The 57,671-nt window shown below is 53.2% G+C and carries 42 protein-coding genes and 1 pseudogene (2 of these 43 running past the window's edge); 3 read left to right on the top strand and 40 right to left on the bottom strand.

Translation table 11 applies throughout. The annotated features are described in order from the left end of the window. Positions 1-1,338: the 3' portion of a xylulokinase gene (locus NSS64_RS05635; protein ID WP_445667831.1), read on the top strand. Its footprint begins 237 nt before the window's first position; the window shows 1,338 of its 1,575 coding nt (coding positions 238-1,575); its start codon lies off the left edge, out of view; it ends in the stop codon at positions 1,336-1,338. Between the two features lie 493 nt (positions 1,339-1,831). On the opposite strand, the gene NSS64_RS05630 is transcribed toward NSS64_RS05635, so the two are convergent. From NSS64_RS05630 to NSS64_RS05565, 14 genes are all read right to left on the bottom strand, one after another. Then, on the bottom strand, positions 1,832-2,638 hold the full coding sequence (locus NSS64_RS05630; protein ID WP_341139479.1) for a Nif3-like dinuclear metal center hexameric protein: 807 nt from the start codon (positions 2,636-2,638) through the stop codon (positions 1,832-1,834). Positions 2,639-2,676: 38 nt separating this feature from the next. Continuing rightward, on the bottom strand, positions 2,677-3,570 hold the full coding sequence (locus NSS64_RS05625; protein ID WP_340993852.1) for a carbohydrate ABC transporter permease: 894 nt from the start codon (positions 3,568-3,570) through the stop codon (positions 2,677-2,679). Between the two features lie 12 nt (positions 3,571-3,582). Next, positions 3,583-4,512 carry an ABC transporter permease gene (locus NSS64_RS05620; RefSeq protein ID WP_340939043.1) on the bottom strand — a complete coding sequence of 310 codons (930 nt, stop codon included), beginning with the start codon at positions 4,510-4,512 and terminating at the stop codon, positions 3,583-3,585. Between the two features lie 70 nt (positions 4,513-4,582). Further along, positions 4,583-6,124, bottom strand: a complete 1,542-nt coding sequence (locus NSS64_RS05615) for an ABC transporter substrate-binding protein (protein ID WP_341139478.1) — start codon at positions 6,122-6,124, stop codon at positions 4,583-4,585. Between the two features lie 228 nt (positions 6,125-6,352). Further along, positions 6,353-7,948 (bottom strand): helix-turn-helix domain-containing protein, encoded by a 1,596-nt coding sequence (locus NSS64_RS05610; protein ID WP_341139477.1) that lies wholly within the window; start codon positions 7,946-7,948, stop codon positions 6,353-6,355. Position 7,949: 1 nt separating this feature from the next. Next, positions 7,950-9,668: a sensor histidine kinase gene (locus NSS64_RS05605; protein WP_341139476.1), complete on the bottom strand. Its 1,719-nt coding sequence runs from the start codon at positions 9,666-9,668 to the stop codon at positions 7,950-7,952. A 156-nt stretch (positions 9,669-9,824) separates the two neighbouring features. Then, positions 9,825-10,625, bottom strand: a complete 801-nt coding sequence (locus NSS64_RS05600) for an alpha/beta hydrolase (RefSeq protein ID WP_341139475.1) — start codon at positions 10,623-10,625, stop codon at positions 9,825-9,827. Positions 10,626-10,651: 26 nt separating this feature from the next. Continuing rightward, positions 10,652-12,118: a sucrose phosphorylase gene (gene gtfA / locus NSS64_RS05595; RefSeq protein WP_341139474.1), complete on the bottom strand. Its 1,467-nt coding sequence runs from the start codon at positions 12,116-12,118 to the stop codon at positions 10,652-10,654. Positions 12,119-12,131: 13 nt separating this feature from the next. Continuing rightward, complete coding sequence (locus NSS64_RS05590) at positions 12,132-13,088, bottom strand: carbohydrate kinase family protein (RefSeq protein WP_341139473.1); 957 nt, start codon at positions 13,086-13,088, stop codon at positions 12,132-12,134. A 97-nt stretch (positions 13,089-13,185) separates the two neighbouring features. Beyond that, positions 13,186-14,118: an alpha/beta hydrolase gene (locus NSS64_RS05585; RefSeq protein ID WP_341139472.1), complete on the bottom strand. Its 933-nt coding sequence runs from the start codon at positions 14,116-14,118 to the stop codon at positions 13,186-13,188. A 46-nt stretch (positions 14,119-14,164) separates the two neighbouring features. Then, positions 14,165-15,139 (bottom strand): LacI family DNA-binding transcriptional regulator, encoded by a 975-nt coding sequence (locus NSS64_RS05580; RefSeq protein ID WP_341139471.1) that lies wholly within the window; start codon positions 15,137-15,139, stop codon positions 14,165-14,167. A gap of 493 nt (positions 15,140-15,632) precedes the next feature. Further along, positions 15,633-16,622 carry a LacI family DNA-binding transcriptional regulator gene (locus NSS64_RS05575; protein WP_341139470.1) on the bottom strand — a complete coding sequence of 330 codons (990 nt, stop codon included), beginning with the start codon at positions 16,620-16,622 and terminating at the stop codon, positions 15,633-15,635. Positions 16,623-16,730: 108 nt separating this feature from the next. Beyond that, complete coding sequence (locus NSS64_RS05570; RefSeq protein WP_341139469.1) at positions 16,731-17,558, bottom strand: carbohydrate ABC transporter permease; 828 nt, start codon at positions 17,556-17,558, stop codon at positions 16,731-16,733. After that, positions 17,558-18,439: a carbohydrate ABC transporter permease gene (locus tag NSS64_RS05565; RefSeq protein WP_341139468.1), complete on the bottom strand. Its 882-nt coding sequence runs from the start codon at positions 18,437-18,439 to the stop codon at positions 17,558-17,560. Before NSS64_RS05565 ends, NSS64_RS05570 begins: the two co-directional genes overlap by 1 nt. A 265-nt stretch (positions 18,440-18,704) precedes the next feature. Here NSS64_RS05565 and NSS64_RS05560 point away from each other — a divergent pair, with 265 nt between their 5' ends. Next, positions 18,705-19,967, top strand: a complete 1,263-nt coding sequence (locus NSS64_RS05560) for an IS110 family transposase (RefSeq protein ID WP_341139467.1) — start codon at positions 18,705-18,707, stop codon at positions 19,965-19,967. A 460-nt stretch (positions 19,968-20,427) separates the two neighbouring features. On the opposite strand, the gene NSS64_RS05555 is transcribed toward NSS64_RS05560, so the two are convergent. From NSS64_RS05555 to NSS64_RS05445, 23 genes and pseudogenes are all read right to left on the bottom strand, one after another. Beyond that, a complete protein-coding gene (locus tag NSS64_RS05555; RefSeq protein WP_341139466.1) occupies positions 20,428-21,792 on the bottom strand; it encodes an ABC transporter substrate-binding protein in 1,365 nt (454 codons plus the stop codon). 561 nt (positions 21,793-22,353) lie between these two features. Beyond that, complete coding sequence (locus NSS64_RS05550; protein WP_341139465.1) at positions 22,354-23,982, bottom strand: response regulator; 1,629 nt, start codon at positions 23,980-23,982, stop codon at positions 22,354-22,356. Then, a complete protein-coding gene (locus NSS64_RS05545; RefSeq protein ID WP_341139464.1) occupies positions 23,936-25,648 on the bottom strand; it encodes a sensor histidine kinase in 1,713 nt (570 codons plus the stop codon). The genes NSS64_RS05550 and NSS64_RS05545 overlap by 47 nt, the downstream gene beginning before the upstream one ends. Positions 25,649-25,703: 55 nt before the next feature. Further along, positions 25,704-27,410, bottom strand: a complete 1,707-nt coding sequence (locus NSS64_RS05540; protein WP_340993866.1) for an extracellular solute-binding protein — start codon at positions 27,408-27,410, stop codon at positions 25,704-25,706. Between the two features lie 103 nt (positions 27,411-27,513). After that, positions 27,514-28,392 carry a carbohydrate ABC transporter permease gene (locus NSS64_RS05535; RefSeq protein ID WP_341139463.1) on the bottom strand — a complete coding sequence of 293 codons (879 nt, stop codon included), beginning with the start codon at positions 28,390-28,392 and terminating at the stop codon, positions 27,514-27,516. 18 nt (positions 28,393-28,410) lie between these two features. After that, positions 28,411-29,370 carry an ABC transporter permease gene (locus NSS64_RS05530; RefSeq protein ID WP_076076378.1) on the bottom strand — a complete coding sequence of 320 codons (960 nt, stop codon included), beginning with the start codon at positions 29,368-29,370 and terminating at the stop codon, positions 28,411-28,413. 281 nt (positions 29,371-29,651) lie between these two features. Beyond that, positions 29,652-33,986: an endo-1,4-beta-xylanase gene (locus NSS64_RS05525; protein ID WP_341139462.1), complete on the bottom strand. Its 4,335-nt coding sequence runs from the start codon at positions 33,984-33,986 to the stop codon at positions 29,652-29,654. Positions 33,987-34,134: 148 nt separating this feature from the next. Continuing rightward, entirely contained in the window at positions 34,135-34,305 is a 171-nt protein-coding gene (locus NSS64_RS05520; protein WP_341139461.1) for a hypothetical protein, read from the bottom strand. 238 nt (positions 34,306-34,543) lie between these two features. Next, a complete protein-coding gene (locus NSS64_RS05515; RefSeq protein ID WP_341139460.1) occupies positions 34,544-36,913 on the bottom strand; it encodes a glycoside hydrolase family 95 protein in 2,370 nt (789 codons plus the stop codon). Between the two features lie 94 nt (positions 36,914-37,007). Then, positions 37,008-38,741, bottom strand: a complete 1,734-nt coding sequence (locus NSS64_RS05510) for a hypothetical protein (protein ID WP_341139459.1) — start codon at positions 38,739-38,741, stop codon at positions 37,008-37,010. An 8-nt stretch (positions 38,742-38,749) separates the two neighbouring features. Then, on the bottom strand, positions 38,750-39,622 hold the full coding sequence (locus NSS64_RS05505) for a carbohydrate ABC transporter permease (RefSeq protein WP_340939018.1): 873 nt from the start codon (positions 39,620-39,622) through the stop codon (positions 38,750-38,752). 27 nt (positions 39,623-39,649) lie between these two features. Further along, positions 39,650-40,516: an ABC transporter permease gene (locus NSS64_RS05500; protein ID WP_209877623.1), complete on the bottom strand. Its 867-nt coding sequence runs from the start codon at positions 40,514-40,516 to the stop codon at positions 39,650-39,652. A gap of 133 nt (positions 40,517-40,649) precedes the next feature. Beyond that, positions 40,650-42,242 carry an extracellular solute-binding protein gene (locus tag NSS64_RS05495; protein ID WP_341139458.1) on the bottom strand — a complete coding sequence of 531 codons (1,593 nt, stop codon included), beginning with the start codon at positions 42,240-42,242 and terminating at the stop codon, positions 40,650-40,652. A gap of 348 nt (positions 42,243-42,590) precedes the next feature. Beyond that, positions 42,591-44,840, bottom strand: coding sequence for an AraC family transcriptional regulator (locus NSS64_RS05490; protein WP_341139457.1), 2,250 nt, complete (start codon positions 44,838-44,840; stop codon positions 42,591-42,593). Positions 44,841-44,858: 18 nt separating this feature from the next. Next, on the bottom strand, positions 44,859-46,040 hold the full coding sequence (locus NSS64_RS05485; protein ID WP_341139456.1) for an MFS transporter: 1,182 nt from the start codon (positions 46,038-46,040) through the stop codon (positions 44,859-44,861). Positions 46,041-46,071: 31 nt separating this feature from the next. Next, complete coding sequence (locus NSS64_RS05480) at positions 46,072-47,055, bottom strand: ROK family protein (RefSeq protein ID WP_341139455.1); 984 nt, start codon at positions 47,053-47,055, stop codon at positions 46,072-46,074. A 42-nt stretch (positions 47,056-47,097) separates the two neighbouring features. Further along, the gene (locus NSS64_RS05475; RefSeq protein WP_341139454.1) at positions 47,098-48,276 is read right to left on the bottom strand and encodes an ROK family transcriptional regulator; all 1,179 of its coding nucleotides are present in this window, start codon (positions 48,274-48,276) and stop codon (positions 47,098-47,100) included. An 842-nt stretch (positions 48,277-49,118) separates the two neighbouring features. Further along, positions 49,119-49,730, bottom strand: coding sequence for a GNAT family N-acetyltransferase (locus NSS64_RS05470; RefSeq protein ID WP_341139453.1), 612 nt, complete (start codon positions 49,728-49,730; stop codon positions 49,119-49,121). Positions 49,731-49,789: 59 nt separating this feature from the next. Further along, a complete protein-coding gene (locus NSS64_RS05465) occupies positions 49,790-50,371 on the bottom strand; it encodes a TetR/AcrR family transcriptional regulator (protein WP_341139452.1) in 582 nt (193 codons plus the stop codon). 222 nt (positions 50,372-50,593) lie between these two features. Beyond that, on the bottom strand, positions 50,594-51,019 hold the full coding sequence (locus NSS64_RS05460; protein ID WP_076076163.1) for a type II toxin-antitoxin system HicB family antitoxin: 426 nt from the start codon (positions 51,017-51,019) through the stop codon (positions 50,594-50,596). Between the two features lie 24 nt (positions 51,020-51,043). Beyond that, positions 51,044-51,154 (bottom strand): annotated as a pseudogene (locus NSS64_RS05455) (type II toxin-antitoxin system HicA family toxin); the annotation flags it as partial. Positions 51,155-51,272: 118 nt separating this feature from the next. Next, a complete protein-coding gene (locus NSS64_RS05450; RefSeq protein WP_341139451.1) occupies positions 51,273-53,219 on the bottom strand; it encodes an alpha-L-arabinofuranosidase C-terminal domain-containing protein in 1,947 nt (648 codons plus the stop codon). Positions 53,220-53,278: 59 nt separating this feature from the next. Further along, on the bottom strand, positions 53,279-54,292 hold the full coding sequence (locus NSS64_RS05445; protein ID WP_341142765.1) for a glycoside hydrolase family 5 protein: 1,014 nt from the start codon (positions 54,290-54,292) through the stop codon (positions 53,279-53,281). A gap of 187 nt (positions 54,293-54,479) precedes the next feature. On the opposite strand from NSS64_RS05445, the gene NSS64_RS05440 reads away from it, so the two are divergent. Beyond that, the gene (locus NSS64_RS05440) at positions 54,480-55,274 is read left to right on the top strand and encodes a helix-turn-helix transcriptional regulator (RefSeq protein WP_341139450.1); all 795 of its coding nucleotides are present in this window, start codon (positions 54,480-54,482) and stop codon (positions 55,272-55,274) included. A gap of 41 nt (positions 55,275-55,315) precedes the next feature. Here NSS64_RS05440 and NSS64_RS05435 read toward each other — a convergent pair whose 3' ends face one another. The 3 genes from NSS64_RS05435 to ltrA all read right to left on the bottom strand — a co-directional run. Then, entirely contained in the window at positions 55,316-55,690 is a 375-nt protein-coding gene (locus NSS64_RS05435) for a VOC family protein (RefSeq protein WP_341139449.1), read from the bottom strand. Between the two features lie 641 nt (positions 55,691-56,331). Next, complete coding sequence (locus tag NSS64_RS05430) at positions 56,332-56,781, bottom strand: macro domain-containing protein (protein WP_341139448.1); 450 nt, start codon at positions 56,779-56,781, stop codon at positions 56,332-56,334. A gap of 274 nt (positions 56,782-57,055) precedes the next feature. Further along, a protein-coding gene (gene ltrA, locus NSS64_RS05425) for a group II intron reverse transcriptase/maturase (protein ID WP_341139447.1) crosses the window boundary here: on the bottom strand, positions 57,056-57,671 show its 3' portion. 551 nt of this gene lie beyond the right edge of the window; only the last 616 of its 1,167 coding nucleotides appear in the window; its start codon lies off the right edge, out of view; it ends in the stop codon at positions 57,056-57,058.

Genomic DNA, 57,671 nt, shown 5'->3' with positions numbered 1-57,671 from the left:
GGATATATTGCGCTAGACCAGGAGGGAGAGCTGCTGGTTCCCTTCCGTACCTGGCGCAATGCTACTACTGGCGCAGCCGCAGCGGAGCTAAGCAGGACATTCCAGTTCAAAATCCCCGAGCGCTGGAGTATCGCCCACTTGTATCAAGCTATTTTGAACGGTGAAGAGCATGTTGCCCGGATAGATTATCTTACGACTCTATCGGGTTACATTCACTTACTGCTGACGGGCCGCAGGGCTCTCGGGATCGGGGATGCCTCCGGGATGTTCCCCATCGATGAAGCAACGAAGCAATACAATGAAGCTATGGTGAAGCAGTTCACCAGTCTAATTGCCGGCAGGGACTACCCATGGAAGCTGCAAGATATCCTGCCTACAGTGTATACGGCTGGTAAGAAAGCAGGAAATCTCAGTGAAGCAGGCGCCCGGCTGATCGACCCGTCAGGCCATTTGCAGGCCGGTATTCCGCTATGCCCGCCGGAGGGCGATGCCGGAACAGGTATGGTTGCTACGAATAGTGTGAGGAAACGTACTGGCAATATTTCCGTGGGGACATCGGTCTTTGCCATGTTTGTACTGGAGAAGAATCTAAGTGCGGTCCACCCTGAGATTGATATTGTGAATACACCGGAAGGCAGCCCCGTTGCTATGGTTCTTGCCAATAACTGCTCCAGCGATCTGAATGCCTGGGTCGGCTTGTTCCGTGAATTCCATGAGGCTATGGGGCGGACGCCCGACATGGATCAGTTATTCAGCGTTCTGCTGAATCAGGCACTGGAAGCGGATGCGGATGGCGGCGGCTTGCTGAGCTACGGCTACTATTCAGGCGAGAATATCACCGGACTTGCTGAGGGGCGTCCGCTATTCGTCCGTTCGCCGCAGAGCCGCTTCACGCTGGCTAACTTCATGAGGGTGCATCTGTATAGCGCCTTCGCTGCGTTAAGACTCGGAATGGAGATTCTGACCGGGCAGGAACGGGTAACGATTGACCGTATTTCAGCGCACGGCGGATTGTTCCGCACCCCGCAAGTCGGCCAGCGGATCTGTGCGGCTGTACTGAATGTTCCGGTCTCAGTCCTGTCTACGGCCAGTGAGGGTGGCGCATGGGGAATAGCAATTCTAGCCTCTTATATGATACATAAGGAGCCGGATGAGAGCCTGGCGGATTACTTGGCCTCTAAGGTGTTCTGTAATGTGGAAGGACAGGAGGTATCGCCTGACCCTGCAGATGTGGACGGCTTTGCCCTCTATATGGAGCGTTACACCAAGGGGCTGCCCATCGAGCAGGCGGCGGTAGATCATTTGCTAGAGAACCGGAAGAGAGGAGATTTCGTATGAAAATAATAAAGTACAGAGCTACGGGCAATTACGTCTTGCAGTAGTATAAAAGGCAGCCATACTCCCGTAGCGGGGGATGGCTGCCTTTGATTTATGCCAGGCTTGCGGCATAACTGGCCTGGGCCAGGCCCAGCATCATTTGCATTTGACTCTGCGGGATCTGCCCAGAGGACTGAGAGGCGCTTATTCCGCGAAAAAGCCGCTTTTCACGCAAGTAACGGACTCCAGGGCTCTTATTGGTGGTAATTCCACCGATTAACATCACTTAGTGGATGAATAAGTGCATCTCAGTCCGATAGGCGGTGTAAAGTAGGCTTTTCCTCAAAATAAGGGCTCTCCAGTCCGTCCACCCAGGTGCAGACCCCAGAGGATGGAATGATGGAGGAATGTTGGCGGAACAGCGACAGGAGCAGTGAAACAGTGGCGGAACAATGGCGAAACAGCGGAACGCTCGTTGAACAATGCCCCGTTCACTCAGCATCCGCCCAATGCCTCACAAATACACAAACGGCTCCCTCGCATCCACGAAAGTAACCGGCAGCCCGTCCACCAGCGGCGCCAGCCACCCGGCCATATACTTCATGCCCCATTCCTCGGAGCGCTCGTGGCCGATTACGATCATCGCCTTGTTCATGCCCAGCATGGCGGCATCGTTCACATAAGCACATAAGGTCCACTCGGTAATGTCGCCGCAGACCATCACATCCAGACCCTTCTCCTGCATCAGCTCCATCGGCATCTGCTCCCGGCCCAAGCCCAGACTGCCACCGCCGACAAGTATGCCGATACGGGAGCAAGGCGCTTCCGGGTTGCCGACGATCTGAATCACCTTCATCCCCAGCCGCTGCTTCAGGAACCCGGCCAGCTCGCCCACGGTAGTCTCTTCGATCAGATACCCCCAGGCGTCCTTGTCATCCAGCTTTTTATCCGCCCAATCCAGCTCCTTCAGCAGTCCGTCATAGATCCGGTCCGTATCCGCCAGATGCATATGGTCATGGAAGCGCCAGATCGTAATGCCGTGCTCCTCAATCAGCTTTTTCTTCTCCAGATATACCGGGTCCTGCTGCAGCCAGTCCAGCGTATCCTTGCCAGTGAAGTAGGTTGGCTCATGGGTGATAATCAGGTTGGCTCCAATCGCAATGGCTTCCTTGATGACATCTACGGTAGCCATGAACGTAGTGACAATCCCCGTAACTTCCATCTCTTCCCTGCCGCTCGCCAGCACATCACAGGTCTGCTCCAGCCTCCGTCCCCCGCAGCAATCGAGCAGAATCCGGTCAATGACCTCTTGCACGTTCATACGCTCATTCTCCTCTTCATCTATTTATTGTCAGCCTGTCAGCCTTTGACCGCACCAATGATCACGCCGCGGGTCAGGTACTTCTGCATGAATGGCAGGACGAACAGCACCGGCACAATGCCCAGCACCGCCATCGCCATCCGCACCGCTGTACTTGGCAGGGATACCGTGTCGGCTCCAAGTACATTCCCGGCCTGGCCGGAATTGAGGAACTGGATGTTGCTCATAAGCTGCATCAGCAGATTCTGAATCCCGTACAATTGCGGCTTAGATACAAAATATAACGCATTGATCCAGTCATTCCAATAGGCCAGGCCCATAAACATCCCGACGGTTGCCATGACCGGCATGGACAGCGGAAGCATGATGCGGAAGAAGGTCCGCAGCTCCGAGGCACCGTCGATCTGGGCGGCTTCGATAATCTCCAGCGGCACATTATTCTTGAAGTAGTTACGGACCAGCAGGACGTTGAACCCGTTCGCCAGCAGATTGGGCAGGATCAGCGCCCACAGCGTGTTTTTGATATGGAAATACTGGGTCCACATGATGTACGAAGGCACAATCCCCCCGCTGAACAACATGGTGAAAAATACAACAAAGGCCAGCGTATTATGATATTTGAAATCAGAACGCGACATCGGATAAGCCAGCATGCTTGTTATCAGCAGTCCTATCGCGGTTCCAAGGATCGTCACCAGAAAGGAAACCCCGTAGGCTCTGATGAAAATATACGCCGAGGACTTAATGTACCGGTACGCGTCTAGACTTAGCTGCTCCGGGAAAAAGCTGTACCCGTTGCGGATCAGGGTCGTCTCATTGGTGAACGAAGCGATCACAATCAGCAGGAAGGGTAAAAATGCAAAAACCGTCAGCAGGATCATCACGACCGCAGAAAACAGCGTAAACGTTCGTTCTCCTCTTGTTTGGATCATCCGAATTTCCTCCTAGAACAATGCGTTTTCTGGATTGACCTTCTTGACGATGGCATTGACCGTAAGCACGAGCGCAAAGCCGACCAGCGACTGATACAGACCGGCTGCTGCCGACATTCCTATATCATTGAGCTGCATCAAAGCGCGGTAGACATACGTATCAATCGTCTGGGTAGTGCTGTACAGCGCACCGGAGTTCATGGGCACCTGATAGAACAAGCCGAAGTCGGAGTTGAAAATCCGGCCCATCGACATCAGCACCAGCACAATAATGGTCGGCTTCAGCAGCGGCAGGGTAATCATGCGGATCTGCTTGAGCTTCCCGGCACCGTCGATTTTGGCCGACTCATAGATGCTCTTGTCAATACCGGCAATCGAGGCAAAATAAACAATGGATCCGTAGCCTGCCGTCTTCCAGATCTGAATGAGGACCAGCAGGTACGGCCAGTATTTCGCCTCCGAATACCAGTTGATCTCCGGTATGCCGAGCGGCCGCAGAATCGAATGGTTCACGAACCCGCTGTCAGCATTCAGAAACGCGAAGACGAGCAGCGAAAGCACGATCATCGAGATCAGGTTCGGCAGAATCAGCCCGGTCATGAACAGCTTCGAGTACAGCTTATTCAGCAGCTCCGACATCAGAATGGCAATGATGATTGAGACTACCGTTCCCAGCGCGATGAACGCCAGGTTGTACAGCAGCGTGTTGCGGGTCATAATCCAGGCGTCACTGGTCTGGAAGAGAAAGGTGAAGTTCTTGAAGCCGATCCAGTCACTGCCGAAGATGCCTTTGGCATAATTGACATCCTTGAAGGCGATGAACACCCCGAACATGGGGAAATAGCTGTTAATGAGAAAATACAGCAGGCCTGGGCCCGCCAGTATGAGGAGCGGCAATGTTTTTTTGAGCGGCTTGGATGGGGACTTGCGTCTGGCAGTCATGCCGGTTCACCTCCATGGCCGGGGGCAGAGCCTCTGTTACCGCTCCGCCCTCAGCACATTCATATAATAGTTATTGCTGTTGTGCGGCAAGCCACGCATCCAGCTGCTGCTGCTTGCTGTCAATAATAGCCTCTGCACCCGCATCCTTCAGCGCACTGATGAATTTCGGAATGATGGTCTCCGGATCCACCGATCCGCTGACCAGCGCCGGCAGGAACTGGCTGACCACGTTATTCACAGCACTTATCTGCGTCTTCACTTGACCCTGGTCGAAGATGAAGCCGAAATACGGCGATCTTGCGGTATCCTTATTCTCCTTCAGCTTCAGCTCCACATCCGACCAATCGATTCCCTCCAGCTGATACTGAAGCGATTCGGAGCCTACGATCCCTGAGCTAAGCATGGCTGTATAAGGTACCGTATTGGCATCCATGCCTTCCGGGAATTTCACATGATGCTCATCTACCTTGATGTAATCCTCCCCTTCGATTCCGAAGAGAATAGTGTTAATCAGCTCTTTGTCGGTGTACAGCAGGTTCAGGAACTTCACAGCGGCCTCCGTCTCCTTCGAGGTGCTGGAGACCATCCAGGTTACGGAATTCACCGCACTGGTATCGAAATAGAACGGGGCGATGCGCTTGGTCTCAATGTTTTTGCCGACCTGCGCACTCAGCTGCTTGCCAACCTCCATGCCGCTGTAGCCGCCCAGGAAGGAGAAGCCGCGCCCCGAGGACACCATCTCCATCGCTGTAATTGTAGTGGTTGCAGTATCCTTCTGCAGATACCCGGCCTCGAACCAGTCTCTCATCATCTGAATCCCGTTCTTGAAGACATCCGATTCGTAGAAGTTAACGACCTTCCCGTTGTCACCGATCACGACGCCGACTCCGGTGGTATCGGTCAGGTAATCCACCTTGCTTGCACCCTTCATCCAGTTCACAAGTCCCGTATCCGTCGGATTCACATTGATCGGGCCGAACGGAACCACATCCGGCAGCTTCTGCTTCACTGCGCCGAACACGGCCGGCAGATCCTCTACCGATTGGATGGAGTCTGCTGCTACGCCCGCCTCTGCCAGCATATCCGCGTTGTAGATGATATTGGTCGGCAGCGCCATCCCTTTATTCACAGGAATGCCGTAGATATGTCCGTCCATCGTGGTGGTTTTGAGAATATCCGGCCCGAAGTCCTTGTCCAGAATGGCTGTCAGCTCTTTGCCGTGTTCAGTAAGCAGCTCTTCAAGCGGAGCCACCTGGCTCTTGGATACATAGTTGGAGAATTGTCCGAGCGTGGTGAAGACATCCATCTTCTCCCCGCTCTGGAGCGCAAGATTGACCTTCTGGGCGTAATCGGCCGGGCCGAAGAGACGGAAGTCCACCTTCACCCCGATCTTCTCCGTTGTGATGGCGTTGATCGCATTCGTTACCTTACTGAGATCGTCGGGAATCCGGTTGAAGGAGGGCAGTGCGAATACAATCTCAGCCACCTTGGCCTTAGCTTCCGTATCCCCGGAATTCTTGGACGATGTATTGGAATTGCCGCCGCAGGCGGAGAGCAGCGAACCGCAGATTACCATGGACAGCAGCAGTGAACCTAACCCCTTTTTCTTCATTGTCATCATGCCTCCTGTTCTATATTTACATTCTCATTGTACTTGCCCTGGAGGGGGCGGGCTTTCAATAATACGGGCTGTTTTTATAAAAAACCGCACTGGGCGGGTGACGGGACGCGCGGCTCTGCATAGCTAAGTTACACCCTAGGAATGATCCCTGCCAACGAAGCAAGAAGCTCCGCCTCCGGTAGGAGAAGCGGAGCTTCCTAATGGTCATCCTTGTCATGACTATAAGGCGGATTTGTGCTTGGAACGGTAGGCTGCCGGGGTTTCGCCTGTCCATTTTTTGAACACAGTGGAGAAATAGGAAATGGTATCGAAGCCGGTATCCATGGCAATCTCCCCGATGCTTGCCGTGCTCTCCACCAGCCTCTGCTTCGCCGCTCTGATCCGGCAGTCGTTCAGGTACTCCTTTACGGTCTGGCCGGTCCCGTTCTTGAACACCTTGGCCAAATAATCCGCGGTCAGATATACGCTGGCTGCAACATCCTCCCGGCTCAGATCCTGGGTATAGTGCTCTTGAATGAAGCGTTTGGCCCGCTCGACCACCCCTTCGGACTGCAGCACCTCCTTAATGGAATCGAGCGTCTTGTCCGTCAGCGCCTGCGCCCATTTCATGAAGTCGAACACGCTGCTCTCGGCATCCTGGGCCAACTGCTGGCTGAGCTCACCTTCGAAGAGCCGGTGGGCTTGAATGTGGTGCCGCGCGAGCAGCGAATAGACCACCTGAAGCAGATCCTCGCGGATCGAATGGAGCGTAGCCGCATCCAGCTTGTTCAGACTCGTCAGCAGCTCCAGTTCTTTCTTGAGCCGGTTCACAATCTGAGCCTTCTCCTTCTGGACGAACAGCAGGGTGAACAGCTCCGTATCCAGGGTGAAGCGCTCGGTCAGATCTACCTGGAAGGGCTTATTCGGCAAATGCAGCTTCCCCCGGAAAATAATGTTCGACTCGTCCGCCTGCTCCAGCTCCGTCTTGAGCTGCGCCAGGCGGGAGATCGCCGCAGGCTCACTGAAGTAACAGGTAGCCGTACATTTCAGATACTGCCTGGACAGCCGGATGATCTCTCCGGCGCTCGCCTCCAGCTCCTTCATATCCGCCGGATTCTCGGCAATGATCGCATTGTAGAATATTTTATCCATCTGATAGGCAATCATCCGGCCGCTGCCCACCAGGCTGCTGAGTATTTCAGAGACCAGGTTCGAGAGGGCGTAATGGAAGATGCTCTCGTCCCATTCCCGTTCAATCTGGGAGCGGGGAACGCTTACCAGCAGCAGCCTGTATTCTGCCTGCACCGGGACGGACAGCTCCCGCTTCTGCACCTCACTCTGGATAAGCTCACGCCGGGGAGAGATTGTCGCCGTCAGCACATCGCTCCAGAAGCTGCGTTCTATCAGATCCTGGTTCTTCAGCCACGCATGGCCCAGCTTGCTGTATTCGCCTAACATGATTTTGTTCTTCAGCGTATCCATCGACTTACGCAGCGCCGCTTCCAGCTCCTGCTTGTCCAGCGGCTTGACCAGATACGAGTCGGCGTCATACGAGATCGCCTGGGAGGCGAAGGTGAAGCTCTCATGACAGGTCAGGAAGATGAATCCGCCTTCATATTGGCGGTCTCTCGCCCACTGGATCATCTCAATCCCTGAGCCGCGGGGCATTTCGATATCACAGATGATCAGATCCGGCTCGCCGTTCTCGAAGAGTTGCTTCGCATCCTGTATATTATGGGCGGCCTGCACTTCCGTAATTCCGAATTCCTCCCAGTTCACAATACCGCGCAGCGCTTCAATTGTAGGAATATCATCGTCAATCAGCATACAACGCATATTATCCTCCCTCTAAGCCGGGCTGGCTCCATTCAATTGGCTTCACAGGAATCCACAGCTCAACCCTCGCACCTGTAGACTCGATATTCGACAGCTTAAGCAGATCCTCCCGTTTGTAGAGCAGCCTGAGGGTCTTGCGGATATTGGCAATGCCCACTCTGCCTCCGTCCTCCCCTGCCTCTTCACGCTCCGGCTGATCCAGCCATTCAGAAGCGAAGCCTGCCCCGTTATCTTCAATGACAATGCTGACAAATGGACTATCGTCCCGCAGCTCCATCCGCACCCTGATGAAAATAGACAGCAGCTCCTGAACGAACATAGCATGCTTGAACGTATTCTCCACAAAGGTCTGAATCATGAATTGGGGAACCGGCACCTGCCGCGCTTCCTCCTGCATCTCGATCATGAAAAAGATCTGCTCAGGATAACGGATCTCCTGCATCCGGATGTAATTCTCAGTATGCCGGATCTCCTCCTCCATCGTCACTTCCATCAGCCCCCCTCTGAACATATACCGGAGATGCTCGGAGAGGCAGTGGATCAGGCGGCGGATCTCCTCATTTTTATTCTGATAGGTTAGGCTCGTAATTGTTGAGATCGCATTCAGGAAAAAATGGGGCCGGATCTGCATCTGCAGATACTTGATCTCGGCGCGGCTGATTTCGATCTGTTCTTCATAGGACTGAATCTTCAGATCCTTGATCTCACTGACCATGGACTCCAGCGCATGGAACAGCTTCAGGAATTCCAGGGAGTACGGGGTATTCTGCGGAATCTGGTATTCCAGCTGCCCCTGCTCAACCGCCTTCGCCGCCTTCACCAGCTCCAGAATCGGTCTTAGCACATCTCTCGTCAGGAACCGCAGCACCAGCGGCACCACGATGACCGAGAGCACCGCCAGCAGGGCGATCCCCCACTGAATCAGCTTCAGGCCCGAGAACAGACTGCCCTTGGCAACCATTTGAGTCATCTGCCCGAACTCGCCGATCGGTTCAGATACAATCAGGTAATCCCGCTTATACTGCCTGCTTAAGCTCTCAAGCGTCGACTCGCCCTCCTGCAGAGAGATATTACTCGCTGCCAGTATATTGCCCTGCGAATCACTTAACACATACCGGTTCTGATCATTGCCTCCCCTGTCGACCATGGCCAGCAGCGTGTCCGCTTTCACCAGCGTTCCGAAGCTGACCCCTGAATACGAAATATATTTGAACAAGTAGGACTCGCCGCGGATCTGGAAGACCTTCCATTCCCCGCTTGGTGCTGCCGGAGCCGTACTGAATTTATGCATATTGATAAAATCCACCAGAGCCAGCTTATCCTCCGATTGAATCCGGCGGTTGAACTGCTCCAGCACCAGCTCCTCCGAGAGCCTGATGAACATGCCGTCGCTCGAATTATCACCTGCTATTTTCGCCTGCAGGCTATTCTTGAGCTGCTGGACCTTGAAATACCGGCTGTTCTCATCCATCCCCGCCGAATTCACCGCAGTATCCACGTTATGGTCGAACACCTCAATGAGGTCCTTGGAGAAATTGTTGAAGTTGTTATGAATATTGGCCTTATAGAGGGCCAGTGTATTACGCGAGCTGGTCAGTGCATTACTCCGCACCACCTCCAGGGAGTAGATATTACTCAGAACAAGGATGGACAGCAGGATCGCAAGAATCACTGTCATCTGCAATGCAAATTTGAACACGATACTGTTGGTTCGGATCATCCCCGCCTCTTCCTTTCCCCGGAATTCAGCACGCCCCTGAGCCGATACCTTCTTAGGCCAGACCCAGGGGCGTGTAAGTATGCAATTTGCGATTGAGTACGTGAAAATTATTAGTATTGGGATAGTCTCTCCTCCGCCACTTTTCCCAATTATTAATCAGCTCACAGGAGCAGCCGCCCAATCCAGCGCAGCTTCAATATGCTTATCCCAGTACGCCCAGTTATGGTCGCCAGGGCCTTCTTCATAGTAATGGGCGGCCTGCTCGCCTTCCAGGAACTGATGGAACCGGCGGTTCACATCCAGCAGCATATCCTCGGTTCCGCATGCCATATACAGCTCCGGCAGGGCAAGTCCCTGCGCCTTCACATCACGCACCAGCTGCTCAGGGTCTTTGTCGCTGCCAAGCAGCCTACTCAGATCTCCGAAGACGCTGGTATAGTAGGAATAGCTGGCAATTCCGTCTTTATAGTCTGGGGCAATATTGGCCACTCTATACGGAATTAAGGCCGAGGATAAGGCTATGATCCGGCCGAAGCGCTCCGCGTTTTTCAGGCCGTTGCGGATTGCCCCGTAGCCTCCCATCGATAAGCCGCCGATCCAGGTATCCTCTCTGGCTGCTGATAGCGGGAACAGCTTGCGGGTGAAGTCTACCAGCTCTCTGCCGATATACTCACCGTAGTATTCTTCTCTTAGCTCATCATTGACATAGAAGCGGTTCTCCCCGGCCGGCATGAATACGGCCACCTGATGCCTGTCTGCCAGCTCCCTGATCCTGGAGAAGTTCAGCCAGTCGTTCTGGCTGCCGGAGAAGCCGTGCAGCAGATAGAGCGATCTCAAAGGCTGGCCCGACCAGGCCGGAAGTCCCCAGCCCTCCGGCAGATCCACCGGCAATATGGCCTGGATCGTGACCTCCCGCTTCAGACTTGCCGAGAACAGGCTGATTTGCATTGTAGCCATCATCATTCCCCCTTAACGAATTAGAATCAGACCCAGTATACCGCTTCTTGTCCCTGCTGATCTATATATTCGATAACAGTCTTATAATTCTGCAGGTTAATATGCAGCCGGCAATATGCTGTTCCCTGCTCCCACATCAGCCTAATTTCATCCGCCTCTCCCTCAAGCACCCGGAAGGTTCCATGGAAGGCGCTATATTCATTGCGGAAGCGGATCAGCTTCATCAGACGCTGCACGACTTCCCGCTCACTCTCCGTTTCAATTTCCTCCAGCGTATAGTTATGGCGGTTAATCTCCCGGCCTTCCCCCGTCAGGGCGACCTGCTCCAGATCATTGCGGCCAGCCAGCAAGCCTACATAATAGACCTGCGGAATACCCGGTGCGAAGAATTGAATCGCCCTTGCTGCCAGGTACGCATCGTCATCCTCATTCAGTGCGCTGTAATAGGTGCAGCGGATCTGATGGACATCGAAGCCATCCGGGGCCTTATGCTCCTCGGACAGAATCAGGCTCAGGTTCGCTCCGCGCTCCACGCAGAGATCCACCAGCTCCCGGGCTTCCTTGGTATCGATCAGATCATCCAGGTCGGGCTTCACCGGAACCCCGTCATGACAGTCCAGCATCGTGAACTGCTTATGCGGGCGGATCCGCAGATAGTCGTACAGCGCCGTATTGTTTTTGCTGGTAAGCGCCTCAAGCACGCGGTAAGGCAGAATGAAATCATAGATCCAGCAGCCGTATTCCGATAGCTTAGTCTGGATACTGTGATGCGCGTGCACCTCCGGCAGCAGCTCTATATCCAGCGAATCGGCCATCTCTTTGATCCAGTCCAGGAATTCATAGATCTCCGGCTCCACATAGAAACAACTGGTGCCCAGCTTCTTGATTACGTACCCGACCGCATCCAGCCGGACGATCTTGACATTCTGCTCTTTGAAATTCTCAAAGAACTGCCGCAGCAGGTCGCGGGTGAGCGGAGCATGGATATCCAGATCAATCTGCTCGGAAGGATCGGTTTTGCCAAAAGTGGTCCAGACCTTCTCTTCTCCCCCGCCGGAGGTAGTGAAGGTAGAATAAGGCAGAGGCCGCCGCAGGAACATCTTCTCGATATCCGCACGCACAGGCTCGCCATTCTCCCAGATCTTGTCCAGGGTGATGAACAGATCCGCATATTCCGAAGCCCGGCCATGCTCCAGGAAGTCCTGGAAATACGGCGATTGCCTGGAGATATGATTGACCATCAGATCCACCAGCACATCGAATTCTGCCCCGATACTGCGGATGTCCTCCCAGTTGCCGAATTCCGGCTCGATCTCCAGATAAGTCAACGGCGCAAAGCCGCGGTCCCCCGAAGAAGGAAAGGGCGGAAGGATGTGAATCCCCCCGGCAAACAGCCCGGCGAAGGGACCGTGCAGCACCTGATGGAGCTGCTTCAGGTCTCCGCCCAGCGAATCGGGATAGGTAATTAACTGTACTTGATTCTTCAGTGTCATCTTAAGAAGCCTCCTACAGGTTGAATTGTTGCTTAATGACCGCAAGCGCAGGCAGATCGACTACCGCACCGGTGAATTTCAGTTTGTACGCGCTGACAGCAAATCCAAGCTCCAGCGCCTCTGTGAGCGTATACCCTTTGATAATAGCTGTATAGAGTCCGGACCAGAAGGCATCTCCTGCTCCCGTCGTATCTTCAATTTGCGTCGCCTTGGTCGCAAACGACATCGTTTCGCTTCCGGTGGAGACGAGGGCCCCGTCCTTGCCCAGCGTCAGAATGACCAGCTTCGCGCCAAGCGCAAGGAATCTGGCGATCTGCTCCTCCGGCGTGCCGGGTCCGAACAGACGCTCAGCGTCATCCCCGGAAGGCTTGATGATATCCACCTTCGGAATGATGCTTTTGACATAGGCTACCCCGTCCTCCCCCTTCTGCCAGATCGAAGGATGATAGTTGGGATCGAAGCCGATCAGCACCTTATGCTTCCTTGCCGTCTTGATCACCCGCTCTACTGTCTCACGGGACGGATTCCTTGAAATCGGCCAGCAGGAGAAGTGGACAATTCTGGAATGAATCAAGGCTTGCTCCAGCGCTTCATTGTACTCCAGCCGGTAATCCGCCGCACGGTAAAAGATCGGAACCGGCGTAGCCTGACTTTTGGTAATCACCACCATACTGGTAGAATCATCGACCTGCTGGATGCCGCTTGTCGCCATTCCGGCGCTCTGCAGCCGGTTCATCAAATAGTTGCCCAGGCTATCCCTGCCCACCGCCGAAGCCACATGCGACCGGATGCCCAGCTTCCCCGCATTGATGGCAATATTCGAAGGCGATCCGCCAAAATACCGTGTATATCCATCACCTACCGTGTCCTCGCCGTACTCATTGGAGATCATATCCACGAGCAGCTCGCCCACTGTTAACACATCGTTCGCCTGATCTTCAAACTGTATTGTCTCTCCGAGTTTAAACACCCGCACTCCCCCTTGGTACTCCAGTATCCTTGTGTCCTATCCATTCTATGGTCTCTGTGTACACAATACTTTCAAAAACCCGTCCTCTTTTTACAATTTAAGAGTTCAAGGCTCTTGCCAGGGCATAGATGTATCCCTCTCTGGCTCTGCGGCTGACTTCGGCTGCAGGGACAACATGCTCGAAGCCATGATAGCCCCCCGGGTAGAGATGAAATTCCACTTCTACACCCGCCTGTGCCAGCCGGGCCACATAGTCTATCGTCTCATCACGGAACGGGTCGAGCTGTCCGACGCAGATATAGGCGGGCGGAAGTCCCGCCAGTTGATCCGCACGGCCGGGTGCCGCATAAGGGGAGGTATCTGCACCTCCGGCAGGGCCGCCCAAGTACATCTCCCAAGCAACCAGGTTGTTCGCCCGGTTCCACACCGCCGGGTGCGTGACCTCATAACTTGAAGGTGTAATGTTGCGGTCATCCAGCATTGGATACAGCGGAAGCTGGAAGCAGAGGGCCGGACCGCCCTTATCTCTAGCCATCAGGGCCAGGGCAGCCGCCAGACCGCCGCCCGCACTCGCGCCGCCTACGGCAATCCGGGCCAAATCGATGCTCAGCCCGTTGTTGATATCGGCCAGCCACACAAGCGCTGCATAACAGTCCTCAATGGCAGCCGGGTACGGATGCTCCGGGGCAAGGCGGTAGTCGGGCGACACGACCACACAGTTGGCCGCGAGGACGAAGCTCTCGCATAACGCATCGTCACCGCTCGGCTGGCCCAGAATATAGCCGCCCCCATGAGTCCAGAGCAGGGCAGGCAGCTTATGCTTACTCCGCTTCGCCGGTTCATAGATTCTGATCCGTACCGGCCCGGAACCGGCAATCAGGACCCGCTCCGTAATGCGGACACGGTCCGACGGTTCTGTAGGCAACGGAATCATATTCCGGGCTGCGGCCAGATCCTCCGGCAAATGCAGCGGCGGCAATCCGGCCATCCCCTCTCTTAATTCCGGGGCCACGCGGTGAATGAAATTCATCTATATTCCCTCCATATCGCTTCTATGTGAATGAATCCTGCGTGCTTCAAGTGGTCCCCTTCTCCGATAACCGGACGGGAAGAATCGTCTCCAGCGGGACCGGCTCACCGGCAATCTGCTGAAGCAGATATTGAACGGCCAGCTCGCCCATTTTCTTAATCGGCTGAACGATAGTAGTCAGATCCTCCGCATCCAGGGCGGCAATTCCGTCATAGCCGATGACTTTGACTTGACCGGGCACGGCTCTGCCCAGCCTTCTGCACTGCTTCAGCACCTGAAGGGCCAGCATATCGCTGCTCGCGAACACGCCGTCCAGCTCAGGACGTTCCTCAAAAAGACTGCTGACCAGCTTCTCGTAATCCTTATACTTGAATCCGTTCAGATCGGTTTGCCGGACGGTATATTCAACATCTTGCCTGCTGACCTGCTCCAGGAAGGCGTCATGCCTTTGCTTGGCCAGCAGATTCAGGCGCAGATTCCCGCTGAGATAGGCGATGCTCCGGCATTTTTTGCGCAGCAGCAGCCGGGTGGCCAGCACTCCCCCTTGATAGTTATCCGAGGCAATGAACGGAATCGACTTAGAGATCTGCCGGTCCAGCGACACCAGCGGCAGGCTGATCGACTTGTAATCGTTCACGCTCATCGTATGGCTGCCCATGATAATGCCGTCAACCCGGCTGGCCCGCAGCAGATCGATGTACTCTTTCTCTTTTTTCTTGTGATGCAGGGAATTGCACAGCATAAGCTTATAGCCTTGTTCATAGGCATAGGCCTCAATATGCTTGGTTACCTCTCCGAAGAACGGATGGGAGATATCCGGCAGAATCAGGCCGATTATATTGGACTTCTTGCGCAGCAAGGAGCGTGCCACCTCACTCGGATGGTAATTCAGCTCCTCCATGGCATCGTTTACCTTTTGCTTCAGACTCTCACTGAGGTATCCCCGGTTATTCAGCACACGGGAGACGGTAGTGACGGAGACGCCGACCTTCTCGGCAACATCTTTGATGGTTACAGCCATCCGTACCTCCTGACCCGGGTCAGCCTTCTTCCTCTGTTCGCGGAACAGAGCATGGCTCTGTGTTAACCGGTTAATATAATAGGGCTGCAGCAGCTTTAAAACTATAATGAACATCGAGGGCTTTAAAGTCTGAGCAAGAACATTGGGCTAATATTAAGCTGATATCACCCTGTTTCCTACTCCTAAATTCAAGTGGGTAATTGTATTTCCTGCAATAGAAAATGGATATCTGGCCGTAAAATGAGATTCTATTGCATTTCATACAGTGGAATGTTGTGTTTTGGGTGAAAAATGGCCTCTTTTCAACATTCAATTGTACTGGATACAATAGATTCTATTTTGAAGGCTTTTTTACAGCATTCTAATGTACGAAATGCAGTTGCTATCGTTACAGCACCTGCAGCATCGGAAGGACTGCTGCGGGAATATTCACAATATTAAACCTGCTACTCTACTAGAGCAGACCTGGCAGGGATGCTGCCAATCCTGGGTATCAGGTCGTGCCGCGCTCCACAGCCGTTACCGGGAACGTATTCACCATCGCCACCGCCTGACCCTCGATCTGCTGGACCGCCAGCTCCATAATGGCTTCGCTCATCTCCTGAATCGGCTGCCGGACCGTGCTTAGACGCGGGGAGATCATGGAGGCGAGCTGCACATCATCATAGCCCACAATGCGCACCGCCGAAGGAATCTCTTTGCCGAGCAGGTTGCAGGCATGAATGACCTCGGCGGCAATCACATCACTGCTGGCAAATACGCCGTCGATCTCAGGATGCTCCTGGAGGTAGGCGGCAATGGCGGTGTCCCCTCCGGTATAGCTCCCCTCATTGACCTCCAGCTGCAAGTACAGCGGCGCAAGCCCGGCGCGCTTCAGCTCTTCTTCGTACCCCTGCTTTCTCAGGCCGGCCAGCATGAAGTGATGCTGTGGACCGTCGATCCCCCGCTGGATATAGACCGTGTGCCGGCAGCCCTGTCCGGTTAATAACCGCGCAGCCAGCCGCCCGCCCTCCAAATTATCCGAGGTGACCACGGGAATATCCTCCGAGATGACACGGTCGAAGGAGACGATCGGCAGGTCCAGGTGAAGATAATGCTGCACATCCAGCACGGCACTGCCCATGATGATGGCGTCAACCTGGTTTTTTTTGAGCATCTCGATATAATCCACTTCCTTGGAGACGTTACGGTTGGAATTGCAGAGCAACAGCTTGTAGCCCTTAAGGTCTGCGTAATATTCGAGATAGGCGGTCAGCTCGGCAAAAAAAGGATGGGAAATCGCCGGGATGATCAGCCCGATCATATTGGATTTTTTGCGGAACAGGGCCCGGGCCATTTCATTCGGCTGATAGTTCATTTCCTTCATCACCCGGTAGACCTTCTCCTTCGTCTTGTCACTGATATACCCTCTATTGTTAAGGACTCTGGACACTGTATTCACAGAAAGTCCTGCCTGCTTCGCAACATCCTTCAGATTCGCCATAGAAACCACCTTGCTTTTTAGTTCCAATTATAGATGAATTTCGCATGGATTTCAGCTATTGAAGCGTAATCGTCACTGCGGTGAACATTTGGACTTCCTCCCCTCCCCTTATTTCAGCGCTCCTTCTGTGATCCCCTTGATGATCTGTTTTTGCAGGAACAGGTAGATGATCAGCACGGGAATGATCGTCATAATCAGCCCGGCCATCAGCGGCGCATAGTCCACAGAATAGGAGGAGAAGAAGGTATACGTGGAGAGCGGCAGTGTCTTCTGATCCGGCGACAGCAGCACCAGGCTGGGCAGGAGATAGTCATTCCAAATCCAGAGCACATCGAGCACCAGCAGGGTGACGAACACCGGCTTCAGCAAGGGCAGCACAATACTGAAAAACGTCCGCAGCGTGGTGCTCCCTTCGATAAACGCCGATTCTTCCAGCTCATAAGGAATCCCCTTGATAAAGCCGTGGAACGTGAAGACGCCAAACGGCACTCCGAAGCCGAGATACATGAACAGCAGCGTCAACTTGGTATTCAGCAGCCCCATATTCCCGTACAGCATCACCATCGGAATCATCAGCACCTGGAAGGGCAGAGCCATGGAGGCCAGCATGAGGAAGAAGAAGATGGAATTCACCTTCCATTTGTAGCGTACGAACAAGTACCCGGTCATCGCCGAGAAAATAATAATGATTGTGACGGAAATCCCCGTAATGATCAGCGAGTTCATGAATCCCTGCATAAAGTCCATATTCTCAAACGCGCTGGCATAGTTCTTGAAATTAATCGTTGTCGGCAGCGACAGCGGGCTCTCGAAGAATTGCTGGGTGGTCTTGAAGGAGTTCATAATAATCAGCAGGAACGGTGTTAAAAAGGCCAACAGCAGCAGGTACAGGAATCCTGTCCGCAGGCCCGGGAGGATGCGCCGGTTAGCATTCATTAAGATTCCACCTCCAGCTTCTTCAGCAGATAGGATTGCGTCAAGGCGATCATCGCTACGACAGCGAACAGAACGACTGCCTCTGCCTGGCCGACACCGTATTGATTGGACAGGAAGGCTTTTTGCACGATATGGTAGGTAGCCAGCTCCGTTGAATTGAACGGTCCGCCCTTGGTTAACGCCAGGTTGATGTCATACGTTAAGAAGGACCGGGACAGGGAGATGAAAATACAGATGACGATCGCAGGAACCGTCAGCGGCAGGATAATTCTGCGGATCACTGAAGTCCGCCCCGCTCCGTCGATGCTCGCCGCCTCCAGCACATCATTCGGTACGCCAGTGAAGCCTGCGATATAAATGATCATCAGATACCCGATCAGCTGCCAGGCGGTCGCAATGATCAGCGCCCAGAATGCCGTCCCTGTATTCGTCAGCCAGGAGGTCTGAAACAGCTCCCAGCCGTATTTATTCCCAAGGTAAGGCAGCACTTGTGAGAAAAGCGTCTGCCACAGGTAGCCGAGTACGATCCCGCCGACAAGATTGGGTGTAAAGAAGCCTGTGCGCAGCCATTGTTCCCCTCTCCCGCCTCTCGTCAGGGCGAGCGCGATGAAGAAGGCGAACACATTGGCAATCACCACGGTGAAGAAGACATACTTCAGGGTGAACCACAGCTGCTGGAGGAACACCTTATCCCTGAATACTTCGAGATAATTCGAGAAGCCGATCAGGCTGCTGTCGCCTGTACGGACATCCCAGTTCGTAAAGGTCAAATATAAGCCGACGATGAACGGTATAATCACAACGGCGGCAAAAGCGAAGATAGAGGGACCTCCGAAGACCAGAAACGTCCCCGCATTCTTCAGTGATAGCTTTTTGTTCATAGTGCTGCCCCCTTTCCTCTTAACAGGCTGAACTGGAGAATTTTTTATGTTTTGGGATTAGCCGCGACTCCAGAGAAGTTTTGGACTTCCGGCCGCTGCCCTTCTGCAGATTTCTTGATTTTATACCGTTTTTAACGGTTGAAATCCGCAGACAAAGCATTCCTGTATCCCCTTAAATTTGGGCTTTGAAATTTAACGAGCACCTCCTTATGATAAATGGTGTCCACGACGACAACCAATCATCTATAAGGAAGGTGCTCTTACTATGAAGTTTAAACAATCAGCCCAACAAAATCAACGAATTGAACGTATTACCCCTCATCATCTTATTGTTGGGATCGACATCGCCAAATTCACTCATGTCGCTCGTGCCACCGACTACCGTGGCATCGAACGTGGAGCCTATCTTTCCTTTTCCAATGATCAGGAAGGGTTTGAAAAGCTGTTTCAGTGGATGCAGGCTCTAAAGATCCAATTTCACAAAACCGATGTCATTCTCGGTGTGGAGCCCACCGGTCACTACTGGTTCAATTTGGCGCTCTGGCTTCAAGAGAAGCAACTCGAACTCGTTCTCGTCAACCCTTTTCAGGTGAAACGCAATAAAGAAAACCGGGACAACTCCCCAACGAAAAATGACGTTAAGGATGCCTTAGTGATTGCCGACATGGTCAAGAATGGCTACTACAGCGACCTATACCTGCACACGGGACCGTTTCAGGCGCTTCGGCAACTGGTCACCACCAGAGACTACATTTCCAAACAAGCTTCCAGTATAGTCAACCAAATCTACCGCTGGACGGACATCTACTTCCCTGAGTTCCAGCAGGTCTTTAAAGACATCACTTCGAAGACCGCTCTGGCAACGTTAGCCGAATTTGCTCACCCTTCCGATCTTTGCACCTTGACGGTTCAAGAGGTCATTGTAGGGTGGAAGAAGCGTTTAAAACGTGCCGGTAGCCACAAGGTCGCCGTCGCTCTCCTCCACGCGGCACAACGAACGGTAGGCAGCCCAGAGTCGGTCAAAGAAGCTAAACTGAGTCTATCGATGCTTTTACAGCAACTACAGTTATTTCACGACCAAATGGAGCTACTGAAGGAGAAGATTCATCACATCCTTCAAACCATTCCCGCCACGAAGAGCTTGCGGTCGATTAAAGGGATCCATGACATTACCTTGGCGGCGTTATACAGTGAAGCAGGTGACTTCAGCCGCTTTGCCCACGGCAACCAATTACTTCGATTAGCCGGTTTACATCTGTCGGAGAACAGCTCAGGCATCTACAAAGGTCAAGTGAAAATTACGAAGCGAGGGCGACCTGGACTGCGAAAAATCCTCTTTATCGCCGTGTTTCAGATGGTCTCCGTCAATCCGGAATTTCGAGCGCTGCATCAGCATAACAAACGAGTGAAACACATGACTGGCATGAAGTCCATCATGAAGCTGTGCGGGAAGCTCGCACGCATGCTTGTAGCGATGTCCAAGAATGGTTCTGACTATGATGTGTGCAAGGTAAACTCCGCAGCCTAAGACCGAAAGTATCCACTTGCCAATTGGCTCATTCGCAGGATTCATCATGAAGCATGAGTACCGTTACGACCGCCTAAAGGGCTCAGACCCGTGGACAAAGCACTGACGGACTCCATCTCCTTGATAGGTGTAACGAAGGAATGTAAGGGCATCGACCCGTTGAGACATGGGAGGGTAAACCACAAGGTTAAAGATGGAGCATGCAGATAAAGGGATTTAATGGGAATTGTCTTATGTCCCCTTATTTGGTTATGCCCGTACCGCCACCTCAACCCCCACCTGCTCTGCTTCGTTACTGCATTCATATTCATAACGAATGAAATCCTGCGAATTAGCGAGCTAGCGTAAGAAAACTGAATCATAAGGAGGGAGGCGGTCGCTATCGCTCCTTCAGTTCCAAAATTCCCCTCCGCCACTTTTCCCTTAACTTAAGTCTTCAAGTTCAATAAATAGAGATTCTCTATTTCCCTGCATACGATTTCCAGTAATCCTGAACCTCCTGCGCCAGCCCCTGGCGGTCGATATTGCCTACCAGATACTTCTGCATCGCAGCTCCGGTCTTGGCCCAGTAATCCTGCGGCAGGTAATTGATGACACCGATGTTGATGATGTTCCCTTGCTTCACGTATTCGCTGACGGCATTGGACATGATGTTCGTGCTCTTCGCCTTAAGATCCTTGTACGGCATGGACAGCCCCATATCGGTAATAATAGCCTTCTGGCCGTCCTCGCTGCTGACCATCCATTCAATGAAGGCTTTAGCGGCTTCCTGCTGCTCAGGCGTAGACTTCGAATCATCAATGGCGAACAGCTTAGGCTCGCTGTAGGCGACTTGCGTGTTGCCGAAATCCTCCGGGTTATTGCTAACCGGCAGCGGTAGGATACCGAAGTCAGTATCGCGGCCTTCCAGCGTTCCGATAACCGCCCAGCTCCAGTCCCCCATGAAGTAAAAGGCGGCAGCTCCCTTGGCGAAATCTGCGCTGTCACGGTTATAATCGGCAACGAGCGGGTCGCTCTTACGTGCGTTGTACTTCTTCAGCAGATCGAAGGTATCCATCAGTCCGGTGAACTGCGGATTCTCCGTCAGCTTCACCTGCCCGTTCTTCAGCTCCTCTACGAACTTCCGGTTATCCTCGACCTTCTGCGACTGCAGGGAATAGGTCAATCCCAGATAGTGGGCGCCGAGCGACCAGTCTGCGCCGTGAAGCATGACCGGTGCTTTGCCGGAGGCTTCAATCTTCTTGAAGACCGCTTCGAGGTCATCACGGGTCTTCACCAATGCTGGATCAAAGGCACCGCCGATCCCCTCTTCTACCGCACGCTTGTTGTACAGCAGACCGTAGCCTTGGGCAGTCCAGGGAATACCCAGGAATTGTCCGTCCAGCAATGCGCCATCGATGGCTCCCGGATTGGTCAGCGCTTCATATTTCGCCTTCTCTGGCTCTAAATCCAGAAAATCATCCTTATATTGAAGTATGGTGCCTGCATCCAGGTTCACGATTGTCGCCGGATTGCCGGAGGCCAGCAGGGATTGGAACTTCTCAAGCTGCGCGCCTCCGATCGGCGTAGGAATCAGTTCAATTGTTACCTGCGGATTCTGCTCATGATACTTCTTGAACAGTTCCTCGAATACGGTATTGACTTCTGCGGAGGTATTGAAGAATGTGAGCTTAACATCCTTGGAGGCTTGCCCTGTTTGTGTTCCCCCATTCCCCTTATCTTTCTTGACGGCATTGGTTGCTGAATTCCCTTTAGAGCAGCCTGCGAGTAATCCGGTGACCACCGTCAGAGCGATAGCGAAGCTTGCAGCTTTTCTCAATTTCAAATGAATTCCCCCCGTACTTTTGATTGTTTTGAATGCGCATACATTTCTGAATGCAACTTTATGATAACCGGTTAACATATTTATGTCAATCGGTTATCATATTTAAATTTTAGCTAATGTAGAGGAGTGAATATGACTCTTGCAGCGGGGAAAAACGAATCCGGCCCTCGCGCCGCTTCCAGTCCAATTGTGGTCGGTTTTTCGACCACATTCCGCCCACGCACCTCTCCCGCTCCAATTGTAATCGGTTTTTCGACCACATTCCGCCCACGCACCTCTCCCGTCCCAATTGTAATCGGTTTTTCGATTACATTCGGCCCAAGCGCCCTCACCGCTGTCCAATGTAATCGGTTTTTCGATTACATTTGCCCCCCAGCCCTCGCAGCCGCACATTGTAATCGGTTTTTCGATTACATTCCGCCCCCCGGCGCTCGCAGCCGCACATTGTAATCGGTTTTTCGATTACATCCGCCCCCCAGCTCTCCCCGTTGCCTATTGTGTTTGGTTCTAGCAGGCCAGCAGCAAAAAAGGCTTCAGCCCAAATGAGCCGAAGCCTTTACCCTACAATTTCCCCCGGTAATCCTGCGGCGTCATGCCGAACTGCTCCTTGAACACTTTGATGAAGTATTGGCTGTTGGCGTAGCCGAGCTGCTCGGAGATCTCATAGATCTTCAGCTCGGAGTTGCGGAGGCTTGCTACGGCCTGCTCCATCTTCATGTTCAGGATATACTCGCTGATGCTGATCCCGCTGACCTGCTTGAACAGTCTGGACACATATGCCGGATGAAGCGAGACCGCGTCCGCAACGAATTGCTGGCTGGCCTGCGCCAGATTAGCCGCGATACAGCTCTGCATCTCCTTGACGATGTCCATCCGGTTATTCTGTGTATCCCGTTCGAGCTTGCCCTGCAGGGTATCCACCAGCGCCTCCCCCCAGCTGATCAGTTGGGAGACAGAGCGGAAGAGCGTCTTCTCCAGAAGCTCGCGTCCCACCAGGTCCGATAACAGCGAATGATTCTTATGGGCTATATAGTGGAAGGAGCCGAGAATCATGGTGCGGATCTCCTCAATATATTCTTCGTTATAAGCCGGCAGATTGTTGCTGAATTCCTTCATCTGCTGCAGCCGTTCCTTGTACCCCTGCCACTGTCCGGTCTCCAGCAGATGCATCAGTGTCGGGGAAGCATATAAGTCCTTGAGCGGCTGGACCGGCGAGCTCTTCTGCTTGTCCGTCAAGGAGATGAAATAGCCCTGGTCATTGCCCACTTGCTGTCTTAACGCCGACTGGGAATCCTCATACATGGCGCGGAGATCCAGCGGGAATTCCCCCGGGTAGGACAGAATCACCGAGATCCCGCCATTCAGATATTCATTGACACTGCTGTGCAGCTGATGGGTATTATGGGTTAGCTGCTTCAGAATCTTGCCTGGGTCAACCGCCCCTGCTTCATTGCTCTTCACAATAAACACCAGGTTCTCGTAAGCATCCCGGCCATGCCACAGCTCGAAGCCCGGGCCCAGCAGCTCGCAGGCGATGTTCGTCACCGCGTATTCGAAGAGCAATTGGCTGTCCAGCCCGAAGTTCGTGAAATGCTCCTCCAGACGGATCAGAATCAGGAAGACCCGGTCATTCAGCTGAAAATCAATCTGATAACCGCTCAGCTTCTCCTTCAGCCGTTCCTGCGGATAAGATTTGCCCTGAATCAGCTCGGCCAGCAGCTTGTCCTTCAGCGCCGGAAGATGCTCCCGGAAGGCCAGCATCGCCTGCTCATAGGAGGCCGTCCGGTCGAGCTCCTTCTTAATGGTCTTAATCGTGCCCTCCAGAGCAGCTCGCAGCTTCTGATGATCCAGCGGCTTAACCAGATATTCCACTACCCCATACTGGAGGGCTTCCCGGGCATATTCGAACTCGGCATAGCCGGTTAGCAGAATACATTTGATTCTCCGGTGGGTCCGCTGTACCTGCTTCACCAGCTCCAGCCCGCTCATCCCGGGCATAGCGATGTCCGTAATGACTATATCGACCGGGTATTGCCCGATGATCTGCAACGCCTGAGCGCCTGAATAGGCTTTATATACTTTTTCAATCCCGAAGTCCTGCCATGGAAAAGCAAGCTCCAGATCATCTACGACATATTGTTCATCATCTACCAGCAGAATTTGCAGAATGAGCTTCTCCCTCCTTTTCAATACGAATCCGGTAACAGGTGCCTTCGGACAGCACGGAGTCTACGGATAACCCGGAGTCCTTGCCAAAATACAAGCGCAGCCGCTGATTCACATTCCTTAGCCCGGTTCCGAGCTGTTCATTGCTGATGATATTGTCCTCGATATGACGGCGGACCGCGCCGAGCCGTTCCTCCGTCATGCCGATTCCGTTATCCTTCACGGTAATCAGAAGATACGAAGCCTCTTCTTCGGCGGCAACCGAGATGATGCCGGGCCTCAGGCTCGGTTCAATACCATGCTTAATGCAGTTCTCCACAAGCGGCTGCAGAATCATCCTTGGCAGCCGGTATCTGCGCGCCTCTGCCGTGACACCGAACTCGAAGGTGATTTCTTTTTTGCGCAAATGAACCATATGCAGATAATGCTCGACGAAATCCAGTTCATCCTGAAGCGTCGAATCGAGCTGTTCAATCTTATGAATGTACCGGCAGTAGGAGGCCAGATGCAGCGTCATCGCAGTGACCGCATGATAATCCTCGATGCTTGCTTTGCTCTGAATGAAATTCAGGCAGTTATAGAGAAAATGCGGATTAATCTGCGCCTGATACTGCTTCAGCTTCGCTTCCTTCACTTCAATCTCGCCCAGGAGAACCTGCTCAATCAGAATCTGGGTATTCTCCGCCATCCGGTTAAAGGAATTGCCGAGCACCTTGAACTCATTGACCTGCAGATCGACGGCACGGCTGGAAAAGTCGCCCCGGTCGAACCGGTCAATCGCCTTCCGCAGCATGATAACCGGCTTCTGGACCTGCTTGCGGAGCAGCAGCGTGTAGAACATAATACCCACCAGCACCACCAATACCGCATAGAGGAACAGCCGGTTATTGCGGTTAATCGGTTCGATATACTGGCGCTTGGGATAGGCGTCTATGAAATACAAATCCAGCATGTCCGACTTCATATAGTTAATCAGATACTCTGCACGATTCTCTGTAGCGGAGATGGTTCCCCTGTTCCCGTTAATCCCAGGACTGATCGACTGTAACAGCTCCTGCGGAAATGCCGCCCCTGGCTGGATAAAGGCCCCCTCAGAGGCATCGTATAACAGCGGCATGCCGGATACATACTGATCCATCATTTTCACCAGATTATCCAGTGAAATCCTGACTTCAATTAACAGCGAGCTGATATGACTGCGCATGATGTTGGAGTAATATCCCTTGCCTTCCTTATCCATGTGCAGCACCCAGCGGTTCCGCGCCTGCTCCGGGGGGCTGAAGGTGCTGAAGGAGAAGGAGGAATCCGAGGATACCGTCTCTTTCTCATCCTCATAGTACAGAATCACTGTATTCTTCCAGGAGGTGGAGGCTGTGTTCAGGGCCAGCTTATCGATGATAGTCAGCTTCATCTCATATTTGGAATATTGATCCCCGAACTTCAGAATATAAGGATATCCACGCACAGACTGGTCCTGTGACAAAGTAATGGTATTTGTCAGCACCTGTTCAAATTGCGTGGATAGCTGGGAGGTCATGAATTCAACCTCGTACATTTTATTTTTTCTCAGCTCGTTCTGAATGTCCTTCACGTTCAGCCGGTAGATGAGCCAAAACGCACCTACTATGATTAGCAGCATCAGCATCAGGACAAACGACAGCCACTGAAAGATAGACAGACGATATTTCACATGGTTTCCTCCGAATGAAAGGACGGCCTGGGGGCCGCCCTTATTCTTTATATCTTTATTTCTGCAGGGATTGATACCATTCATTGACCTCTGTGGTCACTTTGTCGCCGCCTGTAGTTTTCCATTTCTCTACAAAGGTATCGAATTCGTCCACCGGCGCTTTGTCATAAATAATTTTGTTCAGAATCTCCTTCTCCAGCTTCTCCAGCATATCTCCACGGGCGAGCTGAGTTTCAGTAGGCGTACCTGTGAACATCTCAGGCATTACACTGTCCTTCTGGTCGACGATGATCTTGGCTGCCAGGATCTGCTCAGGAATACGCTCGGACAGATTCTTCTCATACTGGTTAGCAGGCTCAGCACCGCCGGCCAGCTTGGCCAGTGTATTCATCATCAGGTTAGGAATAATGGCTCCATCGTAAGTCAGGGTATAACGGATCGCATCCACCCAGCCGCCTGGAATCTTATCCGTATCCTGCTCTTTCAGGACGGTTCCGTCTTCAGCGATATCATAATCGTAGCCTTTGGCGAAGCCGTTCACGAAGGTTGTGCTGTCCGGGTTGGCCCAGTTATCAAACAGATAGTTCTGGTAGACGAAGAATGCGTCTTTATGCTCCATATCCTTGTTGATCAATACAGCACCGGAGGCGATCTTCGTGCCGTGTCTGCCTACCTTGCCATCCGGGCCTGCCGGAAGCGGATAAGCCTTATGCACTGCACCTGGAACGTTCTTCTGCAAGTCCGGCAGCGGCCAGCCTGTCATCCAGTAAGGGCCGACAATGATACCGGATTTGCCTGCTGTAAAAGCTTCTGTCGCTTTGTTCTCATCATACAGACCGGATTCGGAGGAGATATATCCTTCCTTCATCCATTTCTGCATCGTTGCCAGACCCTGCTTCATCTCAGGCTGAACAGAACCGTAAGCGAGCTGGTTGTCCGCTGTCTTGTTCCACTGGTTAGGCATGGCGCCGAACATCCCGAAGACCCATCCGGCTTCCGACATCCATGTGTTCAGATTATTTTTGAAACCTACAGCCAGTCCCGTTGTATCCTTCTTGCCGTTGCCGTCAGGGTCCTGGTTCGTGAAAGCATCAAGTACGGTTTCCAGCTCAGCCAGATTCGTCGGAGCCTTAAGGTTCAGCTTCTTCAGCCAATCCTCACGGATATACATGACCGGATCATTATTATAAGCGTTTTCCAGAATCGGAATACCCATACGCTTGCCGTCTCGCATGTAGGGATTCCATACGGTTGGCTCTTCGGCCATCGCTTTTTTGTAGATATCGGAAGCATATTTGTCGAACAATTCGCCCGCATCGGTGAACTGGCCGCTGTCAATCAGATCGGAGATCAGTGACGGGCTGCCGCGGAAGGAGATGATGTCCGGCATTTTCTCACCTGAGGTCAGCATCAGGCGCAGCTTGGTTTCATAGGCGTTATTCTGGTCACTTACGGTCCAGAGATACTTGATGTCAATGCCCAGCGTATCCTTGGCCCATTTGGTGTGCACGTTATTCTCGATGTTCTCGCCGTTCTTGAATTTCAGGCTGCTTGCGATGGGAAATACCGTTGAAATGGTTACCGGCTCTGTATATTTACCATTCTCAAAGGGTGCCGAATACATAGCGTCTTCGCTTGCCGCCGGCTTGTTGTCCCCTTCTGCCTTCTTGTTGTCAGCATTGCCGCCGCAGCCGGCTAGCAAGCTGCCCAGCATGACCGTGGATAACACGGCCGCCGCAGAGAATTTCATTTTCTTTATCATTTAATCTTGCACCCCTTTAATTAAAATTTAATCATATTAAGTATATGAGTCAATCTTTTTCAGCTTCCAGCGCGTGCATCACCCCCTTTAATAGGAAGGACGGCTATTCCTTAACCGCCCCGAGGACAATTCCCTTCACGAAGAAACGCTGCAGGAATGGATACACAATGAGGATCGGCGCCATTCCGATGAAGATCTGCGCGGCTTTGACCGTTCTTTGCGAGATATTCTCCAGATCCTCCGGCCGTACGGTCACCTTACTGAAGTCCTGCTGGACAATGACCGACTGCAGGAAGGTCGCCAGCGGATAGTTGCGGTGATCCGTCATATACAGCAGGCCGTCGAACCAGGAGTTCCAGTGACCGACAATCGTGAACAGCGACAGTGTAGCAATAGCCGGCATGGATACCGGGAGATACACGCTGAACAGTGTTCTGAAATGACCTGCTCCGTCGATGAAGGCGGCTTCTTCCATTTCTTTGGGCACAGCCCGGAAGAAGTTAAGCAGCAGAATGATATTCCATACCGAGACGGCACCCGGCAGAATCAGTACCCATAAGGAGTTCATCAGGTGCAGCTTCTGAATCAGAATGTACATTGGCACCAGACCGCCGCTGAACAGCATGGTGAAGACCAGCAGCCAGATATACATGTTCCGGCGTCTGAACCGGGCGTTCTCTTTGGCCAGCGCGTAGGCAGCCAGAATGACTACCCCCATGCTGAACAGCGTTCCCAGCACCGTGCGCTGCAGCGTCACCCAGATGGACCTGGTGAAATTCTCATTGGCTACGGTCTTGGTGTAGGCATCCACTGTGAAATCTACCGGCCACAGACCCACCAGATTGGCATTGGCTGCCGATTTCCCGCTGAACGATACAGCAAGGACGTGAATCAGCGGGACAACACACATGATTGAAACTGCGATCATCAGGATATAGTTGAACACCGTGAAGATGCGGTAAGGTTTTGTTTTATGATACATGCCAGATTGGCCTCCATTCTAGAAAATACGGTAGTTAGCGAATTTATACGAAAGGCGGTAAGCTGTTACGATCAAGACAAAGCTGACAACGGATTTGAACAATCCTACCGCTGTGGAGAAGCTGAACTTACCATCAACAATTCCTAGTCTGTAGACAAATGTATCGATGATGTCCCCTTTATCGAAGACAAGCGCGTTATACAGGTTGAAGATCTGGTCAAAGCCGCCGTTAAGCACGTTCCCCAGCGCCAGTGTTCCAACAACGATGGTAATCGGCAGCATGGCCGGCATCGTAATAGACCATGTCTGCTGCCAGCGCCCTGCTCCGTCTACCTCAGCAGCTTCATAGAGTGCCGGGTTAATTCCCGCCAGGGAGGCCAGGAAGACGATGGTGTTGAAGCCGAACTCTTTCCAGACATCACTCACTACAACGACAAACCGGAACCAGTTCCCGTCACCCAGGAAGAAGATCGGCTGGATGCCGAATACACTGACCAGCACCTGGTTGATCAGGCCTCCGTCTCTGGCCAGCAGGTCGGAGAGGATACCGCCCAGGATCACCCATGACAGGAAGTGGGGCATATAGACAATGGTTTGTACCATTTTTTTGAATGCCATCTTGCGGATCTCATTCAGCAGCAGTGCGAATAAGAAGGGAACGATCAGGTTGGCGATCATTTTCAGACCGGCAATAATCAGTGTGTTCCAGATGATCTGAACGTTCTCGGGAATACTGAACAGATATTCAAAATGCTCCAGCCCCACCCACTTGGAGGCGCTAAAGCCTAAGCCCGGCTTGTAATTCTTGAAGGCAATCGCAAGGCCCGTCATTGGAATATAGGCGAAGATCACGGTTAGGATCAAAGCCGGCAGAACCATCAGATCGAGACTAAGGTTCTTGGTCCATTTCGATTTTTTCCGGGGCCTCCCCGCATTGACATCCAGTTTCTCGCCTTTTACGCTGGCTGGCGTAACCATGTTTTTCATGCTTCTGCTCCCCTTTGCTGGTCAACGTGTATCCGTTTACTTTGTTTATAAATTAATAATACCTAGCCGGACATGACAGATACATGATAAATACAAAGCATCGATAACAAAATGATAACTATGTTAAGTGTGGGGGCAAGGTCACTGCATGCAAAAGAACAAACCGTTACGGTTACTCCCATCACAAAAAAACAGCGGCCCCCCTTACCTGGGAGAACCGCTGCTCGCTGAATGCTATAGACTTGCTGAGACTAGTCTACTAATTCACTACTCTACTGATTGAGACTGATTATCCGGTACACTACCACGGCAGCCTGCTCCTTGGTCATCTGAGCCTTGGGCAGGAAGTTGCCGTTCTGCGCGCCTTGGATGACTCCGGCAGCCCGCAGCTTCTCAATAGCGCCTGAAGCTTCCGCGCTCAGCTGGTTCAGATCCTTGAAGCTGTGAATAACAGCGGAATCGCCCTTCAGCTTGATCTGCTCCAGCTGGATGAGCCGGTTCAGCATGACCGCCATTTCCTGACGGCTGAGTGCATCGCTCGGACTGTAGAGCTCGTCTGCTCTACCTTTTACAATGCCTAAGGCTCCAGCAATGTTAATAGCCTCGGCATATGGGGAATCCTTACTGACATCCTTGAAGCCTGAGGCGGCTGCTCCAGCTTGAAGATCAAAAGCATCAACCAGCAGCTGGGCAAATTCCGCCCGGTTCATCAATACCCCCGACTCATAGGAAGCCTCTGCTCCCAGAGGAAGGATTCCCCTTGCAGCCAGAGCTTCAACACTCTCGGCAGCCCATTTGCTGCCCTTGTGATCCGTTAGCTTCACCATGGCAACCCCATATTGTCCAAGCTCCTTGGTCTTGAAGGAGACATAGCCTGTAGCCGGGTCATAATGACGATCCTTCACAACTACAAGCTTACCATTCTCCAGCACCTGATAGACCGCAAGCTGGTGTGCCCGCTCGCCTGACTTAAGTTCATAAGGCAGCAGCAGGGTAAGCGCAGCAGCGTCCACCGCTGTGTTCTTGGTTCCATGGATAGCAAGCGAGAAGTCCAGTACAGCTGCTCCGTTCAAGCGGGTCTTCACCGCTGCCGGCCATCCGTCCTGCTTCGCCCGCCTCACTTGAAGCTGAAGCACATCTCCGGGCTGTACATCCTGCAATTTCAGCAGCTGCGTATTCAGGCTCAGAACCGCCCCGAAGCCGCTCTCTATTCGAATCTCCTGAATCTTCGGCTGTGCCGCCAAGCTCTGGAGCGGAAGCTTAAGCCGCAACTCTTCGGCACCAGAAGCAGGCTTGACGGCAATCTTCAGGATGCCGCTGTCCAGCGACTGAAGCACCGCCTGGCGGACCGCCTCCGGTGAGAGATCCACATTCAGGATGCCGGCCTGATCCGGGGAAGCTTGAACGGTAAGTTTGCCATCCGTGAAGTTCACTGCTGCCGGAGCAGATGCCTTCACAGGTGGTAACGAGCCTGACGATAGATACGAAGAAGTCCCATCTGTAGGGGTTGGCGGTGCCGCCTCAGGTGCCACAAAGGTCAAAATCCCGAAATTGGAGGTATCCCGCCACGTATCCTCTCCCCTGTCATTCCATTTACTTGTACTGCGGGTGCCGTCGCCCCGGTCATCATTGATCTGGAGGTCAAGCCCGATGGAGCTTCTTGCCGCCCCCTTGATCGTGCCGAAATGTATCTTGGCTTCCACACGGTACCCGGTGTCCGTATGGACCACCGCGCTGGTCAATCTGCTGTCCGAGGCCCCTCCGCCAAAGGACGCCACATTATTAATGTTAATCCGGTATTGGCCGTCATCCCCTTCATAATACGGGGTTCTGCTGAAATTCTCATCGATGAAGATCTCCACGGAGTCCTGGTCCCATGGATTCGCGGCATCCGCCTTCAGCACGGCATCCTTCACATCTACGATCAGGTAGAGGCTGTCCTCCATCCACATTGATCTGGCTTCTGCGGTGGTGCTGTATGGAGCGGAAGTCAATTTGACTTCAAATGGCTTCGCCTTCTCCCACTGCGCATCCATCTGTCCGTCGATCTTCACCTGACCCTTCGGCGCTTCCGCCGAATTAGGCATTGCAGAGAGCCGGAGAACCCCATAATGGCTGGTATCCGTATCCTGGGAGCTGCTTCTGTCATTCCAGTAGGCAGGAACAGAGCCCGGAGCACCGGCATCGCTGACACGGACATCGAGACCCAGTTCCACGCCTGCGGCACCCTTGACCGTTACGAGCGGAATTCTCGCTTCAATGATATAACCGCCCTCACGTTCTGTGCTGGTGAAGCTGATCCCTGCTGTCCCGGAGCCCGAACGCAACAAGCTGATCTTGCGGTCATCCGGCTGATAAGCCGTAGTCTTCCCATTGTTCTCATCCAGGAAAAGCTCAACCTTGTCTTCCCCGTTCACACTTACATCGGTAACGTCTGCCTTCACATACAGGTTATCTGTATCCCAGAGCGTATGAACCTTGGCATTTACGGTGCTGCCCTGTTCCAGCGGAATCCCTGCTGTTTTGCTCCACAGGGCTTTCCCGGCTGCGCCTGCCTGAGGCGTACCCTCAAGCGCAACAGCTACATTGTGAATGGCCGGCAGCTTGGAAGGATCCGCCGCCCCCCAGAAAGCAGGCTTCGCCTTCAGCTGCTCATCGAACAACATGGCATGGTTGTTGTAGCTTTTCTCATCCTGCACGCCCCAGATAGAGACCGAGGAGATCGTGTCCTTATACTTCTTGTAGAGCTCGAACAGATCATTATAGCGTTTGCCCTGCCGCGCAGCGATATCTGCAGGCAGCGGAGCAGAAGGGCTAATGCCCGAATCAACATCCAGCTCGGTGATCTGAATGTCCAGCCCAAGCTGGGAGAACTGCTGGATCGTCTTTTCAATCTCCGGTATGGATGGGGAGAACAGCCCGTGATGAGATTGGAGGCCCACGCCGTCAATCAGATTTTTCGCCTTGAGCGTCTTCAGCAGCTTGTAGATATGCTCACGCTTTTCCGGTACCTCTGTGTAATAATCATTGTAATAGAGCTTCGCTTCCGGGTCCGCCGCACGGGCGAATTCAAATGCCTTCTCGATATAGTCCGGACCAATCAGGTTATACCAGGGGGACAGTCTCATCCCTTCCGGGCCGCCGCCATTGTCGGCAATCGCTTCGTTCACTACATCCCAGGCATAGATTTTGCCCTTATAGCGGTGCATAACCGTCTCGATATAGCTCTGTAGGCGTGTAAGCAGCAGCTCTCTGCTGGCCGGCTGGCCGTCAGGGCCCGTGAACATCCATTCGGCAGCATCCACATGCCACAGCAGTGCGTGTCCGCGAAGTCCCATACCGTTCGCCTGGGCAAAATCCACATATTTATCCGCCCCGTCGAACACATAAGTGCCCTCGGAAGGAGCAAGGAATTTGGGCTTCATTTCATAGGTGGCTGTGATGCTGTTGAAATGCTTCTTCAGCAGCTCCCCGTAGACCCCTTCCATTTGCCAAGAGTACGCAGCAGCACCAATGGCGAAATCGTTCGCATAGATGTCTTTTAGCGCAGGGATATCCTGTTCAATGCTCATCTCAGGTGCAGGCTCAATCACCACATCATCTACATAAAAAGATAACGTATCCACAGTCTCCTCTGTAATATAAGGAGTCTCCACGAACAGGTTCACCTCGGACGGCTGGTCGCTGTACTGGAAATTCCCCTTCAGCAGATGCCATTGATCCCACTGATCGGCCTTAATGTTAACCTTCTCAATCGCATTCCAGCTCTCGGAGCCGGCCTTCTTATACACCGTCATTTGCAGACTTTTGTCGGCCTCCGGCTTCTCCTTCAGGCGGACATACAGCGAGAACTGGTAGCTTTTGCCCGGCCGCAGATGCTCCTTCACACTCAGGCTTGGCCCATGGAAGCTGCGCTCTCTTCCTTCGACCAGCATACTGTGAGTTCCGGTATTAGCCGTATCCTGACTCACCGACAACGATTCCGGCCCAATCCGGTTCTTCCAGCCCTGAAGCGTTCCGTCTTCAAAATCCGTACGCAGCCCTTCCTCTCCCTCCGGGACTTCAGCCGCTGCGGCGGTAATCTTGATATCATCCACGTAGAATGCGGTTCCTGCTGCGGCTTCTGCATAAATCTCCGTGAAGCCAACCTTATCGCCTGTAATAAAAGTACCTTCCAGATACGTCCAATCCCCGGACTCCTTCGCTCCGCTAAGTTCCGCTACAAGCGTCCAGTCCTCTTTTTCGCCGATTTTGGTATGTACCGTGAATTTGACCGGCGCCGGAGATTTCACCCACGCTTCCAACGCGTAGGCTGTGTTCGGAGTCATGTGGTCCGTCAGAACCTGATTAGGCCCTTCCCAATCCTTGGTCCGTCCATCTACGTACAGACTGTAGGAGCCTCCATGATAGACCTCCTTCGTTACTGTAAGCTGTTCGTCGCCTTTCTTGGTCCAGCCCTGTGCGGTGCCATCCTCAAAGTCCGAAGCAAGAACAACTGCCGTGCCTCCCTCTGCCGCAGCATAGACCGGTGTCCGCATCGGCAGCACCGAAGCTGCCAGGACGACCAGCGCCAGCGTGAGGCTCATCATTCGTTTACGCTTGAGCATCTGTACCCTCCTAAGAATCATCATTATAAAGCGCTTACAGGTTGAATTATAGCTGTTTGGAAATCGTTTACAAATAACAATTTGATAGGATTGATAACAAAATGATAAGCAGGGCAGGGGAATTGCAGACCACTAGCGGAACCTGTAACTATGCTACTCCCGCCACAGGTGCACCCAGAGCCACAGCAGCATTCACACCAGACCCCCGCCCGTTTTTCCCCAGCACATTGTGTGTAATCAGTTTTTCGATTACATTTGGACCGCGCAGCACCACCCGGCGCAATGTAGTCGGTTTTTCGATTACATTTGGCCCGGACACCACCATCCCGGCGCAATGTAATCGGTTTTTCGATTACATTTGGACCGCACGTCACCTTCCGGCACAATGTAATCGGTTTTTCGATTACATTTGGACCGGACACCACTACCCGTCGCGATGTAATCGGTTTTTCGATTACATTCGCCCCGCGCACTACCCAAACAACGTAAAAACAGCACACTCCACAATCTGAAGCGTGCTGCAATTTGCATAACTATTATTCACTCCGCCTTATCTGCTAAGCATACCGTACACTAACGCGTTCCCCCGTCTGCATCTCAATACTCACCAGACCGTCCGAATCCGGCTCTACCCGTTGCCGTTCTTCTCCGCGCGTAATCTCCAGAGGGCGTTCTGCCAGCATCGAACAGATGCCCCCAAGATGAGCGGTCACCTCCGCTTGCCCGAGAACGCCAGCGCTCCAGGTCAGGTTCACTTCATAGCCGCCGCGTGCCCGCAGCCCCTTCACTCTTCCTTCGCTCCAGCTTGAAGGCAGGGCGGGCAGAAGCTCCAGATATCCCTGATGGGATTGCAGCAGCATCTCGGCAATTCCGGCCGTAGCCGCGAAGTTTCCGTCAATCTGGAACGGCGGATGGGCGTCGAACAGGTTCGGATACACACCGCCGCGTTCATTGTTAACGGCCTCCGGCTGAACCAGCGTCAGCAGGTTGGAGATTAGCTGCTTGGCGCGGTCACCCTGTCTGAATCTGGCCCATAGTCCGATTTTCCAGCCCAGGCTCCAGCCGGTTCCGCCATCCCCGCGAATCTCAAGCGAGGTTCTGGCGGCTTCATACAGCTCGGGGACCAGCTTCTCCGTTACCGATCTGCCGGGGTAGACCCCGACCAGATGGGAGACATGGCGGTGATGCACATCCTCATCCTCCATATCCGCCGACCACTCCTGAAGCCGCCCTCCGGCACCAATCTGCAACGGCAGCAGCCGCGCGCGGGCGGCCTCCAGCTCAGCCGCAAATTCCCCGTCCAGCTCAAGCAATCCGGCAGCAAGGCTACAGTTCGTGAACAGCTCCGCGATCAGCGACAGATCCATGGTCGCTGCTTCGCTGACGGCATACTTCTTGCCGCCGTCTACGATTTTGTGCTCAGGAGAAGTGGATGGTGAGGTAATCAGGTACCCGTCCGGGTTCTCGACCAGCCAATCCAGGCAGAACAAGGCCGCTTCCTTCATTACCGGATATGCGGTCTCCCGCAGATAGGACAGATCGCCGCTGAAGGCATAATGCTCCCACAGATGCTGGGTGAGCCATACCCCGCCCATCGCCCAGGATGCCCAGACCGGATCTCCGTCGCCGTAGCCGCCAACGGGAGCCGATTGCGCCCAGAGATCGGCGTTATGATGGGCTACCCAGCCGCGTGCGCCATAGTTAATCCGGGCCGTCTCACTGCCGTTGACCGCCAGCCTCCGGGTATAGTCAATCAGCGGCTGGTGCAGCTCGGACAGATTGCAGACCTCTGCCGGCCAATAATTCATCTCCGCATTGATGTTCAGCGTGTAATTGCTGCTCCACGGCGCCCGGGTATCCTGATTCCAGATGCCCTGGAGGTTCGCCGGCTGTGTGCCGGGACGGGAGCTGGCAATTAGCAGATAACGGCCATAATGGAACAGAAGCTCCACCAGACCAGGATCGTTACTGCCGTAGGCGGCAATTCTCTGATCCGTCGGCATGCCCTCAGGAGCTAGGCTCTCTCCCAGATGCAGCTCTACCCGGTCAAACAGCTCCCGGTGATCGGCAACATGACGGTCCCGCAGCCCGGCATAAGGCTCATCGATGATGCGCTGTACCGCTTCTGCAGTCTGCTGCCGCACATCATAATCCGCCTTCACTGTGCCCGATTCCGCATCGAACGAGGTTGCCGCACTGAAGTATAGAACCGCTTCCGTTGCGCCGGTAACTTGGATACCGTCAGCAGTAGCTTCCAGACGGCCTCCAGTCTGGACCGCAGCCAGACGGCCGTGGAACTCCAGACTCCGGGGGGACTCTCCACCGTAACGGACCGGCTGATCGACTTCATAATAATTCGGTGCCACATATTCAGGAGCATGTCCGGTAATCGTGTAGTGCTCCCCGTCTGCTTCCGAACGGTGGCGGAGCGGACTGTCCAGCTTCGCCCGGAAGCTGAGCCGGTTCTCCTCGCTGGCCGTTAAGCGGACAATGATCGCCTGGTCCGGGTGAGAGGAGAAGACCTCCCGGGTATACCGGACACCGCCGATCACATAGGAGACGGTACCAACACCCGTGGACAAGTCCAGCTTCCGGCTATACTCCCCGTCTATGGTCTGCCCGTGCTCCATCGTAAGCAGCAGATCCCCCAGCGGCAGGTAGGACTGGGCGTAGGGGCCCATCATTTTTTTGCAGAGCTCATCTGCTTCTTCATTCCTGCCTTCCGCAATCAGCGCCCTTACCTCAGGGAGAACCTCGCGGGCCTCCGGATTATTCCAGTCTGTCTTGTACCCGGACCACAGCGTGTCCTCGTTCAGAGCCAGACGCTCCTTCTCAATGCCGCCAAAAATCATAGCCCCCAGCCGTCCGTTCCCGACTGGAAGCGCCTCCACCCAAAAAGTGGCAGGGGTATTAAATGAAATATTCATTGCGCAGCTTACCTCCATACACCGTAATTTCTAATCTGGCTGAACCCTTAATTCCTGATAAGTCCTGATAACCCTTTCATTATATAGGCATCTGTCAGGAAAGACGAATCCGCAGGCTATATTCCAGAGGAGTGATGAGTGTTACGATGACTTTCTGGCAGCCTTCGGGATAGCTCATCCCCCGGATATCGGCCAGGTGATGCTCATGACAGCCCTGCTCAAGCTCCATCCAGTCCTCCCCTGTGCTATAGCGGAGTGTTCCGGCGGTCCAGAAGGAAGCCTCGCTCATCCCCGGTACCGGCGTCAGCGCGGAGCCTTCAAGTCTGCCCTCGCTGCCGAAGAGCAGGACGATCTGGGTCAGCACATCTGCCGGAGACGCCGCTGAGAAATGCAAATCCCAGCCTGCTTCCCACTCGCTTACCTTCACGCAGACACTGCTCGTCTGGTTATGGGTAAGCGGCCGCTCGCCATGAGGCAGCAGATACCACGGGCTGGTAGGCAGGCCGGTCCGGGATGGCAGCTTGTCCGCAGGAATCGTGCCGTAATACCCCTTTCCGGCTACAGACTCCAGAAGATAGCCGTCCGAAATCTCCGTCAGTGTATCCATCGTAATCAGTCCCGGCTCGAAGCTAGAAGCCAGCTGAACCCCCAGCAGCCTTGCCCGCCCATGCCGCAGCGAGAACAGCGAGGAAGCCTCGGTCATCACGCTTACACTGGTATTCCCGCTGCGCACCCGGGCTACCGGAGCGCCGAATTCCGTATGCTGCTTGCTGTGGCGGACAGGCCCGCCGTAGCCGCCCTGCCCGATCAGGCCGATCAGCTCCTGACGACTCCACGTGCCATTGATTACCTTACGGTAGCTGTCCGGCAGTTCTCCCGGCGTGACTGAACCCGCCTGCATCTGCGGATAGAGCAGGAATCCCAGCATAATCTGATTAGGCAGCGAACCCGGATGCATAACCGAGCGGCCTGCCAGCTCCGCGAGAGCCGCGAATTCCGGGTCGCGGTCATGCTCTGCCATCAGCTGATAGCACAGATAATAGTCAGCCAGCGAGTAGACGCTGCCGAAATCCTGCCGCCCCGAGTAATCGGTGACCACCTCACCGTCCGGGTGAACCAGATATTTCATCATCCGCAGATTCTGGCGGACCGGCTCCAGCAGCTCAGGACGGTTCAGATCCCGCGCGGCGTAATAGAGCATAATGTCACTGACCGTATTATAGATTCCGTTACTCCGCTCCGTCCATTCGCCGTCCGGCGTAATGTCCATCCCTTCCTGAAGCCATTCTCCGGCTCTTGCCTGCAGCTCCTCCAGGGCAAAAATCCGGTATAAAGACCCCAGCGCGGCAGTCAGCACCCAGCGGTGATTCGGGGTATGCACCCCCCCGGTCAGCATTGCCGGAATCGTACGCTCCAGGAAGACTCTAATCTGATCCGCCACCGGCTTCAGCGGCGGCCAGCTTTCCCGCTCGAGCAGCGTGAGGATATTGGCTAATCCGACCACCACGAACGCCGTATCCGGCGGGGAATGATAATTCGTCCAGCCCGGCGAGATCGTGCCATCCTCATGCTGGAACCGCAGCATGAACGCCATCCCCTCCTGCAGCTGCCCCAGCAGCGCGGGATCCCGGTAATACCGGGACTGCGGATTCACCAGTGCTGCCGCCCATGCCGCCAGATACTGGGCCGTGCCGGTATGATTCGGCCAGGCTACGCCGCTCAGCGGATCACGCACACCCCCGGAGTACCGGCTCTCCCGGTCAGTTATTTGCTGCTCCATGGATTCCTCTGTCCATTTGTCATTAATGTCCGTTATCTTCTTGAACATCTGTCTGCTCACCCTTTCACCGCCCCGGTCATCACACCCGAGACGAAGTATCTTTGGAGCCATGGATAGACGAGCAGAATAGGCACTGTGGCGAACATTACAGTAGCCGCCTTCAGACTCTCCGGCACAACCGTGCTGACCGCATTCCCCTCCATTCTCATCAGATCGGATACCTGGCTGTTCTGGATCATATGATAGAGCTTCAACTGGAGCGGATACAGCTCCGGCTTCGTGATATACATCAGCGTGTCCTGGAATCCGTTCCATCTGCCGACTGCATAGAACAGGCTTAAGGTAGCAAGCACGGGCGTGGATAACGGCAGAATGATACGGATCAGCGTCCCGAATTGGCTGCTGCCGTCAATCTCAGCAGATTCCTTGAGCGCGTCAGGAATACCCGCCAGAAAAGAAATCAGGATAATCATATAGAAGGGGCTGATCAGCCCGGGCAGCACCAGCGCCCAGATCGTATTCAGCAAATGCAGCTCCCGTGTCAGAATATATTCTGGAATAATACCGCCGCTGAAGAACATGGTGACGACAATGAGGAACATGAAGATTTTACGGCCCTTCAGATCCTTCTTCGACAGGGCATAGCCCGCCGCAACCGTCATCATCATGCACAGCGCTGTGAACAGCACCGTCAGGAATATGGTGAAGACCAGTGAGCGGATCATAGCGGCATCACTGAACACTTTTTTATACGCCTCAATATTGAAGTCCATAGGGAACAGAGTGACTCTGCCCGAAGCAATCGGGACCGTTCCGCTGAAGGATACCGCGAGAATATGCACGAATGGAATCAGACATGCCAGCACCGATAAGGTTAAGCAGATCACAATCCATGTATCAAACGCCTTGTTAGCTGCTCTTTCATTCATAATGTACACTCCCGATCCAAAGGTTGATTATAGGATGCTCTCGTCTGTAAGCTTCTTGGAGATATAGTTCGCCGCCAGCAGGAACAGAAGTCCGACCACCGCCTGGAACAATCCAACCACCGTAGCCAGCGTATACTGCCCCGATTCCAGACCGATCCGGTAGACAAAGGTACTCAGCACATCCGAGTATTCCATAACCGCAAGGTTACCGATCACAAACGGCCGCTCGAAGCCAATCGAGATCATGTTGCCCAGATTAATGATCAGCAGCGTAACAATCGTCGGCTTGATCCCCGGAATCGTAATATGCAGAATGCGCTTGATTCTTCCGGCCCCATCGACCTCCGCCGCTTCGAACAGCTCTTTATTGATGCCCGCGAGTGCAGCCAGATAGAGAATCGTCCCCCAGCCAGCGCTCTGCCAGACACCGGTCAGCAGGTACGTGATCAGCCAATAATTTTTGTCCGAGAGAAAAGGAATGGCATCCAGTCCCAGGCTCGTTAACAGGTTGTTAATCATCCCCGACTGCTGGCCGAAGAGCTGGTACACAATCCCGCCGATGATTACCCAGGAAATAAAATGCGGAATATACAGAATCGTCTGCGACAGCTTCTTGAACCAGACCACCTTCAGCTCAAATAGCATAATGGCAATAATCAAGGGGGCGGGAAAAGAAACGATCAGATCCAGAAAGTTCAGCATCAACGTGTTGCGTAAGGTTATATAAAAGTCCTGATTCGCAAATACCTCGCGGAATCCGTCAAGACCAATCCATTCACTGCCACCAATGCCTTTGAAGAAGTTGAAGTCCTTGAACGCAATCTGCACACCATACATTGGACCGTATTTGAAAATAATAAAGAACAGCATGGGTAAGACCAGCAATGCGTACATCTGCCAATTTCTGCGGAAATAACGGGTGTATCCCACAACGATTCCTCCTCCACTGTGCCCCTAAGGCTGTAAGGGGAAGCAGCCAAGACCGGCAGCCCTGCCGCTCCCCCTCCCTCACGGACCTCGAATTCAATTATTTCTGCTCGCTGTAGGCAGCCTTGCGTTCATCCAGAATGGCCTGTCCGCCGCTCGACATGTAGTCCTTCAGCATACTCTCATAGGTAACTTCAAATTCGCTAGGGGAGACCATTGTAGATTTCACCATCAGCTGCTTGATTTTATCGCTAAGTGTCGTGCCGTATTTGCTTTCTGCCTCAATCGGACGGCTGGTGAACACCGGCTCAATCGGGTTAGTGGTGGAAATATTCAGTGATTTCGCAATGATATCCTGATACTGGGTGCGGAAGCTCTTCACGAAGGCTTCATTATTCTTCTCCTGGCTCTCAAAAATCCGTCCGTTCGCAATAATCCCGATATCCCCGCCGCCAGACAGCTTGTTCGAGGATTCGACAGACAGATCCGGAATGGAGACCGGCACGCCGTCTTCCAGCTTGTAATGCTCGCCTTCAATCCCGTTCTGGATATATTGCAGATGACCATCTGCAGACATCCAGTCCAGATACTTAATTGCTTCCACCGCATGCTTGCTGGACTTGGGAATCATGATATACATCCCGTTCGGAGCAGATACCGGCTTGGCCGTCTTCCCCTCGCTGTTCGTGAACGGATCAATGGCGCTCAGCACAGCCTTCGGGTTATTCTTCGTCAGAACGTCATAAGTACCGTCAGGGTAGAAGATCGCATCGTTATCATCGCTGAATGCGCCCACAAGCCCGTTCCCGATATTCTGTGTAAGGGTCTCTTTATTCTCATCCAGGGCAAAATCCTTGCTGATCAGCCCTTCGTTATACAGCTTGTTCATATAATGAATGGCATCCTTGAATCCGGGCAGCAGAATCGGGTAATCCCGGGAGCTCAGGTTCTGTGTAAGCTCGAAGCGCTCCTGCTCGCTGACCGGCTTAATGAAGGACCAGACCAGCGAATCATACTGTGCCGCAGCAATCGTCATGCCCAGCGGAATCACCTTGCCGCCGGTTTCACCCGGATCTTTGGTCTTGAAGGCGGTCAGTGTATTATATAGCTCCTCTGAGGTAGCCGGAACGGGAAGCCCCAGCTTATCCAGCCAATCCTGACGGATGAAGGAAGCATATTTACCTATCGTAGAGCGTTTGGCGGGAATGCTATACTGGACGCCATCGTATTGACCGTAGCGTAGAGTATCCTCGCCAAGGAACTTGGTCAGGTTCTGTCCGTGTTCTTGCAGCAGCGGAGTCAGATCCGTCAGCCCGCCCTGCTCGGCATATTTGTTGAAGGTCCCGGAGTCATAGGTGAAGACGATATCAGGAACATCGGTTCCGCTGGCCATCAGGACATTAAGCTTGGTCACTTCTTCCGAGCGGGGGATAGGCACGAATTCCACATTAATATTGTTAGCCTTGCCGAAATTCTCTTTCACATAATTGGTGAGGAAATTATCGGATGCCGTAACACCGGCCGGCGCATTGCCACGGTCAAAAATTTCGATCTTCAAGCTGCCGGCTGGTGCTGCACCGTTGCCGCTTGCTCCACTGGAATCTTTAGACGAGCATGCAGACAATACCATGGATGACATAAGAACCGCTGAGAGACCGAAAGCCAACTTTCTTTTACCGTTATCATTTGTCATATTTCCTGTCACCTATCCCTTTCGATTTCTGATTTCAATCAGCCTGTTGTCTCTGTATGATGCTTACGGCTTGACCATGTGATGAATTATTACATCGTTTGCGGAATTCGACAATATACATGTTTCCTATTGAATTTTCATGAAAAAACCAATGAAGTTGCAGCTTTTTTCATTCTGAATATACAATTATCGCAGGAATGCTTCACGAAAATTGTATCCATAAACCTAAATACCTAACTCATATATAACTAATTATGTTATGTATTTACTAGCCATTGCACCAAACCTCCCACAATAATCAAAAAAAGCGCAAACCCGGAATCTGCTGAAGCCGGATTTACGCAGTGCTTATTCATCTTTATGGAGCTTCAATTTGCGGTAATCCCCCGGGGTCATGCCCGTAATACGCTTGAAGACCCGTCCGAAGGTAATGGAATTAGCATATCCAATCTGCAGGGCAATATCCTGTATGCTCTCTGAAGTCGTCTCCAGCAGTTCCTTGGCCTTCATCAGCCGCAGCTCCGCGAGAAAGTCTACGAACTTCATATTGAATTCTTCCTTGAACAGGTAGCTAGCGTATTTCGCAGAGATCTGGAACCGTTCGCTCAGATGATTCAAGGACAGATCAGGATTAGCATAATGCTCTTCTATATAATGCTTAACCTCGGTAATCATCACCCGGTGGCTCTTCAGCTCATTGACAGACACATAGACATGGTAGGTTTCATTCAGCCAGCCGGTCAGCAGCTCCCGGATCTCTTCAAGATCGGTGCTGCCCCGGATGCGTTCCCGCAGACCACTGCTCCATGCTGCCGCGAGCTGACGGTCCAGCGTCTCCGCTATGCCCTTAAGCTCCTGCTCCAGCGCCTGGAGCAGCACTTCCAGCAGCATATAGATCTCTTCGTCCTTCAGGCGGTCCTTGCGGAAGGAATCGAAGATTTCGTCCAGCCGGATTCGCCAGTTCTCGCCCGACAGGCGGAATTCACGGACCAGCTGGGTGAAGCTGCCGAAGTATTTATAGCTCTGTAGCCCGGAATCGACCGGCTGATCCATTTGAACTGCCGCAATATCTGTTCCCAGGGCCAGCCTGTGACTGAGTACCTCAGCTGCTGCCGCGTAAGAATCCCGGATCTCCCGCCAGTCCCGGACGACCGTGCCCACTCCGAAGGTCAGGGATACCCGCAGATTATCCATAATCCAGCGGTGGCAGTCTCTTGCCAGCTCCAGCATCGTATCGCTGTCATCCTTCACCGGCCGGAACCGGAGGCCAATGATAATCCCAAGCCGCTCCCCGCTGATCCACTCGGCCCAGGCCTGAAGCTGCTTATCTGCCATCAGGTCCCCCAGTACATTGGTTAAGGCGAATTTCAGCAGGTTCTGATCCTGAGCAGGCAGCGCGTGCCAGTCCTTCTCCCGGTTCAGCTCAGCTGCGAATACAACGAAGGCCTCGAACTCCCTGGTGCCCTCGAAGGGGTCCAGCACATCCAGCCGTTCTGCCGCATCCTCCAGCCGTTGCCCGCTGAGGAAATCCTGGAACAGCTCCCGGCGCTGAATGACCAGATTCTCATAGCGTTCCCGCTCATAGTCGGTAGTGATCTGCACCAGCCGGTCCAGCGCGTTATGCATCAGGGCCAGCTCGTCGGAAGCTACGGCAGGCGCGGCATTCTGGGCCGCAGGCTGGAGTCCTTGAATCCGCACCATCAGTTGATGGATGGGCCGGTAATTCCGCCGGGTGATGTAGATGATGTACACTACGCCCAGCGCAATCGTCAGCAACCCGAGAATGAACCAGACGTAGGAGATCACCGAGATCCAGTCGAATAAGCGCCCGGCCCGGAGGCCGCTCTCGAAGGTCCAGCCCAGATTCTTCGCCTCGACCTTCGAGAGCGTTCTGTTCTTCCCGCCGTCTGCGGCAGGAGCGGAATCATAGATCGCCGTCCCTGAGACATCCTTGATCCGCAGGAAGGACAGTTCTCCACTCGTCAAGCTGTCCACCAGACGTTCTATGCGGTACACACTCACATTAATAACAATATAGCCATCGGAGCCCCAAGGAATCGGCAGCCTGCTGGCCAGGCTGATCACCGGCCGTAAATCCTGAGAGTTCCTGGGTTGAACCATCCGTACAGCGCTCCACCCCTGCTGCTGCTTATTCGCGGAGAGCTGCTGCAAATATTCCGCCTCCAGCCCCTGGCCCTGTCTCGGATTCACGTATCCGCTCTGGCCCAGCATCAGCTTGTCCTTGTTACGGTAGACATAGATCGAATCAATCAGGCTGAAGCGTTCAGATAGCCGGTTCATGCTCTGCACAATTTCATACGAGCTGCCAGCCGGTGAGTCTGTGCCGGAGGGCGCATCCAGGAAGTCATTATAAGAATAATTTTTTCCGATCTCCTGCAGCACCCCCAGCTCTACATCATTCAAGGTCCGCTCCACCGTATCCGCCACATAGCTGGTAGATATGTAATTGGCCTTCTCCGTCTCGCTGCGGGACAGCTCCGTAATGACCATGAAGGCCAGGAAGATTAGAACAGTGACGACAAGCAGGAAGACAGGGAAGTATGAGAATAGCATCCGACTATACCAACTGCGCTTCATAGAGCTTCCCCCTTCTTCTTATTCAGACTGCTGCTTCTGATGTGAAATGGAGCTTACCTTGTACAGCAGCAATGCGCCGAGCGCGGCGCTGACCGTACAGGAGAAATACATCAGTCCCGGGCCTCCGCTATCCAGCAGATACCCGTTCAGCAGATTCCCGGCAATGCCTCCAAGACCCACAAACACCATATTGAACAGGCTTTGTCCTGTGGCTTGCAGCTCTTTGCCCGTAATGGAGGCCACATATTCCACAGCCGCAATGTAAAAGAAACCAAAAGACATGCCGTGCAGCGTCTGGACACCTATCATAACACCGGGAACAGGAATGAGCCATTGGATCGCCCAGCGGAGCATGTAGACAACAGAGGCCAGCATGAGTGTTTTCTCATAGCCGTACTTCTTCAGAACGCTTGCGGCCACGAGCATTGCCGGAACACTGGTAATGGAAGCAATCATCAGGGCGATGCCTGACCACGCGAAGCTCCCGCCCGCCATCTGGAAGGTCAGGACAAAGAAGGAGTTGAAGGCCGTAAGCGTCTGGTTCACCAGAAAACAACCGGCGAGAAACAGCAGAAAGACCCGGTTACCCAGCAGCTGCCTGATTCCGCTGGTGAAGGTTACATGCTGCGTCCGCCGCTCCACATTCACCGGGATGGTCATCACGAGCATAAGAGCAAGCAGGTTGAAGAGCAGGAAGGGAATCCACAGCTCGGTGACCCCCAGCCAGTTCAGATACAATCCGCCGAAGTACCCTCCCAGCGCCGTGCCGATACTGCCGAACAGCCGGATGGTCCCGAACGAGGTGCCTGCGGCTGAAGCTGCATTCACTGCATAAGCGTCGGCAACCGGCGTCTGGGTGCTCTGAAAAATCGTATACAAGCTGTATACCAGCACAATGACGACAAGCCATTTTACATTGTAGAGATAGACTATGGTGCCGGGAACAATCAGGGTAAGCATCAGCACCAGTCTTGTTCGTTGATAGCGGTCCACCAGAATTCCCCATAACGGCTGAAACAGAATCGCCAGCAAGGTGCCGAAGGCCATCATAATTCCAATTCTCTGGCTCGTCATGCCCTGATGAACCAGAAGGGAGGTGACATACGGGTTGAAGCTGCCCCCGGCCAGACCTGTGAACAGATACAGCCCGCGCATCTTCAGCAGGACCTCACTCTCTTTGCTGCCTACAGAGAATCTCATTATACTTGTTCCGCGTCTCATATTCATACCCTCAGTTCTGCCCGGTTCCTGCGTTCAGCCTGCTTCGGGCCGCCGCCGCAGCACCTATCGCTCCCGCCTGATTGCCAAGCACCGCCTGCCGGATCAATAAAGATTGCTCAGGAGTATACCTGCTGACCCGCGCTGCAACCTCCTGCACATAGCCCGGGTTCTTCTCCACGACACCGCCGCCCAGAATGACCAGCTCCAGATCCAGCGTAATCGCAATATTCTTGACCGCCGCCGCCATCTGTTCATACGCATGATCCAGCAGCGCAAGTGCTGTCTCATCCTGCCGCTGCGCCGCTGCAAATACATGCTCCGCCCGGACCGCATCGCCCTGCGCCAGCTCCCGGATCAATGAACTGCTGTTATTCCCGTGCAGCCTGGCCGCCGCCTTCGCCCCGATTCCCGTGCCGGATACCTCCATCTCAAACGGGCCGAACTCACTGTACTCCGGATCGGCAGCAGCATGAACCGCTCCCGGCTCAACGATGAGATAGCCGATCTCACCCGCCGCGAAGCTGGCACCCCGGTAGAGCTGGCCGTTCAGGAACAAAGCGCTGCCCACCCCAGTCCCGACCGTGATCATAATGAAATGCTCAGACCCCGCAGCAGAGCCCGCTGCATACTCGCCCATAGCCGCCATATTCACATCGTTATCCAGCACCACCAGTCCGGGATAGTAAGCCGCAATGACCGGACGGATATCCATAGTTGCAGGCCAATTGAGCGCCGGTGCGCTGGTCAGGGTGCCGGTGCGCTCATTCATGACTCCCGGGAACCCGATGCCCACTCCCTGCAAGGAGGAGAGCGAACTGCCGTTACGCTGGCAGAGCTGCTCCAGTTCAGCGAATAACCAGCGGAAGAATACCTCCGGCTCCCGGCTCAGCTGCGTCTCCACCTTGTACTGTTCAAGCACCGTTCCTTCTTCATCTGTGAGGCATAGCAGTGTCTTGGTGCCGCCCACATCAATTCCGGCAGTTAACATATTCATCTAGGATTCCCCCGTCATTCTATAAAATATATGCTTACGCTCCTATGCCCGCATCTCACGAAAAGCCAATTGGACCGCGGTCTGGACCGCTCCAAGCACCACATCCTTGTCCCCGTGGCTGGAGGCAGCCAACCGGGGCTTCCGGTGCAGCCCGCCCAGCCTGGCTTCCAGCCTTTCCAGCAGGATCTCTCCATGGCTGCCCAGTTCGCCTCCAAACACCACAGTCGCTGGAGCCATCACTGTACAAATGCTGCCCACCGCCTCTGCCAGCAGATTGCAGTAGGCCTCGATAATAGTCAGTGCAAGGGGCTCGCCTCTGCGCGCTGCATCCCATATCTGCGCTGCCGTTCCTCCAGGTGTGGACAGCAAATGCGCTGCATCAGCTGCACCTGTGTATTCTTTTGCCATCCGATGGGCCAGTTGCCTTAATCCGTCTGTAGACAGTACGTCCTCCAGCCTGCCTGCGCTCAGCATCAGATTGGCTAGTTCGCCCGCCCCGCCGCCAAGCCCCCGGTAAATCTCCCCATGGATAATGAGGCCGCCCCCGGTTCCTGCACCGATGGAGAAGTATAGGAGAGAGCCGCTTGCCTCCATCCCCGAAGAGGCATACTCCGCCAGAGATGCGAGGTTGACATCATTCTCTGTCACAATGGGCACGGGGAACAGCCGGGCCAGATTAGCCCTTGCGAGCACCCCTTCACACCCGCGCAGCGGGGCAACCAGGTCAGACACGCTGCCATCTGCCGGGTCCACCACGCCTGGAATCCCGAAAGCCGCGGCCCGCAGCTTCTCCCGGGAGATCCCGGAATCCGCAAGCAGTCCCTCTATGCTCTGAACCAGGAAGTCTTGACACACCGCCTCTGTCATCCTGCCCTCCGGCATAGACAGCTGCTTGTAATAGCAGATCTCTCCGCTCATATCTGCGAGTGCTATCCGCAGGCCGCTTCCCCCCACCTCAGCCCCCAGGGTATAAAAGCATTTCGGGTTGAATTCCACCAGAGTCGCTTTGCGGCCCTGGGTATTCTCCGCTCTGCCGGTCTCTCTGACCAGTCCGCGTTCTATAAGATGAGCAATAGCCGAGGATACCGTAGGCTTGCTTAAGCCGGTATACCGGCTAAGATCCGCTCTGGATTGCGGCCCGCCGCCGATAATCCGGTCCAGAATCAGAAATTCATTCAGATTGCGCATGACCTTGGGGGTCCCGGCCGTTTGAATTTTCACGATTCATACTCCGTTCTATATATAGTTAATTAAGTTTACTAACTTAATGTATAGTCTAATATACAGTCTTTCGGACGATTTATCCAGCCCCTAATAAAACAGTAGTCCACAGATCAGCTCTGCGGATTCTTGGAATATTCGATTTTGCGATGAGCTTGGGGGGAGGAACTGATGTGTACGAGCCTCATGGCACGGACTTAGAATCCGCTATTTTGCCGAAATTGTTACTTATTCGCTTGTTCGCGGACAGAGATTCCGCTATCCGCCCTAGAAGTCACCCAAACGGCCTATTTGTGCAGCAATAGCGGATTGTCAGTCCGCCAAAAGTCACTATGGCGCTGTAAATCCACAATAGCGGAATCTCAGTCCGCAGCCACTTTGAAAACTTGGCCATAGCAGTTTAGCTGATGCCCTTGACCACACACTTTCTATTACCTATGCACACTTGACCATCCGCAGCATTCGCTCGGCCCTTTTCCCGGTCAGGTCAGGTCCGCCCCTCCCTCCCCAGCAGCAAGAACCCACAGATCAGCTCTGCGGATTCTTGGAATATTCGATTTTGCGACGAGCTTGGGGGAACTGATGTGTACGAGCCTGATGGCACGGACTTAGAATCCGCTATTTTGCCGAAATTGTTACTTATTCGCTTGTTCGCGGACAGAGATTCCGCTATCCGCCCTAGAAGTCACCCAAACAGCCTGTTTGAGCAGCAATAGCGGATTGTCAGTCCGCCAAAAGTCACTATGGCGCTGTAAATCCACAATAGCGGAATCTCAGTCCGCCCCCCACCACTAACCGCAAAAGTCCGCAGATCCTCCTGCGGACCGGGAATGCGTGCCAGGCTAATTCAGCATTTTCTCCATATGCAGCACTTTGTGGAAGCCGGCCTGCGAGGAGAACAAGCGGGTATTCTGTACCTTGAAGGTCTTGAACCCCACCCGCTCATACAGCTTCTTCGCCAGCGGATTAGAATCCACGACTTCCAGCAGCACCTTACTGCGGTCCGCCTTCCGGGACCATGCGAAGACGGCCTCCAGCAGCCGGGTTCCGATGCCAAGTCCTCTCGCTTCCGCAGACACTACAAGCGGATCGATATGCACTGCATTTGTGGGGGTATTACCATGGAGCAGGCGGAAGATGCCATACGCTGCATAACGCCAAGCGCCGCCGAGCAGCCCGAAGGTCTGTCTGAGCGAATGGTAACTCAGCGTCATGAAGAAGCCATCTCCTGTCTCCAGACCGGCAAAGCCTACGACCCTTCCCTCATATACCGCGTACAGGGCCTTGTCATAACGCAGACAGCGGCTCAGGACCTCCACAATATCCTGCTCTTTACGGGAGAAGATCCATATTCCACTGAATTTCAAGGTAAAAGCCTGATAGTATAGCCTGGCGACCTCACGTTTCTGTTCTTCATCCAAACGGTCCACGATCTCTACTTGCAGTGTTGACATACAGATTCCTCCTTATTGTTCCACTACAGATTCTATTCATCTTGATGAACGAGTCCTCATCACGGTTGCCTGCCGTCCCCATGCCCTGTTCTGCCGAAGCCTTGGAGGACTGTATGAACCAGCAGCTTCGGAGCATCATTCTTCGCAAGATTCCCCTTCTGGATCTCCTGCCAGGCGACGAACAACAGATTATACATGACCGTTATGATCCAGTGGGCGGGCATTCCGGCATTCAACAGACCACGTGCCTGCCAGCCCTCCACCGCTTCCCGCAGTGGCTGCTTGATCCGTGCTTCCTCGGCTACAATATGCGGATTCTCGTCCACGGAGGCAGCGAAGCTGAGAAAAGACACCTTGCCGCCCAATGGAATCAGCACCTCGAACACTTCCGTAAGGAATGGAAGCATATCGTGCTCCTCTGCGGTAACGCCCCCGAGCGCTTCATCCACCAGCCCGATCGCATTCAACGCCAGCGCATCCAGCAGCAGCTCCCTGGTGGAGAAATAGCGGTGCAGCGTCGCAATGCCGATCCCTGCGTGATCCGCGATCTCCTGCAGCGTAGCGGTCGGCTTGAACGCCAGCAGCTCCGTCGACGCGTCCAGAATAGCCTTCCGTTTGTTATCTTTAACACTGGTTTTCATGAATATGGCCTGCCTCTGCTGTAGAATGAGTGAGATTTCAGTTAACATAATGATACTTTAATTATTATAATGATATGTTTATATATCATTTAAATTTATTTTATACCGGGAGGTGGGTGGTGTCAAATTGTTTAAGGAACATCAAAAACCCCCTCAAGAAAGCTGAACGCTTCTGTAAGGGGGTTGCTTTTTCCTCCACGGGGGAGGTTTGTTATCTATGGATTATCTTCTTTCATTCACACCGAGCTGTTCCTTCAATGCATCCTGTAAAATCCGCGAGTAATTCACATTATTTGTCGCGGCGAGGTCATCCAGCCATTTGGGAATAGTTAGTGTTTTTTTCACGGAACGCTCTGATATGGAACTTCGGTAGGGTGGCATGAACACTTCGATTAGAGCAGCAATTTTCCCTGTTCCTGCTGTGAGTGTATTGAGTGCATCAATACCAGAGGGAGCAGGAATCAAGTCTCCGTCTTCCTCCATCCCAAATAGGTGCAGCGCGAGACAATCTTTGGCCATATAGAACGCTTCGTCTATATTCTGACCGCAGGTAATTGCACCAGGAAGATCAGGGAATTCTACAGTAATTCCATCTTCGTCTTGTTCAAAGGTCGCAAAATAGCGGTAAAATTTCACTTTATCCTTCATTTGTATAGTCTCCTTTCGATGGAACTATTGAAGTCCTGCCTGCTTGAGGATACTTATGATGGTTTTCTTCGGCAGATCTTTGTTGGGATGTGGAATGGTAACCTTGCCCGACTTGACTGGATGTTTGTATTGATAGTGGTCGCCAGAATAATACGTATTCTAGCACGTGTTAATAGTTGAGTATATATACTATAAAAAACCCCTTAAAAAGCTCTATTAAGCTTCTTAAGAGGTTGGATTGTCATCACTCAGATTATCTTACCCCGCACTCCATCCGCAGCACATGGAACGACTTCGGCTCCAGTGTATAAACCATCCGGCTTGCGGTCTCAATCGGCACACGCTTAGGCGCGATGTTGCGCGGTGCCTCAATCGAGTTCACTTCTGTCTCCTCGCCCTGCATCACATAGGCTTCGCCGCTTCCGGTCAAGGACAGCGCAGTCTCCAGCTCCACCTCAACCTTGCGGTCCAGTGTGTTCACCAGCTTCACGTAAAGGACTTGCTGCTCCTCATCATAAGAGACAGTGTAAGGAATCTCCTCCTGATCATGTACGGTCTGCAGCACCTTTGTTCCCATCAACGTACTGTACATTTGCTGCACATAATAGCTTGGTGTGCCGTAGCTGCTCTCCCCGTCGAACCAGATCATATCCGGCGACCACTGGGCGTAGCCAAGTCTGGCGAACAACGGAGCATAAGAGGCCAGCACGACGATATCGGCATTGCGCTCAAGGCCCGTCAGGAATGCGGCTTCTGCCAGCGCGGCCCCCCAACTGTTGAAGTGCGGCATATTCATCCCGTTGCCATAATGGCCTGCGTACTCCCCGGCGAATACCTTGATATCCCGTGGATACTCATCATAGAAATGCACGTTCTCGCACAGCCATTCCGGCTTCACATAATAATGCTCGTCGATAGCGTAGACGAAGTTCGGATTACCCGCAGCCCGCTTACGGTAATATTCCCACGCCCGGGTGTAGTTGTCTGAGCTGACATCCGGCCCGGCAGAGCCGATTAGCTGCACAGACGGGTACTTGGCATGAATTGCCTCCTCGAACAGGTCGTATCTGGTGAAAAAGTCCGCGTGCTCCGTCTCCCACTGCTCATTGCCGATCCCGATCATCTCCAGACCAAATGGTTCCGGGTGACCCATCTCACTCCGCAGGCGCCCCCACGGTGAATCCACCGGTCCGTTGGCGAATTCCAGCAGGTCCAGCGCATCCTGAATATACTCCTGGAAATCTTCATCGTGTACACCCACATGCTCTGTAGACTGGAACTGGCAGGCCAGCCCCACATTCAGCACCGGAATCGGCCGCGCCCCCAGGTATTCACACAGCAGAAAATACTCATAGAACCCAATCCCCAGGCTCTGATTATAGTGGCTGTACTCACTCGTGTACTGATTCTCTTCATTATTCCCGTGCAGCGCCCAGCGGCTGCTGTTGTTCTTGCGCTGCTCAGCCGGACCTACACTGCGCTTCCATTGGTAGCGGTTCTCCAGGTTATAGCCCTCAACAATGCATCCTCCCGGGAACCGCAAGAAGCCTGGCTTCATCTCCTCCAGAAGTTCAACCAGATCCCGGCGGAACAGACCCAACACGGCATCGGAGGGAATCATGGAGATGAAGTCGAAGCAGACCGTGCCCGGCGCATCCAGCCGGATGACGAAATCTCCATACGACACAGTTTCATTACTGCTAAGCTGCGCTGTATAGCGTGTCCACTCTTCCCCTACTGCTGCCGCGATGACAGCCTGCGCTATAACCGCGCTATTTTTCTCAACGGAAACCTCAATTCCCCCTGCATACCCCTCCGCTCTGGCATAGAAGGATACCTCATACGTAAGCCCCGGCTTCAGGGACACACCATCATAGGCCTTATTGGTAAAAGCGTTCTGCGTCTCCCCGGCGGTAAACGCCAGGTAATGGGGATTGACCTCATTCTGCGGATGCTCCGTCTGAATCTGAAGCTTAGCCCCGCTGGCCTCAGCCGGATATGCTGTCCAGCCATAGAGCCCGTCGTAGCTCTCGCTGTAGCTCCCCCTGTCGCCCGTCGCCTTCATGAACTCGAAGGAACGGTTCTCAATCATCTCGGCATGCAGTCCGCCATCCAGCCCATAGTTGATATCTTCGAAGAACAGCCCGATCATCCCTTTTGAGATCGATACTCCGGGTTTATCTGTAATTTGTATTTTCATTTATTTCCCCTCCGCCACTTTTCCTTGTCTGTATATTTTCCAGTTCTCTATTTACCAGCTCATAAATAAGTAATTATCTCAGACGTAATGCTGCTGTCGTAGCGGTCAGAGATGCCGAAGTCCATCTTTTTATACGTCCAGGCGGCCCGGCCAATCTTGTATTGTTCGAACACGCCATGCACATCCTTGTACCAGTTCACCACGCTCTGCGATGGGGCTTGCTCAATGACTCCATATTCGCCGCAGTACAGATATACGTTTCGCTCTGCTGCAACATCGATTGCATTCTGGATCAGTCTGGTCATGTATGCCGGACCCATCTCGTGGATACCTTCTGCATGAAGCCCGGAGCCGAAAGCGCCAATAGCCGCCGAAGTGCTGCGGTAGTTCTCCAGGTCACCCGGATAGTCCATGTCGCTCTTAGGCATCTGCTCCACCCATGCCGCACGCTGGTGTGTGAACAGGAACGGCTCATAGAAGTGGAAGGTATACACGATATTCTCATCATACGGATGATCCAGCAGCCTGAGGGTATGCACGCTGTTCCACTGGATGCCGCCGATAACGATTTTGGTCTCCGGGGCGTGCTTGCGGATCTCGGCAATCGTCCAGTGAGCCAATGCATTCCAGCGGCTGCTGTCCTGCTCCACAATCTCATTCAATAATTCAAAAGCCACAGTATCCTTATAGCCGGCATACCGGCTGGCAATCGCCTTCCACAGATTCAGGAACCGCTCCTGGAGCGCCGCATCATCGAACAGGGAATTCTCGGCCACGCTGTTGAAGGAGAACCCGGGCGTTTTATGCAGATCAATAATGAGATTCAGCCTATGGGCAGCACACCAGCGGATACAGTTGTCGATATGCTTGAACCCGGCGTAAGTCTCAGCATTCCCCGTATCCTCTATCACTTCATAATCCACCGGCAGCCGGACATGGTCCAGACCCCAGGAGGCAATCGTCTCGATATCCTTCTCCGTAATGAAGCTATCATAATGGGCATGCTGATAAGGACACTGGGACAGCCAGCCTCCTAGATTCACACCTCTGGTATAACCCGTCCATTCTTTCATCACGATCAACCTCTCCGGCCTCAGCCTTCATTGTAAGCTCTTACTGCTACCTGCCTTAAGCATAGATAAACCCTGGCCGCAGAACAATTACACATCGCGCGTAAGTACTAACTTATTGTGCAATCCTCATTTACAAAAGGCACCCTTAGCTTCTACAATAGACCTATCTGCTGCGCAGGAGGTTCATATGAACATACACAATATCGGATACAATCACAGTCATGACGCGGACTTCATCATCAACAGGCCCCAAGGGTCGGGAGACTATATGCTGTTGCTGCTGAAGACGCCGGCCATCTTCACTTTGAAGGGAGAGAGCCGGGTGACGGGGCCGGACTCCTTCATCCTGTACAGTGAGCATACGCCCCAGTTCTACCGGGCTTACGGGTCACAATTCACCAATGACTGGTTCCATTTCCGGCTGGACAACCTGGGGGATGAAGCGCTGCTGGACCGGCTGGCGATCCCCAGGGATGAAGTGATCCCGATTGGCGATCTGAACGAGCTGTCGATCATCATTAACCATTTGTGCTATGAGGTGTATTCCGAGAACCCGCATAAGGACGAGACGATTGAATTATATCTGCGGCTATTCTTCATTAAGCTCAGCAACCGGATTCATTCGGCCCAGAAGGAAGTCGGCAACACGCACTACAACAAGATGTCCGTCATCCGCACCAAAATCTACAACCAGCCCTTCCTCAACTGGACGATAGATGGACTATCCCACGAGCTGACCATGAGCCGCTCCTGCTTCCAGCATCTGTATAAAGACTACTTCGGCGTAAGCCCAATGGCCGACGTCATCGCCAGCCGGATCGAACATGCCAAATACCTGCTCACCACCACAGACATCTCCGTCAAAAAAATCGCAGAAATGAGCGGCTACGCCAGCGAGATCCACTTCATGCGCCAGTTCAAGCAGCAGTTGGGCCAGACGCCCACCCAGTACAGGGAGCACAAAATAAAGCCAGACCGCTGATAAGCAGTCTGGCTTTATTTTTATTGACAATTCAATTCAGATCAAAGCCATTCCAGAAACTCAAGACGATTCCCAAAAGGGTCGTTTATATAGAAGCGCTTGACGCCTTCATCCGCCCTCGCTTCATCATTCGTGACTTGAATGTCATTCTGCAACAGATGCTCACGTAATTCATTCAAGTGTTGTACATGAAATGCCGGGTGCGCTTTGGTAGCGGGAACAAAATCCCGCTCTACCCCGATATGTACTTGATGCTTCCCGCATTGGAACCATACCCCGCCACGCTTTTGCAGCAGCTCGGGTTTGGGGATCTCCGCCCAGCCTAACAGTCCATTGAAGAATTTCCGGGCCTCAGCTTCACAGCCTTCCGGCGCTGCCAGTTGTACATGATCCAGACCATAATAATTGTAGGTCATCCATCTTCCTCCTTAATAGTTTCATCTAGTGAAACTTAATTTCAAAATATAGTTATATGTTATAGTAATTCACAATATAAATCCATAAAATAACCCCACAAAGTGTAGCTAGAGCTTCGATGATGACTCAGGTACTTTGCGGGGACCCCGAAATATATGTATTATTGGAACAAAATTCCTGCGGCATCGCCATTGTGATCGGTTTTTCGACCTTATCCCGCCCATACGCCCTGTTGCACCGAATGTAGTCGGTTTTTCGACCTTATCCCGCCCACACGCCTCTGTCGCGCCAAATGTAGTCGGTTTTTCGACCACATCCCGCCATCGCACCTATGTCGCGCCAAATGTGATCGGTTTTTCGACCTTATCCCGCCACTGCACCTACGTCGCGCCAAATGTGGTCGGTTTTCCGACCTTATCCGGCCCACACACCTCTGTCGCGCCAAATGTAGTCGGTTTTTCGACCACATCCCGACATCGCACCTCTACCGCACCGAATGTGGTCGGTTTTTCGACCACATTCGGCCCAGAAGACCACGCTCTGTCCATGTGTTCGGTGAAATCAGCGAAGTCATTCCTAATCCACTAAAAAACAGCCCGCCTAAGGCGGACTGCTCTAAACGCGTGTAATAGTTTTTAATTTAAATCTTATACAACGTAACCTCATAGTCCGCGAAAACCTTCCCGATCATCTGCTCCACCACACTCCACTCCCCGTTCGCCAGTCCGCAGCCAATGTTGTACGGGAGAGCGACAGACAGCCCCCTCGCCTGTGCTTCTGCCTTCAGTGTAGTTAACGCTTGCTCCAGCGCAGCATAATCGGTATACCGGATTTTGCTTCTTCCATAGTTAAGCTGGCCGAACAGATTCGCCGTGTACTTCGCGCCCGTCTGCACCAGCTGGCAGTGTCCGAGCAGCTCGTCAGGCGTGTAAGAGTCACAGTATTTTTTATACTCAGGATATAAATTCGGATAACGGTCCCGCAGAATCCTCGCAATCCCCGACCCCATCACCCCCTGACAATTCACCTGATGCCCTAGAATATCTTCCCTGGCTTCTAATAGATCGCCGTTTACGATTTGGATGGTCATGATTCTCTCCTTGTTGTTGTGACTTGGTGTTTGGAATGCTTCTGCTATTCTAAAATGAGTATCCCATGTGGCCATTGATCATTCCTCCTGAGACTAACTATACTCCTGTAGAAAGCACTCTCATAACAGTAGGGTAAGACGAGGGATTACTCCCTCGGACTCCCCGTCAAACCGTGCATGCGGATTTCCCGCACACGGCTTTCCTTCGTCAGTTCCCCATCTTCAGGAGTGAGTTTCCTTCATCCGTCGCCGGATTGCCTATTTCACTCCTGAATTAGGAACGTGTGGTGAGTAAACTCGTTAGAAATACCATTCCCGCTGATTCCAATACCTTGTTTGGGATCAGCCGGTTTGACACCGTAGATTTCTTGTGACGCATAAAGGCTCTCACCCTCATTCGCATCCATTGATCCAGACGTTCGAACTTCTTCTTCACATTTCCTATACCGAAATAATTTCCAAAGCCTCGGACAATTTCATTTAATTTCTTGAGCATTCCGTCCAGGTTGTTTCCTTGTTGCCTGCGGGTCGCGTTTCGCACTTTGTCTTTATATTTCTTCACTTTCGCTTCCGGCAAGGTCACATATTCCCTCTTAAAGTCAAAACCCAGAAAACGAAATCCTTCCTCGAAATCCACCACTTTGGTTTTCTCCGGATGCATCCGTAGATGCAATTCTTCTTCCAGCATCTTCTTTGCCACTAGATATCCTGCCTTTGCCTGCTCCTTGGTCTTGCACAGGATCACCGCATCATCCGCATACCTCACTACGGCAAATCCCTGCTCCTTCATGCCCCAGTCAAACGTATTCAGATAGATGTTCGCCAAGAGCGGCGAGATCACTCCGCCCTGAGGAGAACCGATTTTCGTTTCATGGAACTGATCATCTTCC

This window comes from Paenibacillus sp. FSL H8-0122 (assembly GCF_038005345.1).
In the GTDB taxonomy this organism is placed as follows: Bacteria; Bacillota; Bacilli; order Paenibacillales; family Paenibacillaceae; genus Paenibacillus_AQ.
The sequence above is the reverse complement of the archived record's forward strand: the minus strand, read 5'-3'. Positions and strand labels throughout refer to the sequence as shown.

Coding starts and splice junctions, on each gene's coding strand:
- NSS64_RS05500 (WP_209877623.1), bottom strand. CDS start 40,516: ATGTACGCATTGCTGGTCTTACCCATGCTGTTCTTTATTATTTTCAAA.
- gtfA (WP_341139474.1), bottom strand. CDS start 12,118: ATGACACTGAAGAATCAAGTACAGTTAATTACCTATCCCGATTCGCTG.
- NSS64_RS05580 (WP_341139471.1), bottom strand. CDS start 15,139: ATGGCTGTAACCATCAAAGATGTTGCCGAGAAGGTCGGCGTCTCCGTC.
- NSS64_RS05540 (WP_340993866.1), bottom strand. CDS start 27,410: ATGATAAAGAAAATGAAATTCTCTGCGGCGGCCGTGTTATCCACGGTC.
- NSS64_RS05630 (WP_341139479.1), bottom strand. CDS start 2,638: ATGAACGTGCAAGAGGTCATTGACCGGATTCTGCTCGATTGCTGCGGG.
- NSS64_RS05610 (WP_341139477.1), bottom strand. CDS start 7,948: ATGCGTTGTATGCTGATTGACGATGATATTCCTACAATTGAAGCGCTG.
- NSS64_RS05525 (WP_341139462.1), bottom strand. CDS start 33,986: ATGCTCAAGCGTAAACGAATGATGAGCCTCACGCTGGCGCTGGTCGTC.
- NSS64_RS05490 (WP_341139457.1), bottom strand. CDS start 44,840: ATGAAGCGCAGTTGGTATAGTCGGATGCTATTCTCATACTTCCCTGTC.
- NSS64_RS05430 (WP_341139448.1), bottom strand. CDS start 56,781: ATGACCATCCAAATCGTAAACGGCGATCTATTAGAAGCCAGGGAAGAT.
- NSS64_RS05480 (WP_341139455.1), bottom strand. CDS start 47,055: ATGAATATGTTAACTGCCGGAATTGATGTGGGCGGCACCAAGACACTG.
- NSS64_RS05495 (WP_341139458.1), bottom strand. CDS start 42,242: ATGACAAATGATAACGGTAAAAGAAAGTTGGCTTTCGGTCTCTCAGCG.
- NSS64_RS05535 (WP_341139463.1), bottom strand. CDS start 28,392: ATGTATCATAAAACAAAACCTTACCGCATCTTCACGGTGTTCAACTAT.
- NSS64_RS05510 (WP_341139459.1), bottom strand. CDS start 38,741: ATGTTCAAGAAGATAACGGACATTAATGACAAATGGACAGAGGAATCC.
- NSS64_RS05515 (WP_341139460.1), bottom strand. CDS start 36,913: ATGAATATTTCATTTAATACCCCTGCCACTTTTTGGGTGGAGGCGCTT.
- NSS64_RS05575 (WP_341139470.1), bottom strand. CDS start 16,622: ATGGCGAATCTGAAGGATGTTGCGAAGCAGGCAGGACTTTCTGTGAAT.
- NSS64_RS05530 (WP_076076378.1), bottom strand. CDS start 29,370: ATGGTTACGCCAGCCAGCGTAAAAGGCGAGAAACTGGATGTCAATGCG.
- NSS64_RS05435 (WP_341139449.1), bottom strand. CDS start 55,690: ATGACCTACAATTATTATGGTCTGGATCATGTACAACTGGCAGCGCCG.
- NSS64_RS05450 (WP_341139451.1), bottom strand. CDS start 53,219: ATGAAAATACAAATTACAGATAAACCCGGAGTATCGATCTCAAAAGGG.
- NSS64_RS05620 (WP_340939043.1), bottom strand. CDS start 4,512: ATGACTGCCAGACGCAAGTCCCCATCCAAGCCGCTCAAAAAAACATTG.
- NSS64_RS05470 (WP_341139453.1), bottom strand. CDS start 49,730: ATGTCAACACTGCAAGTAGAGATCGTGGACCGTTTGGATGAAGAACAG.
- NSS64_RS05445 (WP_341142765.1), bottom strand. CDS start 54,292: ATGAAAGAATGGACGGGTTATACCAGAGGTGTGAATCTAGGAGGCTGG.
- NSS64_RS05605 (WP_341139476.1), bottom strand. CDS start 9,668: ATGATCCGAACCAACAGTATCGTGTTCAAATTTGCATTGCAGATGACA.
- NSS64_RS05440 (WP_341139450.1), top strand. CDS start 54,480: ATGAACATACACAATATCGGATACAATCACAGTCATGACGCGGACTTC.
- NSS64_RS05560 (WP_341139467.1), top strand. CDS start 18,705: ATGAAGTTTAAACAATCAGCCCAACAAAATCAACGAATTGAACGTATT.
- NSS64_RS05585 (WP_341139472.1), bottom strand. CDS start 14,118: ATGAATTTCATTCACCGCGTGGCCCCGGAATTAAGAGAGGGGATGGCC.
- NSS64_RS05565 (WP_341139468.1), bottom strand. CDS start 18,439: ATGAACAAAAAGCTATCACTGAAGAATGCGGGGACGTTTCTGGTCTTC.
- NSS64_RS05570 (WP_341139469.1), bottom strand. CDS start 17,558: ATGAATGCTAACCGGCGCATCCTCCCGGGCCTGCGGACAGGATTCCTG.
- NSS64_RS05625 (WP_340993852.1), bottom strand. CDS start 3,570: ATGATCCAAACAAGAGGAGAACGAACGTTTACGCTGTTTTCTGCGGTC.
- NSS64_RS05460 (WP_076076163.1), bottom strand. CDS start 51,019: ATGAAGGATAAAGTGAAATTTTACCGCTATTTTGCGACCTTTGAACAA.
- NSS64_RS05615 (WP_341139478.1), bottom strand. CDS start 6,124: ATGAAGAAAAAGGGGTTAGGTTCACTGCTGCTGTCCATGGTAATCTGC.
- NSS64_RS05600 (WP_341139475.1), bottom strand. CDS start 10,625: ATGGCTACAATGCAAATCAGCCTGTTCTCGGCAAGTCTGAAGCGGGAG.
- NSS64_RS05465 (WP_341139452.1), bottom strand. CDS start 50,371: ATGAAAACCAGTGTTAAAGATAACAAACGGAAGGCTATTCTGGACGCG.
- NSS64_RS05505 (WP_340939018.1), bottom strand. CDS start 39,622: ATGAATGAAAGAGCAGCTAACAAGGCGTTTGATACATGGATTGTGATC.
- NSS64_RS05485 (WP_341139456.1), bottom strand. CDS start 46,040: ATGAGATTCTCTGTAGGCAGCAAAGAGAGTGAGGTCCTGCTGAAGATG.